The 57,671-nt window shown below is 48.2% G+C and carries 46 protein-coding genes and 1 pseudogene (1 of these 47 cut by a window edge); 30 read left to right on the top strand and 17 right to left on the bottom strand.

Annotated elements, in window-relative coordinates; all coding sequences use genetic code 11:
* On the top strand, positions 1 to 1,056 hold the 3' portion of the coding sequence (locus ACLD72_RS05985) for a response regulator (RefSeq protein ID WP_411001837.1). The gene continues 591 nt to the left of window position 1, outside the view; 1,056 of the gene's 1,647 nt are visible here — the last part of the coding sequence; its start codon lies beyond the left edge, outside the window; it ends in the stop codon at positions 1,054 to 1,056.
* A gap of 25 nt (positions 1,057 to 1,081) precedes the next feature.
* Here ACLD72_RS05985 and ACLD72_RS05980 read toward each other — a convergent pair whose 3' ends face one another.
* On the bottom strand, positions 1,082 to 1,975 hold the full coding sequence (locus ACLD72_RS05980) for a helix-turn-helix transcriptional regulator (protein WP_251591643.1): 894 nt from the start codon (positions 1,973 to 1,975) through the stop codon (positions 1,082 to 1,084).
* A gap of 123 nt (positions 1,976 to 2,098) precedes the next feature.
* On the opposite strand from ACLD72_RS05980, the gene ACLD72_RS05975 reads away from it, so the two are divergent.
* The 8 genes from ACLD72_RS05975 (at position 2,099) to ACLD72_RS05940 (ending at position 15,192) form a co-directional block, all read left to right on the top strand.
* Positions 2,099 to 4,513 carry a glycoside hydrolase family 31 protein gene (locus ACLD72_RS05975; protein ID WP_458475616.1) on the top strand — a complete coding sequence of 805 codons (2,415 nt, stop codon included), beginning with the start codon at positions 2,099 to 2,101 and terminating at the stop codon, positions 4,511 to 4,513.
* 273 nt (positions 4,514 to 4,786) lie between these two features.
* Entirely contained in the window at positions 4,787 to 6,406 is a 1,620-nt protein-coding gene (locus ACLD72_RS05970) for an ABC transporter substrate-binding protein (protein ID WP_411001763.1), read from the top strand.
* Positions 6,407 to 6,418: 12 nt separating this feature from the next.
* Complete coding sequence (locus ACLD72_RS05965) at positions 6,419 to 7,321, top strand: ABC transporter permease (RefSeq protein WP_411001764.1); 903 nt, start codon at positions 6,419 to 6,421, stop codon at positions 7,319 to 7,321.
* A 12-nt stretch (positions 7,322 to 7,333) separates the two neighbouring features.
* Complete coding sequence (locus ACLD72_RS05960; protein ID WP_411001765.1) at positions 7,334 to 8,236, top strand: carbohydrate ABC transporter permease; 903 nt, start codon at positions 7,334 to 7,336, stop codon at positions 8,234 to 8,236.
* Positions 8,237 to 8,264: 28 nt separating this feature from the next.
* Complete coding sequence (locus ACLD72_RS05955) at positions 8,265 to 9,206, top strand: AraC family transcriptional regulator (protein WP_411001766.1); 942 nt, start codon at positions 8,265 to 8,267, stop codon at positions 9,204 to 9,206.
* A 19-nt stretch (positions 9,207 to 9,225) separates the two neighbouring features.
* A complete protein-coding gene (locus ACLD72_RS05950; RefSeq protein ID WP_411001767.1) occupies positions 9,226 to 11,196 on the top strand; it encodes a TIM-barrel domain-containing protein in 1,971 nt (656 codons plus the stop codon).
* Between the two features lie 20 nt (positions 11,197 to 11,216).
* Positions 11,217 to 13,550, top strand: coding sequence for a family 43 glycosylhydrolase (locus ACLD72_RS05945; protein WP_458475612.1), 2,334 nt, complete (start codon positions 11,217 to 11,219; stop codon positions 13,548 to 13,550).
* A 208-nt stretch (positions 13,551 to 13,758) separates the two neighbouring features.
* A complete protein-coding gene (locus tag ACLD72_RS05940) occupies positions 13,759 to 15,192 on the top strand; it encodes a family 43 glycosylhydrolase (RefSeq protein WP_411001768.1) in 1,434 nt (477 codons plus the stop codon).
* 80 nt (positions 15,193 to 15,272) lie between these two features.
* On the opposite strand, the gene ACLD72_RS05935 is transcribed toward ACLD72_RS05940, so the two are convergent.
* Positions 15,273 to 15,779 (bottom strand): phenolic acid decarboxylase, encoded by a 507-nt coding sequence (locus tag ACLD72_RS05935; RefSeq protein WP_411001769.1) that lies wholly within the window; start codon positions 15,777 to 15,779, stop codon positions 15,273 to 15,275.
* Between the two features lie 43 nt (positions 15,780 to 15,822).
* A complete protein-coding gene (locus ACLD72_RS05930; RefSeq protein ID WP_411001770.1) occupies positions 15,823 to 16,782 on the bottom strand; it encodes an NmrA family NAD(P)-binding protein in 960 nt (319 codons plus the stop codon).
* A 122-nt stretch (positions 16,783 to 16,904) separates the two neighbouring features.
* Between ACLD72_RS05930 and ACLD72_RS05925 the strand changes: the two genes are divergently transcribed.
* The 15 genes from ACLD72_RS05925 (at position 16,905) to ACLD72_RS05855 (ending at position 37,829) form a co-directional block, all read left to right on the top strand.
* Positions 16,905 to 17,786 (top strand): LysR family transcriptional regulator, encoded by an 882-nt coding sequence (locus ACLD72_RS05925; protein WP_251591638.1) that lies wholly within the window; start codon positions 16,905 to 16,907, stop codon positions 17,784 to 17,786.
* A gap of 237 nt (positions 17,787 to 18,023) precedes the next feature.
* Positions 18,024 to 19,007 carry an ABC transporter permease gene (locus ACLD72_RS05920; RefSeq protein WP_036622656.1) on the top strand — a complete coding sequence of 328 codons (984 nt, stop codon included), beginning with the start codon at positions 18,024 to 18,026 and terminating at the stop codon, positions 19,005 to 19,007.
* Between the two features lie 18 nt (positions 19,008 to 19,025).
* The gene (locus ACLD72_RS05915; RefSeq protein ID WP_251591637.1) at positions 19,026 to 19,913 is read left to right on the top strand and encodes a carbohydrate ABC transporter permease; all 888 of its coding nucleotides are present in this window, start codon (positions 19,026 to 19,028) and stop codon (positions 19,911 to 19,913) included.
* Positions 19,914 to 19,977: 64 nt separating this feature from the next.
* On the top strand, positions 19,978 to 21,537 hold the full coding sequence (locus ACLD72_RS05910; RefSeq protein WP_411001771.1) for an extracellular solute-binding protein: 1,560 nt from the start codon (positions 19,978 to 19,980) through the stop codon (positions 21,535 to 21,537).
* 103 nt (positions 21,538 to 21,640) lie between these two features.
* Complete coding sequence (locus ACLD72_RS05905; protein WP_411001772.1) at positions 21,641 to 23,389, top strand: histidine kinase; 1,749 nt, start codon at positions 21,641 to 21,643, stop codon at positions 23,387 to 23,389.
* Entirely contained in the window at positions 23,386 to 24,120 is a 735-nt protein-coding gene (locus ACLD72_RS05900; protein ID WP_411001773.1) for a response regulator, read from the top strand. Before ACLD72_RS05905 ends, ACLD72_RS05900 begins: the two co-directional genes overlap by 4 nt.
* Positions 24,121 to 24,140: 20 nt before the next feature.
* Positions 24,141 to 26,255 (top strand): glycoside hydrolase family 36 protein, encoded by a 2,115-nt coding sequence (locus ACLD72_RS05895; RefSeq protein WP_411001774.1) that lies wholly within the window; start codon positions 24,141 to 24,143, stop codon positions 26,253 to 26,255.
* Between the two features lie 20 nt (positions 26,256 to 26,275).
* Positions 26,276 to 27,115 carry an amidohydrolase family protein gene (locus ACLD72_RS05890; RefSeq protein ID WP_411001775.1) on the top strand — a complete coding sequence of 280 codons (840 nt, stop codon included), beginning with the start codon at positions 26,276 to 26,278 and terminating at the stop codon, positions 27,113 to 27,115.
* 18 nt (positions 27,116 to 27,133) lie between these two features.
* Entirely contained in the window at positions 27,134 to 28,093 is a 960-nt protein-coding gene (locus ACLD72_RS05885; RefSeq protein ID WP_411001776.1) for an aldo/keto reductase, read from the top strand.
* Positions 28,094 to 28,095: 2 nt separating this feature from the next.
* Entirely contained in the window at positions 28,096 to 29,115 is a 1,020-nt protein-coding gene (locus ACLD72_RS05880; protein ID WP_251591693.1) for a zinc-binding alcohol dehydrogenase family protein, read from the top strand.
* Positions 29,116 to 29,157: 42 nt separating this feature from the next.
* Positions 29,158 to 31,422, top strand: coding sequence for a glycosyl hydrolase family 95 catalytic domain-containing protein (locus ACLD72_RS05875; protein WP_411001777.1), 2,265 nt, complete (start codon positions 29,158 to 29,160; stop codon positions 31,420 to 31,422).
* Between the two features lie 753 nt (positions 31,423 to 32,175).
* Entirely contained in the window at positions 32,176 to 33,705 is a 1,530-nt protein-coding gene (locus ACLD72_RS05870) for a glycoside hydrolase 43 family protein (protein WP_411001778.1), read from the top strand.
* A gap of 146 nt (positions 33,706 to 33,851) precedes the next feature.
* Positions 33,852 to 34,772 (top strand): endo-1,4-beta-xylanase, encoded by a 921-nt coding sequence (locus ACLD72_RS05865; RefSeq protein WP_411001840.1) that lies wholly within the window; start codon positions 33,852 to 33,854, stop codon positions 34,770 to 34,772.
* Positions 34,773 to 34,882: 110 nt separating this feature from the next.
* Positions 34,883 to 36,394, top strand: coding sequence for a glycoside hydrolase family 43 protein (locus ACLD72_RS05860; protein ID WP_411001841.1), 1,512 nt, complete (start codon positions 34,883 to 34,885; stop codon positions 36,392 to 36,394).
* A 91-nt stretch (positions 36,395 to 36,485) separates the two neighbouring features.
* Positions 36,486 to 37,829, top strand: a complete 1,344-nt coding sequence (locus ACLD72_RS05855) for a glucuronoxylanase (RefSeq protein WP_411001779.1) — start codon at positions 36,486 to 36,488, stop codon at positions 37,827 to 37,829.
* A gap of 108 nt (positions 37,830 to 37,937) precedes the next feature.
* On the opposite strand, the gene ACLD72_RS05850 is transcribed toward ACLD72_RS05855, so the two are convergent.
* The 6 genes from ACLD72_RS05850 to ACLD72_RS05825 form a co-directional block, all read right to left on the bottom strand.
* Positions 37,938 to 38,567: a ketohydroxyglutarate aldolase gene (locus tag ACLD72_RS05850; protein ID WP_411001780.1), complete on the bottom strand. Its 630-nt coding sequence runs from the start codon at positions 38,565 to 38,567 to the stop codon at positions 37,938 to 37,940.
* Positions 38,560 to 39,456 (bottom strand): 4-hydroxy-tetrahydrodipicolinate synthase, encoded by an 897-nt coding sequence (gene dapA / locus ACLD72_RS05845; RefSeq protein ID WP_411001781.1) that lies wholly within the window; start codon positions 39,454 to 39,456, stop codon positions 38,560 to 38,562. The genes ACLD72_RS05850 and dapA overlap by 8 nt, the downstream gene beginning before the upstream one ends.
* 18 nt (positions 39,457 to 39,474) lie before the next feature.
* Entirely contained in the window at positions 39,475 to 40,080 is a 606-nt protein-coding gene (locus tag ACLD72_RS05840) for an SIS domain-containing protein (protein WP_411001782.1), read from the bottom strand.
* A gap of 68 nt (positions 40,081 to 40,148) precedes the next feature.
* A complete protein-coding gene (locus ACLD72_RS05835; RefSeq protein WP_411001783.1) occupies positions 40,149 to 41,420 on the bottom strand; it encodes a PTS ascorbate transporter subunit IIC in 1,272 nt (423 codons plus the stop codon).
* Positions 41,421 to 41,455: 35 nt separating this feature from the next.
* Positions 41,456 to 41,743 (bottom strand): PTS sugar transporter subunit IIB, encoded by a 288-nt coding sequence (locus ACLD72_RS05830; protein ID WP_128629896.1) that lies wholly within the window; start codon positions 41,741 to 41,743, stop codon positions 41,456 to 41,458.
* A gap of 14 nt (positions 41,744 to 41,757) precedes the next feature.
* Complete coding sequence (locus tag ACLD72_RS05825; protein ID WP_458475610.1) at positions 41,758 to 43,917, bottom strand: BglG family transcription antiterminator; 2,160 nt, start codon at positions 43,915 to 43,917, stop codon at positions 41,758 to 41,760.
* A 473-nt stretch (positions 43,918 to 44,390) separates the two neighbouring features.
* On the opposite strand from ACLD72_RS05825, the gene ACLD72_RS05820 reads away from it, so the two are divergent.
* The 4 genes and pseudogenes from ACLD72_RS05820 to ACLD72_RS05805 form a co-directional block, all read left to right on the top strand.
* Positions 44,391 to 45,212: an ABC transporter transmembrane domain-containing protein gene (locus ACLD72_RS05820; protein ID WP_411001785.1), complete on the top strand. Its 822-nt coding sequence runs from the start codon at positions 44,391 to 44,393 to the stop codon at positions 45,210 to 45,212.
* A gap of 18 nt (positions 45,213 to 45,230) precedes the next feature.
* Complete coding sequence (locus ACLD72_RS05815) at positions 45,231 to 45,488, top strand: ATP-binding cassette domain-containing protein (protein ID WP_411001842.1); 258 nt, start codon at positions 45,231 to 45,233, stop codon at positions 45,486 to 45,488.
* 138 nt (positions 45,489 to 45,626) lie between these two features.
* Positions 45,627 to 46,256: an ATP-binding cassette domain-containing protein gene (locus ACLD72_RS05810; RefSeq protein WP_458475609.1), complete on the top strand. Its 630-nt coding sequence runs from the start codon at positions 45,627 to 45,629 to the stop codon at positions 46,254 to 46,256.
* 158 nt (positions 46,257 to 46,414) lie between these two features.
* A pseudogene (locus ACLD72_RS05805) lies at positions 46,415 to 46,696 on the top strand (SDR family oxidoreductase); the annotation flags it as partial.
* Here the strand turns inward: ACLD72_RS05805 and ACLD72_RS05800 are convergent.
* The 6 genes from ACLD72_RS05800 to ACLD72_RS05775 form a co-directional block, all read right to left on the bottom strand.
* The gene (locus tag ACLD72_RS05800; RefSeq protein WP_411001787.1) at positions 46,676 to 47,506 is read right to left on the bottom strand and encodes a glycoside hydrolase family 43 protein; all 831 of its coding nucleotides are present in this window, start codon (positions 47,504 to 47,506) and stop codon (positions 46,676 to 46,678) included. The pseudogene ACLD72_RS05805 and the gene ACLD72_RS05800 sit on opposite strands and share 21 nt — an antisense overlap.
* A gap of 21 nt (positions 47,507 to 47,527) precedes the next feature.
* Positions 47,528 to 48,364 carry a carbohydrate ABC transporter permease gene (locus tag ACLD72_RS05795; RefSeq protein ID WP_128629893.1) on the bottom strand — a complete coding sequence of 279 codons (837 nt, stop codon included), beginning with the start codon at positions 48,362 to 48,364 and terminating at the stop codon, positions 47,528 to 47,530.
* Complete coding sequence (locus ACLD72_RS05790) at positions 48,361 to 49,305, bottom strand: carbohydrate ABC transporter permease (RefSeq protein WP_251591603.1); 945 nt, start codon at positions 49,303 to 49,305, stop codon at positions 48,361 to 48,363. Before ACLD72_RS05790 ends, ACLD72_RS05795 begins: the two co-directional genes overlap by 4 nt.
* 78 nt (positions 49,306 to 49,383) lie before the next feature.
* A complete protein-coding gene (locus ACLD72_RS05785) occupies positions 49,384 to 50,685 on the bottom strand; it encodes an ABC transporter substrate-binding protein (RefSeq protein WP_411001788.1) in 1,302 nt (433 codons plus the stop codon).
* A gap of 128 nt (positions 50,686 to 50,813) precedes the next feature.
* Entirely contained in the window at positions 50,814 to 52,379 is a 1,566-nt protein-coding gene (locus ACLD72_RS05780) for a response regulator (protein ID WP_411001789.1), read from the bottom strand.
* Complete coding sequence (locus ACLD72_RS05775; RefSeq protein ID WP_411001790.1) at positions 52,376 to 54,136, bottom strand: sensor histidine kinase; 1,761 nt, start codon at positions 54,134 to 54,136, stop codon at positions 52,376 to 52,378. Before ACLD72_RS05775 ends, ACLD72_RS05780 begins: the two co-directional genes overlap by 4 nt.
* 476 nt (positions 54,137 to 54,612) lie before the next feature.
* On the opposite strand from ACLD72_RS05775, the gene ACLD72_RS05770 reads away from it, so the two are divergent.
* Both ACLD72_RS05770 and ACLD72_RS05765 read left to right on the top strand, forming a co-directional pair.
* Complete coding sequence (locus ACLD72_RS05770) at positions 54,613 to 54,939, top strand: ArsR/SmtB family transcription factor (RefSeq protein ID WP_411001791.1); 327 nt, start codon at positions 54,613 to 54,615, stop codon at positions 54,937 to 54,939.
* A 259-nt stretch (positions 54,940 to 55,198) separates the two neighbouring features.
* Positions 55,199 to 55,744 (top strand): dihydrofolate reductase family protein, encoded by a 546-nt coding sequence (locus ACLD72_RS05765; protein WP_458475608.1) that lies wholly within the window; start codon positions 55,199 to 55,201, stop codon positions 55,742 to 55,744.
* Positions 55,745 to 55,816: 72 nt separating this feature from the next.
* Here the strand turns inward: ACLD72_RS05765 and ACLD72_RS05760 are convergent, their stop codons facing one another.
* Positions 55,817 to 56,713, bottom strand: coding sequence for a DMT family transporter (locus tag ACLD72_RS05760; RefSeq protein WP_411001793.1), 897 nt, complete (start codon positions 56,711 to 56,713; stop codon positions 55,817 to 55,819).
* Between the two features lie 14 nt (positions 56,714 to 56,727).
* Entirely contained in the window at positions 56,728 to 57,576 is an 849-nt protein-coding gene (locus ACLD72_RS05755; protein ID WP_411001794.1) for an AraC family ligand binding domain-containing protein, read from the bottom strand.
* Between the last annotated feature and the right edge of the window lie 95 nt (positions 57,577 to 57,671).

The raw sequence follows: 57,671 nt of genomic DNA, 5'->3' as shown, positions 1-57,671 counted from the left end.
TATGCCGATCGGCAGGAGACGGCACTTGCGGTTAAGTTTCTGGCGGAGGCGTTTTTGGCGGAGCGGACGAACAGCATCGGTGTCATTGATCGATACGGCGATCTGATTTGGCTTTTTCAGCCCAAGCGGCTTATCGATGGGGAAAGAACGGACGCTTTCGAACAGACGGTTATGTATTTGGAAGGGACATTTGAGCTGATTCAGCAAACCTGCCTGGAGTCGCTCGATACGACGGTTGCCGTTACGCTAAGCGGCGAAGCGTTCGCCTGGGAAGGACTTCCCGCCGTTTACGACAAAATGAGGCGGCACCAGCATGATCGGACCGGGGACGGAACGCGAATGGTCCAAAAGGTGTTTCCCAATGAGGACGCCCCGGCGTCCGCCTCGATCCGCAGCCGGTCATTGCGCGATAAATCCGAAGCGTTAGCCGCGCATTTGGAAGCAGGAAGAAGAAAGGAATTCATGAGGCTGTTCGACGAATTGGCCGAGCCGGCAGCTTACGAACACGGGAGGGAAGACCCCAATCTGACGGAGCTTTGTTACACCATTGCGCTTGTGCTGCTGTCTTACATCAATCGCTGGGAAGTTCGCGGGATCGGTTCGTTTGGCCTGATGCGGCTGGAGGACTATCATTCCTGGAGAGAAGCCTTGGAGTTTTTGAAAGGCGCGGCCGAGGTTCTGTTTTCGCTCCGGCAAAGCGGAGAGCAGAAGAGGGCGGCCGGCGCAATCGATAAAATGTGCTTGTACATTGAACATAACATCAGCGAAGATCTGTCCCTTGTGAGACTGGCGGATGAATTCCATTTCAATCCCTCCTATTTGTCCAGGCTGTTCAAGCAGGAACGGGGTGTCAATCTATCGGAATATATCGATGAGCTCCGAATCCGCAAAGCGAAGGAGCTGCTGAGGAAGGACGAGTTGAAGGTGGCCGAGGTCGGTTGGTTGATCGGATACGAAATGCCGCAATCCTTTACCCGGTTTTTTAAAAAATGGACCGGCTTAACGCCGCAGGAATATCGCACCGGCTCGCAAAGCGGCGACGGGTCCTTTTTGTGATTTTGACGCTTTCTAAAGTTGCCTTTTAAAGTCCGGAAGCATAGCAGGCCTTGTATTCCGAAGGCGTCATATTCATATAAAACCTGAACCATTTGGAAAAGTAACTGACATGCTGGTAGCCGGACTCCAGCGCGGCTTCCAGAACATTGTACGATCCGCTGCGCAGCAAGCCCGCGGCTTTATTGATCCGGATAAAATTCACATATTCCATCGGCCGCATTCCGGTCTGCGTTTTGAAAAATTTGCAAAAATGGGAACGGCTAAGGGACACTACGGCAGCCAGTTGATCCAACTCAAGCTTTTCATGGGAGTGCTCTTCCATATAAGCCAGCACCTTTTTGATTTGCCGGTTATATTCATATGCGTGGCGTTTTCCTTGATCGTCGTTTTTTTCCATCAATCCGTGCCGGCAAACATCCGCAATCAGCAGCAGCAGGAGGCCTTTCAAGCTCAATTCGTAAGCGGGCGACCGCTGCTCGAAGCGGGTCAGAAGCTGCCGTATATAGTCCAGCAATTCGGGAGGCGTCCCTGCGGGAGCGGACAACAAGGCAGGCAGCCTGGCTGTCCCCTGCAGGATCGGCCCGAGGAACAGCTCCTGGATTCGATCCGCTTGGAGCGAAGACAGCCAGGATAATTTGAACACGATGGAGTAATAGCATATCCCTGCATCATGATCGTTAATTCCCGAATGGAGTTCGCCCGGGTGAACGACGAGCGCTTCTCCCTCCCGAATGGCGAACTCCCGGCTTTCGATTCGGAACGTGGCCGTTCCTCGGGCCAGATAGATGATTTCCATCTCATTATGCCAATGGATGGGAAGGATGGAAAGAACCCCGGCTTGATGCTCCACCTTGTATATATACAGCGGAAAATCGGGAACGCCGTGCGGCTTGTTTTCCCGGTAACGATGCTCGAACATACACCCTCCTGGAAATCGTAATATAGTGCGGATAATTCGCAATTATCTGCTAGATATGATGGGATTAGCAATAATATCATTATATTATCAAATCCATGGGGAAGGGTAGCGATAGCTTTGAGGTTGACTCATTTTCATACCGAATCGAACGGCGTTACGTTAAACACCTCTGACGGAATCATGCAGATCGCATTTTGCACACCCGGGATTGCCAGAATCCGTTATACTTTGGATTCGGAGTTCAGCGGGAAACAGAGCCTTATGGTTGTGAATCGGCCGGAAAGACGGGATATGCAATTGAAGATTGCAGATCAGCCGGGCCATCTGGAAATCTCGACCGAGCTGCTTAAGGTAAGGGTGGACAAATCAACTTGCGCATTCAGCTATTGGGATTCTAGCGGCAGTCTGCTCGCGGCAGAACCGTCCAGAGGCGGAAAAACGCTCGAGCGCACCGAAGTTTACCGCACGATCTTCGATGCTTCGGAGGGCGGGGTTGATACGGATCATGGGGCGGACGGGTTCCGCGCTAGGGCGGAAGGGATGAACCGCATTTTCGACAGGCTGGCCTATCATACGAAGCTGGAGTTCGAATCGCAGGCTGACGAGGCGCTGTATGGGCTTGGCTCGCATGAAGAAGGGATGATGAATCTTCGGGGTAAACATCAATATTTGTATCAGCAAAATATGAAGGCAGTTATCCCGGCCCTTTTATCTACAAGAGGTTATGGAATTTTGGTGGATTCCTATTCGTACATGAGTTTTCATGACGACTCATTCGGTTCTTACATTTGGACTGACGTCGACGATGAAATGGAATTTTATTTTATTTACGGTCCGGAATTCGATCAGATCATCGCCGGGATTCGCTATTTGACGGGCGAAGCGCCGATGCTGCCGAAATGGGCTTACGGCTATGTGCAATCGAAGGAACGCTACGTTTCCCAGGAGGAATTGATCGATACCGTACAGGAATATCGCGGCCGCGGGTTGCCCCTCGATTGCATTGTATTGGATTGGCAATCGTGGACGGGAGAGCTATGGGGACAAAAGACGCTTGATCCGCAGCGTTTCCCGGACCCTTCGGAAATGATGCGCAAGCTGCATGCGCTGAACGCCAAGCTGATGGTATCGATTTGGCCGATCATGAGAGAGGGCGGCGAGAATCATCGGGAAATGAGCGAACATGGGTTTCTGCTTGGCAACCAGGCAACCTATGACGCTTTTACGGATGAAGCCCGCCGATTGTATTGGAAGCAAGCTCATTCCGGACTGTTCTCGCATGGGATAGACGCATGGTGGTGCGACTGTTCCGAGCCGTTCGAAGCGGACTGGAAAGGGGCGGTCAAGCCGGAGCCCGAACAGCGAATGCTGATGAATACGGGGGAAGCCAAGCTTTATCTCGATCCGGAGTATATCAATGCCTATTCGCTGCTGCATTCCAAAGGCATCTATGAAGGACAACGTTTCGTAACCGACGGCAAGCGGGTCGTGAATTTGACGCGTTCCGCTTATGCCGGGCAGCATCGTTACGGCACGGTTACTTGGTCGGGCGATATATCTGCCAACTGGGAGACGCTTAGAAAGCAGATTGCGGACGGTCTTAACTTTTGTGCGGCGGGGTCTCCATATTGGACGCTGGATATCGGCGCGTTTTTCGTTCATAACCATAAAGATCTATGGTTCTGGAACGGAGATTATAACGATGGAGTTGCAGATCTGGGGTATCGCGAGCTGTATGTCCGCTGGTTCCAATTGGGGGCTTGTCTGCCGATGTTCCGTTCCCACGGGACGGACACGCCAAGGGAAATTTGGCAATTCGGCGAGCCGGGCGAACCATTTTACGATACGTTGGCGAAATATCTGAAGCTTCGGTACAGGCTGCTGCCATACATTTATTCACTTGCGGGGGCGGTTGCGCATCATAGCTATACGATGCTCCGGGCGCTGGCTTTCGATTATCGGGAGGATGCGCGTGTGCACGATATTGACGACCAGTTTATGTTGGGTCCGGCCTTCCTGGTTGCGCCCGTCACGACAGCGATGTATTACGGGCCCGGTTCCCGTGAACTTCAAGGCGTCAGCAAGTCGCGCAGCGTCTACCTGCCGGCCGGCGAATGGTACGATTATTGGACTGACGAACGAATCGAGGGCGGCCAAACGATTGAAGCAAAAGCCGATTTGGAGACGCTTCCGCTCTTTGTCCGTGCCGGCTCCATCATTCCTGTCGGACCGGACGTGCAATATGCGGATGAACAGCCTGAAGCGGTTATTCGCCTGAAAGTATACCCCGGTAAAGATGCCGTATTTACGCTTTATGAAGATGAGGGGGATACATATAACTACGAGGCGGGTGCTTATTCCACGATTGAAATGCGCTGGTGCGAATCGGACCGCACGCTGACGATTGGGGGGCGGATCGGCAGTTACGACGGTATGCCTGAGGACAGACAATTCGCAGTTGAAATCGCCGGGAATTCCGGTCAAAGCATCGTTACTTATCAGGGTGATCCTGTAGTCGCCGGTCGGCCTTACTCTTGAAACAACCCTGGTTGACGTTTCATCTGACTTTTTCCTATCGGTCGCCTTCGCATGAAGGCGGCCGAAGTTTTTAGATCCCTTGGAGCATACGCAGAAAGTCAAAATATGATGACGATTGGTTATTATACAATGAGACAAATCCCAATGCGTCAATCTATAATATTGATAATTAGGTAAATGATCTGGCCAGTCATTTGTCAATGAACACTTGATTTGAAAGCGTAAACATAAAATTGAACCTATTGCTATCCATTGAAGAGAGGGGTCAATGTTATGAAAAAGCGGATTTTTAGAAATGCTTTGTTGGCAATATCCATGATGTCCTTGGTATTGTCGGGATGTCAGGGCAATCGGGTGAATTCCGGCGAGGATGGTTCATCCGGCAAAACAAAATTGACGGCAATTATTGTAAAACATTCATTGACTAAGGACGTTAATCAAATGAAATGGCTTAAAGATTTGGAAGATAAAGCGAATGTGGATATTGAGTGGCAGCAGATTACTGCGGATTGGGATCAGAAAAAAAGCGCCCTTTTTGCCAGCGGGCAAGTTCCGGATCTGTTGTTCAATGCTACAACCGACAGTGATTTCGTACAGTTTAACGGATTGTTTGAAGATATGAGCCCGCGGATTGAAAAAGAGGCTCCTAATGTACAAAAAATGTTTGATGAACATCCCGAGCTAAAGACGCTCGCGGCTGAAAGTGACGGAAAAATTTACGGTATCCCACGATATAAAGGGATATGGCCAAACAGTATAGCGTCCATGTTCATTAATAAAACATGGCTTGACAATCTTGGGCTGCAACCCCCAACAAACTGGGATGAACTTAAAAACGTATTGATCGCTTTCCGCGATGGCGACCCCAATCAGAACGGCGACACAACGGACGAAATACCCATGGATTTTAGCGGTATGCCGGTTGGCTTCTCTGCCAAGCTCCTGCTGGGAAGTTTGGGGTTACCGTTGTCCGAAGATTCACCCAACGGCTATTTCGCGGAAGATGCTAAGGTCAAAAACTTTTTTGTGGATGAACGCTTCAAAACATTGGTCGGATTTCTTCAGGACCTGTACAGTGAAAATCTGATTAATAAAGAAACCATTACCCAGGATTATTCAAAATACCAGTCGCTTGGCCGAGGAAATGGTACCACTGCGAAGGTGGGCTTTACTTGGGGATGGGAGACGGGAGACCGTTTTGGAAGTGTCCTTAAAGACCAATATATTACGTTGCCGCAGCTCAAGCATCATGCCGATTCCGCTAATGAGTTGTATTGGAGTTACGACCATTACACGCAAAACTATGGCGACAATGCGGTTTCAATCAGCGCCAAGTCCAGGAACAAAGAAGCCGCCATGAGATTCATTAACGAATTTTACGATCCCAAGGTCGGTATTCAAGTATTATTCGGCGGCATGAACGATACGGACAAGGGAATCAAAGAGAAGGGAGATGGTACCTATCAAGTGCTGCCTCCCGCCGATCCGTCCATAGACCCCGGATCATGGAAGTGGACTAATACGTTCGCGGATCTCGGCCCTTTTTATATTGCGGACGATATCAAAGATAAATTAACGTTAGGTACAGACATGCAAAGCGTACTTAAAGAGAAAGCTGTTTACGGCGATTTGCTGAATAAAGCGGATCCGGAATCAAATGTCTATCCGCAGGATTTTATGAAATATACGACAGAAGAAATCAATACCCTAGCCTTGAATCAGGCGAATATAAATAATATTACAGACCAGAAATGGGCTCAATGGATGACGACTGGCGCTGACATCGAAAGCGATTGGGATGCTTACGTAAAGTCTGTCTATGACGCCGGGCTCACTCGGAATTTAGAGATTCGTCAAAGAGCGTACGATGAATATTTAACTACTCTTAAGTAGGAGGAATGTTTGGTGAAATCGACGCTAAAGGGCAATTATCAATTATGGATTCTGGTTCTTCCGGCCTTGGTTTATATCGCTGTTTTTGCTTATGGCCCGATGTACGGCATCCAGCTTGCGTTCCGGGATTTTGATTTTAGCAAGGGATTTACCGGTGGCGATTGGGCAGGATTCAAGTATTTTGAACAATATTTTAACAGTCCCATGTTTTGGCCGACCCTTAGGAATACCTTCGTCATTGCCTTCTTCTCTATCTTGTTGGGCTTCCCAACGCCGATTTTATTAGCATTGGTAATTAACTCCATCCGGAGCAGCAAGTTCAAGCGTATTCTCCAAACCACAGTTTATATGCCTTACTTTATTTCCACGGTGGTTATGGTGGCTTTGCTTCAAATCTTGCTTTCACCTGCTACCGGGGTTCTTGACTTGTTTCTGAAGACCCTTCATTTGATTCCCCACGATGTTAATCTGCTAGGCACCCCATCCGCATTTGTCCCGGTTTATGTCTTGTCCGGCATTTGGCAAGCGTGCGGTTGGAACAGCATTATTTTTATCGCTGCACTTTCTACAGTTGAAACGCAACTATATGACGCGGCCCGAATCGACGGCGCCAATCGTTGGCAAATTGTTTGGAACGTAGAAATACCCGCGATTATGCCCACGATTATTATCCTGCTCATTTTGAATATGGGCAGCATACTGAGCGTAGGTTTTGAAAAAACATTTCTAATGCAGAACAGTTTGAATAAGCCTGTATCGGAGGTCATTTCCACTTATGTATTTAATGTCGGCGTGAAATCCAATCAGTACAGCTTCGGTTCAGCGGTCGGCTTGTTCAATACGGTCGTCAACTTCCTGTTTTTGATGCTCGCGAACTCCGCCGCCAAGAAGTCTTCGAACATTAGCTTAATGTAAGGGGGATATGGAATGGTCATCGAATCGGGTGGCGGCATAGCTGATCGGCTCTATAGATTTCTCGTGGTTGTCATTAGCATCTTTACCTTTGTAGTTATAGCGTATCCCTTATATTTTATTATTATTGCGTCATTCAGCAATTCAACGATGGTAAACCAGGGGGAAATTATCCTCTGGCCTAAAGGAATCAATTTCTACGGATATGAGAAGATTTTTGTGGATAGCCGGATTTGGCAGGGATATTTGAACACGATAATTTACACTGTCTTCGGGACGTTGTTGAATTTGGCGGTTACGCTGCCCGCTGCGTATTCCCTTTCCCGAAAAGAGTTCAGGGCCAGGAAAATCATTATGCCTCTGTTTGTGTTCACCATGTATTTCAGCGGGGGGATGATTCCTACCTATCTGCTTTTCAGAGATCTGCATTTACTGAATACGCCTTGGATCATGATTATGAACGGGGCGATCAGTGTATATAACCTTATAATCACAAGGACTTTTTTTGAAAGCTCGATTCCGGAAGAATTGCATGAGGCGGCACTTTTGGACGGTTGCTCTCATTTTCGGTACTTAGCTTCTGTTGTCACCCCGCTTTCAAAAGCGGTTATCTCGGTAATTGCCTTGTACTACGCTGTCGGGCATTGGAACGACTTCTTTAACCCGTTGTTGTATCTCAACTCCGATCATTTGCAGCCGCTGCAGATTGTTCTGCGCAATATTCTGTTATCCAATCAAGCGTTTGCTGGTGGAGCCGGCTCAGGAGCCGGACCGGGGGCAGGCAGTTATGCTCAACAGTACGCGGACCAAATCAAATTTGCTGTAATTATTGTATCGACAATACCGCTGTTGATCACATACCCGTTTATCCAGAAATACTTTGAAAAAGGTGTCATGATCGGCGCAGTGAAAGGTTAATCCGCATTTATTGCGAGAGTGGTGACAAATGGAAGAACATGAGGATTATGGATCAAAAGATTCTAACGGCGGATTTGTAACAAAGGATCTGAAGGAGAAATTGCAGCATGGCGACAAGCAGTTTCGCGTGGGTGTCTACAAGACACATGTTCCAAGCTTCAGCAACCTGGTACTGTATTCCCATTGGAACGAAGAGTTGGAATTTTTGTTTGTCGATAAGGGCAGCGCCCAATTTTATGTCGGACAGGAGAAAATAATTATAAACAGCGGCGATGTATTAATCATCCCCCCGAATATGTTGCATTCTGCCAATCGCGTGGATCAGGGGGAAATTGTCTTTTATGCCGTACTGGTTCACTATAATTTTTTGTCCAGCTTTGAAAATGACCTCATTCAAAGCAAGTATGTTTCATCCTTGTTTTTGCGGCAGCGCCATTATCCTACCGTCATTACGAAAGATATGGATTCCCAATTGGCGTTGCTGCCCTTATTACAGGAAATCACTCGTGTATATTTGAATAAGCCTGCTGGCTATGAATTGAAGGTCAAGGCCATGTTGTTCGAAATTCTGTTTCGGCTTGAAGGATTCGCAACGGATAGCAAGTCAGCGATTGGTCGACCAAGGGGAAGTCATAATTCCTTGCTGGCCATAAAATTATTGGCTTATATTCAGGGGAATTACAGCCAACGAATATCGCTTCATGACATGGCGAATCAAGTAAGTATGAATCCGTCGTATTTTTGCCGCTTTGTCAAAAAGCATTTCGATTTGACTCCGCTGGAATTATTGAATCAGCATCGATTGTTGGAAGCCGTAAATTTGCTGGAAACCTCGGATAAGAAAATTGTTGAAATATCGAATTTAACCGGGTTCAGCAATGTCAATCGGTTTACGGACACATTTAAAAAAGTGTATGGCTGTACACCTACGCATTATCGCAGCAACCTTATAGACTGTTCATGCAAATAGCTGGGAGGGACTTGTTTGTATGTTTCGATCAGAAAATGGTCGACTGGTCAGAGAATATGACCATGAGAGACTTTGGATTGAGCCTTGGGGGGATCATTCCCTCCGCGTCAGGGCTTCTTACGCAGAAATAACAAACGATGAATGGGCGCTGCTGCCTCCGTCTCAAAACCAGGCTGAAATAGTACTCGAGGAGCATGCAGCTACAATCACCAATGGAAAGATCAAGGCTGAAATCAAAAGAAGCGGGCAGATCCTCTTCTACAACCAACATGGGAAATTGCTGCTGAATGAAACGGAAAATACTTATCAATTAAAGTATGGCGGCAGGGAGTTAAAGGCGATACCCGGCGGCAGCGATTTTTCCGTTAAACTGCGCTTGGAATCTAGCCCATCCGAAAAACTGTTTGGTATGGGCCAATACCAGCATCCCTATTTGAATCTGAAAGGATGCACTTTGGAATTGACTCATCGCAACAGTCAGATCAGTGTTCCCTTTGTTCTCTCCAGTGAGGGTTACGGCTTTCTTTGGCACAATCCGGCCGTTGGTGAAGTTCATTTCAGCTTGAATGGAACACAATGGTACGCTCCTTCATCCAAACAACTTGATTATTGGATTACGGTGGGGGATACTCCGTCCGAGATCGAAGAGACTTATGCAGCCGTTACCGGCAGAGTTCCGATGATGCCTGAATATGGAATGGGGTTTTGGCAGTGCAAACTTCGCTATCGCACCCAGGAAGAATTGCTCCAAGTGGCCCGGGAATACAAGCGACGTCAATTGCCGATTGACGTGATCGTTATCGATTTCTTCCATTGGACGAACCAGGGGGATTGGAAGTTCGATCCCCAATACTGGCCGGATCCTGAAGCAATGGTTCGCGAACTGCAAGAGATGGGAATTGAATTGATGGTTTCCGTATGGCCTACGGTGCAAACCGAGAGCGAGAACTATCATTATATGCTGGAAAAAGGCTACTTGCTCCGTTCCGATCGCGGCGTTCGCACACAATTCCGGTTTCTCGGCGAAAACGCCATCTTTGATGCTACCAATCCGAAGGCGCGCGCATTTTTATGGGAGATCATCAAAAAAAATTATTACGACAAAGGGATTCGTATTTTTTGGTTGGATGAGGCCGAGCCTGAACTCAGCGTGTATGATCATGATATCTATCGTTACCACATCGGCTCCAGCCAGCAGGTTGGGAATATTTATCCCCAGAAATACAGCCAAACTTTTTATGACGGGATGACAGCGGCTGGTCAGTCAAATATCATCAATTTGGTGCGTACGGCGTGGGCGGGGAGCCAACGTTACGGTACCTTGGTGTGGTCCGGCGACATACACTCCAGTTTTAAGGTGCTGGGTATACAAGTGAGAGCAGGGCTGAACATGGCCATTGCGGGAATCCCTTGGTGGACAACGGATATCGGCGGATTCCATGGAGGCGATCCACAGGATCCTTCTTTTCGAGAATGTATCATCCGCTGGTTTCAGTACGGCGCGTTCTGCCCGGTGTTTCGCTTACATGGGGATCGTCAGCCCTCTGTAGCTCCCACGGGAACGAAAGGCGGGGGAGTTTGCGGAAGCGGATCGGATAACGAAGTATGGAGCTACGGGGACGAAGCCTACGAAATCTTTAAGAGATTCATGCATATTCGCGAGCGCCTCAAGCCTTACATAGCCGGTTTGATGCGGGAGGCTCATGAACTGGGGACACCGCCGATGCGCCCTTTGTTCTACGACTTCCCGCAGGATGAGGAGGCTTGGAATATCGATGATCAGTATATGTTTGGACCGGACTTGCTAGTTGCTCCGGTTCTGTTCGAGGGTGGAAGAGGACGTTCGGTGTATTTGCCCATTGGTGCGGCCTGGACTAATGCTTATAGTGGAGAATGCTTTCATGGCGGCCAAAAAATTACCGTGGAAGCACCTTTGGAGCAAATCCCTTTGTTTACGCGAGATGATGCCAATTTGCCGATTTTATTTTGAAGGATGCGCGAGGGGCGATTATGGATATGAATTTATCACTAGACAAACTAGCGTTAAGCGAGTCTATTCCTATAGGAGCCATTCTGACGGAGGATACGCTTAAGCTTCCGGCTCAGATAGATGGAATTCCCATAAATTGGATCTCCAATAATCCACTCATCATTAGCAATGAAGGCAGGGTGGTGTTACCCGATAAACAGGCACTGGTAACCTTGACGGCTTCCATATCCTGTAATGGTCAGAGGGTATGCAGGGATTTCGTGATTCCCGTTGTTCCGAAAAGTGAGCAGGCTACGTATTTCTGTGACAACTTCAGCATTCCTTATGTGCTCGTACCGGGTACCGCTTTGCACCGCCAATACGGTTTTGGAACGATCCACTGGTCCGGTAATACGTTAGTTGACGCTGAGGGAAATGTCCTCGCGCCGGAGAGCGGAAGCGAAACCGTTGCGTGTGTGGCTGCGTACACGATGGATGGAACCATAGTTGCTTCCAAGACTTTCACGGTGAGTGTCCTGGGCAGCGATTGCGGCAGTATCCTTGCTTATACACGAGTACCGTTGGAGGATGAGTTGCTTTATTCCACATACATGGCCTATAGCCTTCACCTGGCTTATCGCGGCAACCAGGGCGAAACATTTCAAGCACTTAATTATAACTCCGGCGTTTTATATGCTACCGCAACGATCTCGTCCAACGATACGATCAACGAAAAAGGACTGCGGAATCCGTATTTATTCTATGCAGCCGATCGAACCTTCGGTGTGGCGGCAGTGTGTATCAACGCGGAAGGTGGTGCCGATCATGAGAGTAAAGGTTGCATTTCGTTATGGAGAACGAGCGATTTGATCACTTTCACCGAGGTCGGTCCGGTTCACCTCGGAGTGGATGAGTACGTTCGGGAAGTGACATGTGAGTACAACTCCTTCAAAGGTCAATACGAAATTCAATGGTGTGACTATAACGGCAATTATTACAGAAATGACCTGCCAGACCTTCATGATGTGCAAACGGTATCTGAACCTGTTCGGGGAAGGCTGTTTGCCTATTGCGCCGCAACGACGGATGTGGAGGGCGCGGTGGAGGCAAATGTGATCGATGTAGAAGGTGAATTCGGCAGGAATCTGCTAATTCGCCGGTCACCGTTAGTGAACATAGCTATTGAGGTGCCGGAAACGGCAGTAGCTAAAAACGTAAATGATATTCATGCCGTTACGGCAACCGCGTTATATACCGATGGTTCGAAAGCAGTCAAGCAGGTGATATGGAACACGGACGCTATCGACTTCCATACAGCCGGGAGCTATGAGATCACCGGCACGGTTACGCAACAGTTCTACCCTTTTCCTGTCGCGGTCGGCAGGGCAGATCCAGTCATATTTAAATGGAAGGATAAGTACTATTTTATCGCAACGAACGATGATAACGGCAATATTGGATTGTATGTGCGTGAAGCTGATACCATTCGAGGGCTGTTTGCGTCCGATATCATAGAACATGTGATTTTGGATAAAGATGAATCCCGAGGGTATGTCCAAACCTTTTGGGCACCCGAGTTTCATATTGTAGGCAATGAATTGTACATTTTCTTTGCGGTCAGCGGTTCGGTATGGGGGCCGCAAGCTCACATCATGAAGCTGAAGAACGGCGGACGTATTACCAATCCCTCTGACTGGGAACATCCCATTCGCATGGTGAACAAGGATGGCTTGTTTCTGGGATCGGTTCATGAAGACGGCGGGGCATTAGAGATTACACTGGACATGACGTATTTGGAAGCGGATGGAGGGTCTTATGTAATCTGGTCCTGGCGCCGCTGGTCACCGGAAGATTCCGGTTCCATGCTGTTTATCGCAACGATCGAACCAGCCAAACCTTGGCAATTGACAAGTGATCCGGTGTTAATAGCCCGGCCGCTCTACGGTTGGGAAAATAACAGGCATACCATCAATAATGAAGGCCCATATTGTATCGTTACCGACGATTATATTATTGTTACCTATTCCGGCGGGTCCGCAAATGAGCCTACCTATGCGGTTGGAACCTTAACTGCCAAAAGAGGGGCGGATCTACTGAATCCAGACAACTGGGTGAAGAGCAATGCGCCTGTATTATCTCTGCTATCGGTCGAGAATGAGTATGGTCCGGGCCATAACTCCTTTGTTACGGATGAATACGGCAAACTAATGCTGGTGTATCATGGCATAGGTCCGAATCCGGCCGGCCCCAGATCCGCGGGCCTTCGTCGAGTGCACTTCGATATAAACGGTTTGCCTGTTCTGGATATGTCCGCCGATAGGGATTTGAACCAAGAACTAACGCAAGTTAAGCTTAAGATCATTGTAGAAACGTAAAAATCGCAGCAGTCGCGAGCACTAACAAAGCAGTTTCGGGCATGCCATGAAGCTGCTTTGTTTGCTTTCCAGGTTCATCTTATCTCAGACCGGCGGAGAAACTATTCCGGAAATCGTAATATCATGACAAAGATACGCAATAATCTGCTAGAAAAGATGGAAGCAATAATAATATCATATAATATACTTAAAGGAGTGAGTATTCATAATGAAAAAGCAAGGATTGAATCCCTATCTCCCATCATGGGAATACGTACCTGACGGAGAGCCGTATGTTTTTAACGGCAGAGTTTATGTGTATGGATCTCACGACCGTTTCAACGGACACGCTTTTTGTTTAGAGGACTATGTATGCTGGTCGGCGCCCGTGGATGATCTGGGCGACTGGCGGTATGAAGGCGTGATTTACAAGAAAACGGATGACCCGCTCAATCCTGACGGCAGAATGTGCCTTTATGCGCCTGACGTTACCGTCGGCCCGGATGGACGGTATTATCTCTACTATGTTCTGGATAAGGTTTCCATCGTTTCGGTAGCCGTCTGCGATACGCCGGCCGGCAAGTATGAATTTTACGGTTACGTCAAGTATGCCGACGGCACACGCTTGGGAGAAAGAGAAGGCGATGAGCCCCAGTTTGATCCGGGCGTGTTGACGGAAGGAGAGCGTACCTACCTGTATACCGGTTTCTGTGCGATTGGAGACAAATCCAGACACGGCGCAATGGCCACGGTGCTTGGTCCTGATATGCTCACGATTGTGGAAGAACCGGTATTTGTCGCGCCGAGTGAACCTTACGGCAAGGGCAGCAGGTTTGAAGGACATGAGTTTTTTGAGGCTCCTTCCATAAGGAAGAAAGGCGATACCTATTATTTTGTCTATTCCTCGATCGCCATGCATGAATTGTGTTATGCCACCAGCAAATTTCCGACGAAAGGATTTGTTTACCAGGGGGTTGTCGTAAGCAACAACGATCTGCATATTGATTCCTACAAGCCGGCGGACAAACCGATGTATTACGGCGGCAATAACCATGGCAGCATCGTCCACATCGACGGAAAATGGTTTGTTTTTTACCATAGACATACCAACGGTACAGCTTTCTGCCGGCAAGGCTGTATCGAGCCGATCGCATTCCGGGAAGACGGAACGATCCTTCAGGCGGAGATGACCTCCTGTGGTCCGAATGGCGGACCGCTTGCGGGGCGCGGGGAATATCCCGCTTACCTGGCATGCAATCTGTTTTGTAAAGACGAGGAGCTGTATACAGGCGGTTTCGGCCAATCCGGGGCATGGCTGGATAGCCGTTTTCCGAAAATCACCCAGGATGGAAAAGACGGGGATGAAGAAATCGGGTACATCGCCAATATGACGGATTCCGCTACGGCCGGGTTCAAGTATTTTGACTGCCATGGAATCAGGAGGATTAAAATCAAGGTGCGCGGATATTGCCACGGCGTCTTTGAGGTGAAAACAGCTTGGGACGGCCCGGCTCTCGGAAATATACCGGTCCATTTTTCGAATATCTGGACGGAATATTCTACCGATCTCGTCATACCGGACGGCATACAAGCGTTATATTTTACGTATAGAGGCTCGGGAGGCGCAAGCCTGTCCTCGTTTACATTACTTGGAGATGAATAGAATAGGAATACCATCTAAAAAATCGGCCTTGTTCGCATCGTCTGCGAAGAGGCCGATTTTTAATGCGTTTTTAGATTTACTTATTTCAATTTTCCTGCACGGATGTCGTCTGTCATCCCTTTATAAGGCGCTTTGTAGATTAGTTCTTGATTGTTAACGCCGGCATTCTCCAAAAATGTGATGTCAGCAAATTCAGGAACAACATATTTGGGATAAGTTTCATATTTTTCGCGCGATTCTTTCATTAATTCAAGATGGTCATTTTGATAACAAACCGTAATTTCCGGATGTTCATGAACCCACTTTGGGAAAAAAATAACACCGTGCATTCGTTTTTCATTTGGCATAAAATTCAAGGAAACGTCCGTTCCTGTTGGTTCGGTCCAGGATACTTTATAAACGCCTTCCGTTAGTTTTACAATATCAACTTCCTGGTCCCGCACCCAGCGGCCCGCAACCATGCCGCTATGGATCCGATAATCAATGGTATGGTCATTCTTAATGTAGATTTCGTATTCCCAACCATTTTCATAAGTATAAATCATATGGCTTCCTACAAAGTCTTTTAAAGTTTCTTTCGGTTGCATATGAAATCTCTCCTTATTTGAATAATTGCCTGCTTGAACGATGTTATTTCATATCCCGCCAGTTCTGGATATTGTTCTCCCAAATATATTTATATTTTCCGATAATATCTCTTGCCGTTTTTGGCTTTTGTCCAGTTAAAGTTTCAATGGCATCGGAATGAACGTTTAAAAGCCCTTCTTTAATGCTGGCATCGGTTGTCACGAGATCATCGCCGCAGAATGGAACGGGCGAGCGGGAGAAATCCCCGGTAATTTCTCTAGGAATGTGCAGTTTCTCCAGGTGTTCATAATATTGCTCCGCATTCACAGGAATATACTCCAGGTCTCTACCGGAAACTTCTTTAATGAGGTTGCACAGATCCCTTACGGAAACAGACTCTGATCCTACGATATTATAAGCCTCGTTGTCTTTGGCTTTTCCGAGCAGGGCTGCGGCTGCGGCCCTTGCGCAATCATCTTTGTGAACTAAAGTAGCCCGTTCTTCGCCGGCAGTGCTCAACCATTTATTGTCGGACATTAGTGCCAACATCGTATACATAGTCAGATAGTTTTCTAAATATAAGTTATTTCTCATTGCATTGTAGGTAATGCCTGTTGACTTTAAGTAGTTTTCAGTCGCCGTATGGTCCGGAGTTACAAAAACGTGAGCGTAATTAGGATCTGTCGCACCGATAAATGAGCTATACGTGATGTGGGAGATTCCTGCTTTGATCGCCGTATCAATCGCATTTTTGTGTTGTTGGACTCTTCTGCCTACTTCAAGGCCAGAGACAATATAGATGCGGTCACCATCTTTGAAAGCCCGTTCCATGGATGGAATGTCATCATAATTGATTTCAAAGATTTTGACTCCCGCATTTTCCCATCGTTGAACCGTATCTTTGGGAATTCTGTCTTTCTTCATGCATGTGAAGGTTAAATTGCGGCCATCTACTTCTGCGAGCACGGTTTCCGCTACACGGCTTGCTAGTTGACCATCTACGCCTGTTACAATATAACGCATGTGTATTCCTTCTTTCCTAGTGATAACTTTCACAAGCAAAGAATAGCATAGGTTGACACTACAGTGAAATTACCCTATGTTATGATTTATAAAAAGGATTTATTATTAAAAGGGTGTTTCAAATGAATATTCAGCAACTAAAGTGCTTTGTTTCTCTTGCCGAGACACTGAATTTTTCAACAACGGCTGAGAAATTAAATTTGACACAACCTGCTGTAAGCCACAATATAAAAAGTTTAGAAAATGAGCTGGGAATCATTTTATTTGTTCGCAACAAAAGGACCGTTAATTTGACTTTAGCCGGCAATAGCTTTTACGAAGATATGGAAGGACTTCTATTTAGATTAGACCAATCCATTAAGAAAGCAAAACTGCTCTCGGAAAAATATGAAAGCACTTTGGTTATCGGATACACGGAGACTGTTTTTGAGAAGAAAGTTTTGCCGGACATTATTAGGCGGTTTAAGGAAAGATACCCGCAGATTCAGATTCAGTTGAAGAAGTCTAATTTGACTAGAGAGAAAGAAGACTTATTAAACCAAAAGTTTGATATCATATTTACTTCGGAAGATAATTTGGGAAAGGACATTGATTTTTGTTTTTATCCAGTACTTAAAGGGTCCTATGTTTGTGTACTGCCCAAAAATCATCCTATTGCGAATGAAAGTGTGCTGGACATCGAACAATTAAATCATCAAGCGATCATTTTATTTGACGAACACCAATCCCCTCCAACACTAAAAAGGATGAACAGGAAAATTATTGAGAATTGTCCCGATTCCATTTATACCTATGGAGATACCATAAATACAGTACATACCATGATAAAAAGTGATCTTGGCGTTTCGGTTCTGCCGGACTTTGTGATTGGAGAGGACAATGAGATCGCCTTTGTTCCCTTAAGCTATACTGAAGAAGTGGTTTACGGTATTGCGTGCCTTAGAAGCGAACAGCGCTTAGAAGTAAAACGCTGGATTTCAACTATAAAAGAGTTATTCACTTAAACCGAAACCTGAACCAGGCAATGAGAAATCTTTGCTTTGGCTTCAGGTTTTTTATATCTTTTTGATCCGGCAACAGGGCTGGCTCTTAAAAAATGACAACGCTTTCTTAGAAATGTTGGCTTACGGCGATAAAGTCCAGGAGGATACACTAGATGTAAAGCCCATGGTTCCGAAGTAAGTTTTGCACGAAGCTTACTCAGGAAGCAATGCGCACAAAACTTTGAGGAGGAGCGCATTATGGAACTGGATACACAGCTTATGAGCCCCGCGGCTGGGGTTGGCCGGCGAACCCAATTGTGGAAGCGGTTCAAAAAGCAAAAGGTACTGCATGTATTTGTCGGACTCGGCATGATCTTTCTGCTGATTTTTTCGTACACGCCGATGTTCGGTATTTTGATGGCTTTTAAAGACTACAGCATTTCAAACGGCATTAAGGGGATCTTTACCAGCGAGTGGGTGGGTCTGAGGTATTTCGATGAATTCATCCACGATTATCAGTTTGCCACGATTGTCCGCAACACGCTGGTCTTGAGCTTTCTGAAGGTCATCTTCGCTTTTCCCGCGCCGATCTTGCTCGCGATCATGCTGAACGAAGTGAAGAACATGGCGTTCAAGCGGTTCGTTCAGACAATCAGCTATTTGCCGCATTTTATTTCCTGGGTTGTTGTTGTCGGCGTCTCCTACGCTTTTCTGTCCGCGGACGTCGGCATGGTCAACAGAGCCCTGATCGAAGCCGGATTCATCGACAAACCGCTCAATATTTTGACGAGTCCCAATTACTTCTGGGGGCTTGCCGTCGGAAGCGCGATTTGGAAGGAAATGGGCTGGTGGACGATCATCTTCCTGGCGGCCATTACGGGAATCAATCCCTCGCTTTACGAAGCCGCCGAGATTGATGGCGCCGGCCGGCTGGCGCGCATCCGTTATATCACGCTCCCGGGGATGAAGGGGACGATCGTCGTTGTGCTGGTCCTGACGATCGGCAGCATTCTCGGCGGCGGGCTGGTCGGTTCGAACTTCGAGCAGGCCTACCTGTTCGGCAACAGCATCAACAATCCGACATCGGAGATCGTACAGACCTACGCTTTCAAAGTCGGTCTGAGCGACGGCCGTTTTTCCTATGCGGCGGCGATCGATTTAATTCAATCCGTCATCTCGGTGGTGTTGATTTTCTCCAGCAACTTCATCGCCAAGCGAGTGTCAGGGTCAAGCTTATTCTAGAAAAAAGGAGGGTTGGTGGTGCTCAAAAGCCAAAAACAGAAGGATTTTCTTTTTGACAGCGTGATTTACATCGTTTTGTTTATCATCATGCTCACCATGCTGTACCCGTTCTATTATGTGCTGATCGCCTCATTTAACAAAGGTTCCGATACACTCCTGGGAGGCGTTTATTTGTGGCCCCGAAGCGTTACTCTGGAGAATTACAAAGTTTTTCTGGACGATCCGAAATGGTATCGCGCCTTCTTGGTTACGGTTGCCCGGACGATATCGGGCACGGTGTTGGGGCTTCTGCTGACGAGCCTGGTCGCTTACGCTCTTTCGCACCGTGATTTGTTGTTCAGCAAGACGTATTTTACGATCATCATTTTCGCGATGTACTTCTCCGGCGGCTTGATTCCCTATTACGTGGTGCTGCGTTCGATCGGACTGCTTAATTCATTTGCCGTTTACATTGTCCCGTCCATGCTTAACACGTTTTTTCTGCTGATCGCCATCTCGTTCTTCCGGGAAATCCCCGGCGAGATGAAGGAATCGGCGCACATGGACGGCGCTGGCGAACTCGTGATTTTTTTTCGGATCATCCTGCCGGTTTCGACGCCGGTACTCGCCACCATGGCGTTGTTCATGGGCGTCGGCCAATGGAATTCATGGCTGGACTCCGCTTATTTCGTACAATCGGAGAACCTGAGAACGCTTACTTACCGCATGATGGAAGTGATCAACAAGAGCAACTCGCCAATGGATGCCATTGCCGTTGCAAACAGCGCTTCGGCCTCGGCAGGGGTTACGAGCTTCTCGCTGCAGGTAACGTCGATGGTGGTCTCCATTGTGCCGATCATCTGCGTTTATCCGTTTCTGCAAAAATACTTTGTGCATGGAATCATGTTAGGCTCTGTGAAAGGATAAGTAGTTGTTTCTATTTTTAAGCGCTTACATTAAAATGACAATATATCCATTGGAGGGGTTTGTTTTGAAAACATTCCAAAGCTACAAGCTGCTTGCAGCGACACTGGCGGCGGTGCTTGCGTTCACGCTGCTGTCCGCCTGCGGCAACAACGGCAACGGCGAAGGCGCGAAGCAAGGCGGCGATTCCCCGGAGAAATCCGGCGGCGTGAAGGAGTTGTCGCTGTTCATCGATGCGCCATGGTATCCGGTTAAAGAATGGAAAGGACCGATCGCAGAGAAAATTACGGAGAAAACGGGAGTCAAGCTCAACGTTACCGTCGCAACGGACGATAAGCAGCTGCCGCTGATGATCGCTTCCGGAGATCTGCCGGACCTCGTCTTCACGTATGCCAACATTAATCGAATGTCGGATTCGAAGCTGTCCTATCCCTGGAATGAGTTGATCGAGAAATATGCGCCGGATTTCAAAATCGATCAGACGAGAATTGCGATCCATACAATGGACGACGGCAACTTCTACACGGTACGGAATTCCTTCGCCACACAGGAGGAAATGGCTCAAAATAAATATTCGATCGGCAGCGACGGCAATCCCGGCATAGCCGTGCGGGAAGATATCCTGAAGGAGCTCGGCAATCCGCCGATTCAATCGCTCGACGATTTCACGAAGGTGCTGGGCATGGTCAAGGAGAAGTATCCCGATATGGTGCCGCTGATGATGGACAAAGAGTGGATTGAGCAGTATTTTCTGCAGCAGTTCGGCACCGAAGCCCTCCTGGATGGCTGGTATGAACGAGATGGAAAAGTGGATTATGCCATCAGACAGCCGAAGATGTTGGACTTCTTCAAATTTATGAATGGCTTATATCGCCATGGATACATTCTGGCGGAAAATTTCGCATTCGCAAACGACCAGATTGACGACCAGTACGTAACAAGCGGCAAAGCGTTTGCTCACGTTTATACCGTTACCACGGCGGATTCGGATAACATCAAAATTAAGAGCAACGGAGGTTCATTTACGTTCAAAATGCTGCCCAGCGCCTTGTCGAAAGACGCGAAGGTGGTGAGCACGGGTCTCGGATTTGCCGGTACTTTCATCACCAAGAAAAACAAGGATCCGGAGGCGTCAATCAAGTTCATTCAATACCTGGCGAGCGACGAAGGCAAAAAACTGACCATGTTTGGCGTCGAGGGCGAGCATTGGACATGGAACGATGCGGGTTATCCGGATCTGAAATACAATCCGACCGATGCCGATTTCATTAACGGCAATGGAATTAAATGGTGGTATCTGTACAACGACGGAGTCACGGAAGGCATGCTGTCCTATGTTCCGGGCACGCAGAAGACACAGGCCTTGATGGAGACAAAGGCCATTACGGCCTATAAGCCGGCGCTCGGCCTGATTCAGACCCAGCCGGATTCTAAAGAAAAGACGATCAAAACCAAGATCGACGAGATGATCAAAAATGAGAAGGTTAAAATTTACCTGGCGGGTTCCGAAGAGGAAGCCGTTGCGAAATACGAGAATATGGTGAAGACGGCCGAGAATATGGGCTTGCAAGAGCTTGTCGATTGGGCAAACGAGACTTATCAGAAGAAGAAGGATTTGTTCGAGTAAGCGAAGGTCGCCGCAACCGGTAGGGAGGTCAAAACTCTACCGGGTTTTGCTTGCTCATGGTACGGTTAGAAGAAATAAATCGGCAGCGGGGGGAATCGTTACCGTGAGCATCGTACGCAAAATCATTTTAGGATATGTCATCTTGATTTTTATTCCGGTCGTCACGTTCGGATATTACTATTATGTACAAATCTACGGCAACCTGACCCAACAATTCGTGGAGAGCCGGCAAAAAATATTGGAACAGGCCAAGGCAAACATGAAGGCGGATCTGACCCGAGTCGACTCCATCCATCGCTTGCTGCAATATAACCCGTATGTGACGGATTATTTAGGCGGAATTTATGAATCCGAATCGGACAGCATTTACGCCTACAACCGGTATATCAGTCCGATTATTACACAGTCGCTGTATGCCAATCCGGAAATTGAGAGGTTCAGGATATATACAACAAAGGAGCGCGCGCTTCAAATCACCGACCGGTTTCTCGATATATCGTCTCTGGATCCTCAGGGCAAGGAGATCGCCAGTTCGCTGAAGCCTGGTCAAGGAGTGTGGGTTGTGCCCGATCCGGGAGCCCGGGAACCGCGGCTCGTTTTTTACCAGAACATTTACAACCCGGATTTTACAGAGATCATCGGGCTTCTCGAGCTCCGCATCAGCGGTGGTCTGATCCGGAAATTTTACAACGCGACAGGCGGAGAAGGCAACTGGAAAGCGTTCCTGTTACCGAAGCAAGGAGGTCTGCCGGCGGCGGAAGGCGCAGCTGCCGGGATTGACGACGAAACGTGGAAGCTGCTCGGCTCGAACGATACGAAAGCCTATTTCATCAACCGGAAAACGATCGTAAATCAGCTTTACATCGAGGAGCTTGGCGTCCGGGTCGTCGTCACCGGAAAGGTAGACGAAGTGTTTCACGCGGTCAAACGCAAAGAGATTATTCTGATTTCCACCATCGTCCTTCTTCTGGCGGCACTGTCGCTTGCGTATTATGCGCTCGCTTCTACCATTACGAAACGTATCCTTCGCCTGGCCAGACATATGCGCAACTTGAGCGATAACAATATGAAACAGTACATCAGCAAGCACGACAAGCCGAACCGCCAGGATGAGATCGGGTTTCTGACCATGACCTACAATTCGATGATCCAGCGTATGGATGAGCTGATCAACAATGTCCACCGGGCCGAGCTGCGAAACAAAGAAGCGGCCTATAAAGTGCTGCAAGCCCAAATCAAACCGCATTTTCTATACAACACGCTTGAGACCATCCGAATGCTGGCGGAATCCAACAACGATAAAGAGGTAGCCGACATTTCCTATTGGTTCGGGAAGCTGATGCGTTACAGCCTGTCTTCGAAGGAGGACCAGACGGTTCTTGCCAGGGAAATCGAGACGGTCGTCTTCTATCTCAATATTCACAAAATGCGGCTTCAGAACAGGCTGAGTTACGAGATTGACATCACCGTCGACGCGGAGCAGATCGCCTGCCCCCGGTTCATGCTCCAGCCTTTGATCGAGAACTGCATCATCCATGGGGCGTCCGCGACGCTGCGACCCGTCCATATCAAGCTTCAGGCGTCGGAAACCGCCGACGAAATCCGGATCTGCGTTTCGGACAGCGGAATAGGCATTCCGGAAGACAAACTGCCCAGGCTCCGTTCACGGCTAACGGGGGGAGGCGATGTACATTCCGTCCAGGAGATGGAGGGAGGCGTAGGTCTGATTAACGTCAACGAGCGGGTCAAATCGTTTTTCGGCGGCGCTTCGCACTTGGCGCTTGATAGTGAGCAAGGCCGGGGAACATGTCTCACCATCATCATATCGAAAGGGGCGGCGGGTCAACGATGAGATTATTGATTGTGGATGATGAGCCGCTTATTCTTGGGGGATTGGTCAAGGTCATCAAGGATGCGGCTCCGCTCGGTACCGAGGTGCGCGAGGCAGGCAACGCTTTTGAAGCGCTTGAAGTCATGAAAGGTTATATGCCGGATGTTACGGTGACGGATCTCCATATGCCGGAGAAAAACGGATTCGAACTGATGGAGGAGGCCAAGGGGAGCGGCCTATGTGACCGGTTTATTATCCTGACGGGCTATGACGATTTCGAATACGTGAGGAGAGCGCTGCGCTGGGGCGTGGTGGATTATTTGCTGAAACCGCTTGACAAAAATGAGATTGCCGGGCTGCTGACGCATATCGATCAGGAGCTTCCTTCCGAAGCCGATTCGGAGTGTGAACGGCACACGAAACGTATTCTGGCCTATACAGAACAGCATTATATGAACGACCTTTCGCTGGATCATCTTGCCGAATTGATGAATCTTCATCCGAATTACATCAGCAGCTTGTTCAAGAAAGTGACGGGAGACACGTTTGTGAATTATTTAAACGCATTCCGGATCAAGGAAGCGCAGAAATTGCTAGGGACGCATCGGCATCTTTCCGCGAGCGAGATCGGGCGGCGGGTCGGGTTTGAGAGTAAACATTATTTCGCCAAAGTGTTCAAGAAGTATACGGGGATCACGCCAGGCGCCTACCGTGAAAGAGACGAAACGGCAAAGGACAGAGACGAATCCTAAAAAAAGAAGGTCGGGATGAAATGGAGATTAATAAGGACTATAGATTCGGCGATATGATAGCCCGCTATGTTAAAGATGGCCAAACCGGGCAACCGGGCTTGGTCCTGCTGCCGGAATCCATGGTATCCCATGTCTGTGAGAAGAAATACAAGGCGGATCCTTTAGTGCAACTCAAATTCATCGGGGATGCTTATCCCGGCGGATTCGCGCACGGCCATTCCATGCGCAACAGCGGAACCATGGATGCGCTGTTATTTGAAGAACAGCGTAAATTGGAGCGTGATAATAGTGTAACGGTGGTGTCCGCATGGCGCAGCCCGAGTTCGTGCCGGGTCGAGCATCATTTAACCTGGTATTCGGGATATCGAGCACTGGAGTCCTTTACAATCATCAAGAATGAAAGCGAACTGCCCGTTACGGCGGAAATGATATCATCCTTCTCGTTGACAGGGTTTACCCCGTTTGCCGAGGATGATGCTCCCGAATCGTTAATTTTCCATCGAATCCTTAGTTCATGGTCCGCGGAAGGGCGCTTATATTCCAGTAATATCGAAGATTTAAACCTTGAACCGGCCTGGGCGCCTTCGGGTACACGATGCCTGCGCTTCGGACAGGTAGGATCCATGCCGGTGCGGGGATTTTTCCCGGCGGCATATTTGGAGGACACCCGCGTTGGTGTGACTTGGGGTGTTCAAATCGCCCACCCCGCCTCCTGGCAGATCGAGATCGGCAGGCGGGATGACGCCCTGTATCTGTCAGGCGGACTGGCGGACAGGGAATTTGGCCATTGGACCAAGACGATCGGCCCTGGAGAGGCATTTCAGACTCCCAGCGCCTATCTCACCGCAGTAGTGGGGGGGGTTGACCGTGCGGCGGAGCGATTAACCGGGATTCAGGACCGGCCTCTATTGCGCGGGCCGGCGCTGGAAGAAGATCTGCCGATCGTTTTTAACGAGTTTTGTACAACATGGGGGTCTCCATCGGCTGCGAATCTTTACGCGATTGCCGAACGGCTCAAAGGCAGGGGAATACGTTATCTTGTCATTGATTGCGGATGGTATAAGCGGGAAGGGACGCACTGGTTTAACAGTATGGGCGATTGGGATGTGAACCCTATTGATTTCCCTGATGGGCTGGAACAAACGCTCGAACATATTAGAAAATGCGGGATGATTCCCGGCATTTGGTTCGAAATGGAAGTTTGCGGCGTGGAATCCGCGGCGTTTCATGGGGTTGATCATCTCTTAAAACGGGACGGCTTGCCGATCACGAGCGGTGACCGGCGGTTTTGGGACTTCCGCGATCCCTTTGTCGTCAGCTATTTGAAAGAGAAAGTGATCTCCTTTTTGAAAAATCATCGATTCGGCTATTTAAAAGTTGACTATAACGATAATCTGGGCATCGGCTGCGACGGCGCGGAATCGCTCGGTGAAGGATTACGCCGGCAGATGCAAGCGGTTCAGGATTTTTTCAGGTTGATCAAACAAGAAGTACCCGATATTGTGATTGAAAATTGCGCATCCGGCGGTCACCGCTTGGAGCCTTCCATGGTTGGACTTACAAGTATGTCATCATTTTCGGACGCTCATGAATGTGAGGAAATCCCGATCATTGCCGCGAATTTGCATAGAGTGATTTTGCCGAGGCAAAGCCAGATCTGGGCCGTTCTTAGAAAAAATGACAGTTTGCAGCGTTTGGTGTACTCGCTGGCCGGCACGATGTTAGGCCGGATGTGTTTGTCCGGCGATATCCATGATTTGAATGAAAAACAGTGGAAAATTGTGGACGAGGCCATTGCTTTCTATAAGCTGGTTTCTCCGATCATTAAGGAAGGTACAACAAATCGATACGGCACCTTGGTGCACAGCTATCGTCATCCCAAGGGATGGCAAGGAATCACGCGCACATCCAAAGACCGATCACAGATGATGGCAGTTGTACATACCTTTGGAGGTGACGTTCCGGAAAGTGTAAAGCTGCCTCTTCCTGCATGGGGGCATTACGAAATTACGCAAATGTTCCCGGACAACAATACGGATGTGAAAGCAGAAGACGGTCACATTTCCTGCCGTTTGGCAAAACCGTTTTCGGCCGTGTGCATACTTCTTCGCATGAAGCAGTCTGACGCACAATAAGGTGGAATGGAGGTGGTTTGATGCGTATTGACGCTCACCAGCATTTTTGGAAGATCGACAGAAACGATTACGGCTGGATTACGCCGGAAATTCCGGTGCTTTTCCGCGATTATTTGCCTTCTGATCTTGAACCGCATTTGCCAAAGCACGGCATCGGCAAAACGATTTTGGTGCAGGCGGCGCCAACGGTTGAGGAAACCGAATTTATTCTTGAATTAAGCGAAACGGCCGATTTCATCGCCGGTGTGGTCGGATGGCTGGATCTTGAGGACCCTTCTTATAAGAAACAGTATGAGTGGTTTTGCAAGCATCCGAAATTTATCGGGTTTCGCGTGATGATCCAGGAGATGGAGGACCCAAACACCGTTTTATCGCCCGCCTATTTAGAAGCGTTTTCATATTTTGCGGAACAGGACGTGCCGGTTGATTTGCTTGTACTGGCGAATCAACTGCCGCAGCTTGTCCAATTGCTGGAGCGAATCCCCAGGCTTCGGGGCGTCGTCGACCATTTGGCGAAGCCGCCGATCGCTTCGGGGGTGCTGGAGCCGTGGAGAAGCCATATGGCGGAAATCGCCCAATATCCGAACATCTGCTGCAAGCTTTCGGGGATGGTGACGGAAGCCGGCCGTCAGGGGTGGAAAAAGGAAGATTTCACGGCATACGTCCAGGCAACGCTTGATTTGTTTGGCCCCGAGAGGGTGATGTTCGGCAGCGATTGGCCCGTGTGTCTTCTGGCGGCAACTTATGATGAAGTCGTGGACATATTACGGCAAGCGTTGCAAGACCGGCTGCCCGCGGAAGCGATCGAAGCTGTTTTCGGCGCCAACGCCGCGAAATTTTACAAGTTGAATAAACATTGAGATTGGGGGAACGACACGATGAAATACAGAAAGTTGGGGACCACCGGGCTGAACGTGTCGGCGTTAAGCTTTGGGGCGTCTTCGCTGGGAGGCGTGTTCCGGGATGTTCAGAGGGATGAGGGGATACGTACGGTCCATACCGCCATCGACATGGGCATCAATCTGATTGACGTTTCGCCTTATTACGGCCTGACGAAGGCGGAAAACGTGCTGGGCGAAGCGCTGCGGGCGATTCCGCGGGACCGGTATGTTTTGTCCACGAAAGCGGGGCGTTACGGGCAGGACGAATTTGATTTCTCGCGGGAGCGGGTGATTCACAGCGCGGAAGAAAGCATGCGGCGCCTGGGGACGGATTATCTCGATATTTTACTGCTGCACGACATCGAGTTTGGCTCGCTGGAGCAGGTGGTGGAGGAAGGAGTCCCCGCGCTTGAACAGTTGAAAAAATCCGGGAAAATCCGTTTTTTCGGCGTATCCGGCTTGCCCTTGAATATCTTCGAAGCGGTTTTGTCCCGTACCGCTCTGGATGTCATCTTATCGTACTGCCATTATTCTCTGAACGATACTACGCTGCTTGGTCTCCTTCCGTTGCTGGAACGGCAAGGAACCGGCCTGATCAACGCGTCGCCGCTGTCCATGGGTTTACTGAGCAACCGGGACGTGCCGGATTGGCATCCTGCGGGCGAGGACATCAGGGCCGCTTGCCGGCAGGCCGCCGAACATTGCCGGAGTAAAGGAGCGGACATCGCGAAGCTGGCGGTCCAGTTCTCCACGGCGGATGAACGCATTCCGACGACGCTGGTCAGCACGGCGACCCCGGAAAATATCCGCAACAACATTTTGTGGACGGAAGAACCGATGGACGAAGCATTGCTGCGGGAAGTATTGGAGATCCTGAAGCCGGTCGATGGCGCAACGTGGCCGAGCGGACGGCCGGAATGGGGCGGAGAGCCGGTCCGGCGGAGCGGGGGGCGATGATCATGAAGGGCATCATCTGCGAGGAAGTTGGGCGGTTCGTGTTTCGGGAGGATCTGCCGGAGCCGCAAATGCATGAGGGCGAGGCGATCGTAAGGATTCGGAGGATTGGCATTTGCGGAACTGACCTGCACGCGTACCGGGGCAATCAGCCTTATTTTACCTACCCGCGCGTGCTCGGCCACGAACTGGCCGGGACGATCGAGCAAATCGGCGACAACCGGGAAGGGCTGCGGGCCGGCGACCAGGTCAGCGTTGTCCCGTACATTCATTGCGGCCATTGCCGGGCCTGCCTGAGCGGGAAAACGAATTGCTGTCAACATATGAAGGTGCTGGGCGTCCATACGGACGGCGGAATGCGGGAGCGAATCTCCGTGCCAATATCGAGTCTTATCAAGACGGAAGGACTGACGTTGGATCAGGCGGCGATGCTGGAGCCGCTGGCGATCGGCGCGCACGCCGTCCGCCGCTCGGGGCTGGGCGCCGGGGATCAGGCGCTCATCATCGGCGCCGGACCGATCGGGCTTGGCGTGATGGCGATGGCCGGATATGCCGGAGCAAAGGTGATCGCGATGGATGTGAACGACGAGCGTCTGGAATTTTGCAAGGTTTGGGCCAAGGCCGAGCACACGGTGAACGCGCTCCGGGAGCCGCAGGAGCGGCTGGCCGCGCTAACGGACGGCAGCTTCCCGGCATTCGTCATCGATGCTACCGGCAACGTCTCGTCGATGGAAAACGCTTTCGGGCTTGTCGGCCATGGCGGCTCTTTGACCTTCGTCGGATTGGTGAAAAGCACGATTACCTTTAGCGATCCCGATTTTCATGCCCGCGAAATGACGCTTCAGGGCAGCAGAAATGCTACACGGGAGGATTTTGAGCAGGTGCTTGCGGCCGTATCGTCGGGGTGCATTGATATCGGCCGTTACATTACCCACCGCTGCGGATTTGAAGACATGATCGGGCAGTTCGACAGTTGGCTGAAGCCTGAATCGAAAGTGATCAAGGCTTTGGTGGAACTGGACTAATCGCTGAACATATATGCTATTTTGGCGGATTGGAGGAGCAGTATGACCAGTTTGGAACAGAAGCACCGCTTATGGTACAGGAAACCTGCGGCCGAATGGAACGAAGCGCTTCCGATCGGCAACGGACGGCTTGGCGCGATGATCTTTGGGGGCACAGCCCAGGAGATGCTCCAGCTCAACGAGGATTCGGTGTGGTATGGAGGTCCGCGCGATCGCAACAATGAAGACGCATTGCCTCATTTGCCCCAAATACGCAAGCTGATTATGGAGGGACGGCTGCAGGAGGCGGAGGAGCTGGCGGCGCTGACGATGACGGGGCTGCCCGAAGCGCAACGCCATTATTTGCCGCTCGGCGATCTGCTGCTGTCGTTCGCTGATCACGAGCAGCCTGCCCAAGACTACATGCGGGAGCTTGATTTGGAGAATGGCTTATCCCGGATCAGCTATCGGATTGGCGAGGTGCGGTACACCCGCGAGCTGTTTGCCAGTTATCCGGATCAGGCGATCGTCATCCGGGTTTCCGCCGACAAGGAGAAGGCGATATCTTTCAAAGCCCGGTTTAACCGGCAGAATTGGAGATACCTGGAGAAGTCGGAGAAATGGGGATTATCCGGGCTGGTTATGCGCGGAGAGTGCGGGGGCAAGGACGGCGGATCTTTTTGCGCCGTAATGAAGGCGGTCCCGGAAGGCGGCGACTGCCGGACCCTTGGCGACCACCTGCTGGTGAACGGAGCGGATGCGGTCACACTGCTGTTGGCTGCCGGCACGACCTTTCGCCACCCGGACCCGGAGCTTTACGGCAAGCGGCGGTTGGATGAGCTCAGCAGGGTTCCCTACACTGATCTTCTGGCCCGGCATATCGCGGATTACCGCGAGCTGTACGGGCGGGTTGACCTGAAGCTGCCGGAGAGTCCGGGCAAAGACGTGCTGCCGACTGATGATAGGCTGGAACTGTTTCGGCAGGGCGCTGAGGATCACGGGCTGATCGCAACCTATTTCCAATTTGGCCGATACCTGCTCATTTCCTCCAGCCGCCCGGGTTCCTTGCCCGCGAACCTTCAGGGAATATGGAACAACAGCTTTTTACCGCCATGGGACAGTAAATTCACGATTAATATCAATGCGCAAATGAATTACTGGCCGGCGGAAAACTGCAATCTGACCGAGTGCCACGAGCCTTTGTTCGATTTGATCGAGCGGATGCGGGAGCCCGGCAGGGTAACGGCCAGGGTCATGTACGGCTGCCGGGGATTTACGGCGCATCACAATACGGATATCTGGGCGGACACGGCACCGCAGGATAAGTATCTTTCGGCTTCCTACTGGCCGATGGGCGCCGCTTGGTTATGCCTGCACCTGTGGGAGCATTACCGGTTTACCCAGGACCGTTTCTTCCTTGCGCGGGCGTATGAGACGATGAAGGAGGCGGCGTTGTTCCTGCTCGATTATTTGATCGAGGACGACGAAGGGCGACTGATTACTTGTCCGTCCGTCTCCCCGGAGAACAGCTACAGGCTGCCGAATGGCGAGACAGGGGTGCTCTGCGCCGGGGCCTCGATGGATTTTCAGATTATCGATGCGCTGTTCGACGCCTGCATCCGCAGTGCGGAAATCATCGGACAGGACGAGGTCTTCTGCGGGGAACTGGCCGCCGCCCTGAAGCGGCTCCCCAAACCGCAGATTGGCAAATACGGGCAGATACAGGAATGGATGGAGGATTATGAGGAGATGGAGCCGGGACACCGCCACATCTCTCATTTATTTGCATTATACCCGGGCCAAGCCTTCAGCGTGGAAGGCACGCCGGAATTGGCCCAATCCGCCCGGACAACGCTGGAACGCAGGCTGGCGAGCGGCGGCGGCCACACCGGCTGGAGCCGGGCGTGGATCATCAATTTCTGGGCCCGTCTGCAGGATGGGGGCAAGGCTTACGAGAACGTGAGGGCGCTGCTGGACCATTCCACGCTGCCTAACCTTTTCGACAACCATCCTCCGTTTCAAATCGACGGCAATTTTGGCGGAACGGCAGGCATTGCCGAAATGCTGTTGCAAAGCCACGCCGGGGTGATCCGGCTGCTGCCCGCATTGCCAGGCAGTTGGCACGAGGGGAGCGTCAAAGGGTTGCGTGCCCGGGGCGGCTTTACCGTCGACTTCTCCTGGATGGAGGGCATGATAACGGAAGCGGTCGTGACTTGCGCGGTTTCCGGACCCTGCCGCTTGGAAGCGCCTGGTCTTGACCCCGTTACGTTTGCGGGGGAGGCCGGCTGCTCTTATACGTTTAGTAAAAAGACGTGGAGTAGTCATTAAAAACTCAACTTTCGGTGCGACCAGCACGAAAACCTATAAGCAGGGGAGCATGGGGATGACAGCGATGGAATGCGGAGCTTGAAGCCGCTATTCAGGAACTTGAACGTGCTGAAACCTTTACATGGAAGGCACTATATGCCACTCCCGGCACGTTGCGATATAAGGAAGCGGGGGAAATCTCACGAAATGCAAAAGTGCACGCGGTTTTCGTCGAAATTCCTCGAAACAGGTGGTTCAGATGCAAAAGTGCAGTTCATTTCGGGGCAAAAGCTACTTTTTTATCGTATATCCCCAAAAGAGATGAATTTTTGCATTTCAACCGCTCTAAAATGGAGATTTGCGGAGAATGGAATGCACTTTTGCAGTTGATCCCATCGGGCCTCTCCATGCCTAGGTAACGTTCCATTTTAAAGTAAAGAACGTGCTTCGACCCGCTGGAAAAATGTGCTTAATTGGTGTCATTTTCGTCGCCTCTTTTTAATAATGTGCGGCCCATGCTTCCAACCGGAAAGGAAGATGGGCTTTTCTTGCATTTCCGGAAAAACGCGATTTTGTAATTTAATATTTCAAAAGAAAGTTCAATAAAATCAATAAAAATTCTATTAAATTTTATCGCCAATCCATTTATAGTGAAATTGTAAAAATGTAATATATTTCTATTATATGATTTTTAAGGAGGTTGATCGGCCGTAAAAGTTTATTCGAAGATTTGATCTCCGGTTGATTCCATTCAGAGATTAAACGAAAGGAGACGTGAAAGTAATACAAAAGAATACTGCACAGGACCAAAATACTTTTGAAAATCCGATTATATGGGCGGATGTGCCCGATCCCGATGCAATCAGAATTGGAAGCGTTTTCTATATGACGAGCACAACGATGCACATGAACCCGGGTGTGCCGATCATGAAATCCTATGATCTCGTCAATTGGGAAATTGTAAACTATGTTTACGGTACACTGGGGGATTTGGACGCGCAAGCTTTACGGAATGGCCAAAATGAGTATGGCAAGGGCTCGTGGGCCAGCAGTCTTCGGTATCATAACGGCACCTATTATGTGGTTTTTTCATCCAGCATAGCGGGGAAGACTTTCATCTACCGGACACAAGATATCGAAAACGGTCCGTGGACAAGCTCCACGATCGGTTTTTACCATGACATGTCACTTTTGTTTGATGACGATGGGAGAGTGTACCTCGTTCATGGGAGCGGAGATATTCGCCTTACCGAACTCACCTCGGATGCCGCCGCCGTCAAACCGGGCGGGTTAAATCAGGTCATTATCCCCAACGCCAGTTTGGCAGCGGGTCCTAACGTAGGCCTTCCGGCCGAGGGGGCGCATATTCAAAAAATCAACGGCAAGTATTACGTCTTCCTGATCACCTGGCCGCAGGGAGCCGGCCGCACCCAATTGGTGTTTAGAGCCGATCGTATTACAGGTCCTTATGAAGGGCGGGTCGCTTTGGACTATGCCGGTATAGCTCAAGGCGGAATCGTGGATACGCCGGACGGAAAATGGTATGGCCTGTTATTTCAGGATCATGGCTCCGTAGGACGCATTCCCTTTATTGTCCCTGTCGCCTGGCAAAACAACTGGCCTGTATTCGGCGTGAACGGTCAGGTCCCCACGCAGATGCAAAAGCCGGTCACCGGCGTGAATTCGAATGAATGGTTTGTGGCCTCCGATGAATTCAATCAGTCCCGGCTTTCGCTGGTATGGCAGTGGAATCACAATCCCGACTACAATCTTTGGTCGCTTACGGCGCGTTCAGGATATCTGAGACTGACGACCGGAAGAACCAGCACAAGTATTTTGGATGCCCGTAACTCGCTGACGCAAAGAACCGTTGGCCCGGAAAGCTCCGGACGGATCGCGTTGGACGTAAGCCGCATGAAAAACGGCGATTATGCGGGGCTTGCGGCGCTTCAGAAGAACTACGGGCTTGTTGGCGTCAAAATGTCCGGCAATTCCAAATCGGTCGTGATGGTCAACGGCAGTTCGGCAACCCCGGTGGAAGTGGCCAGCGTGCCGCTTGCACAGAACAATGTGTATTTAAAGGTGGAGATGGATTTCAAAAACAAAACCGATAAAGCCTATTTTTATTACAGTTTGGACGGCAACCGGTGGACGGCGATCGGCAACAGGCTGCAGATGAGCTACACCATACCGCATTTCATGGGTTATCGGTTTGCCATCTTTAATTATGCGACTCAATCGGCCGGCGGATACGTGGATGTCGATTATTTCCGAATCGAAAACCGGATGACGGGAACGGAGTGATCATCCGGAGAATCCCACCGTGCAAAGCGGCTCGGTGAATAAACTGAATATTTATATTTTTTAGATAAGTTTCCAATCCATTATTGGGAGGCGATTTTATGTATTTGGTAAAGTCAAAACTTGTGCATGTATTGACCGCTTTGGTCATGGTGGTATCTTTGCTGGTGTTTTCCTCGCCGCAAATTGCGAATGCGGGGCTTGTGTCAGGCTCCAAATTTTTAGGCAACATTATCGCTGGCTATGTTCCCTCCAATTTCACTGCTTATTGGAACCAAGTCACACCTGAGAACTCCACAAAATGGGGTTCTGTCGAGGGCGTACGCGGTTCTATGAACTGGTCGCAAGCGGATATGGCCTACAACTACGCCAAGGCCAATGGCTTACCGTTCAAATTCCATACGCTCGTATGGGGAAACCAAGAGCCGGTGTGGATTTCCGGGCTGCCGGCTGCGAATCAAAAGGCGGAAGTTACCGAATGGATTCAAGCGGCCGGTCAAAAATACCGCAACGCGGAATTCGTCGACGTTGTGAACGAGCCGCTGCACGCCAAGCCTTCTTACCGGAATGCGATCGGCGGCGACGGCTCTACGGGATGGGATTGGGTCATCTGGTCGTTCGAGCAAGCGAGAAAGGCGTTCCCGAATTCCAAACTATTGATTAACGAATACGGCATAATCAGCGATCCGAATGCGGCGCGGCAATACGTTCAGATCATAAACTTGTTGAAGGCCAGAGGTTTAATCGACGGCATTGGCATTCAGTGTCACCATTTCAATATGAATACCGTTTCCGTAAGCACGATGAACAGCGTCCTCAGCACGCTGTCTGCCACCGGGCTGCCGATCTACGTCTCGGAGTTGGATATGACGGGCGACGACGCGACTCAATTGCAAAGATACCAGCAAAAGTTTCCGGTGCTGTGGGAACACCCGAACGTGAAAGGCATTACGCTCTGGGGGTATATTCAAGGACAAACATGGGAGGACGGCACTCATCTTATCACCAGCTCGGGCGCCGAACGTCCGGCCATGACATGGTTGAAGGGTTATCTTGCCGGAAGACGATAACGGTACGGCGGATCATAACTGGAGATTCAACGTTTGTTAGATAACTATGCAAGGAGGGGAATGAAATGAAAAAAAGCAGTCGAATGAAAGCTTTACTATTGGCTTTTGTCATGCTGTGGGCGGGAGTGTTGAACGGCCAGGTGGTGCAGGCGGAAACAGCGGCGATCGCTAAAACTCCGGGCAACTCCAATCCATTGATGGACCACAAGCTTGGGGCCGATCCATCCGCACTGGTCTATAACGGCAGAGTCTATATTTATATGTCAAGCGATGCTTATGAATATGACAGTAACGGAAAGATCAAGTCCAACTCGTTCAGCAATTTAAATAAAGTGCATCTGATCTCATCCGACGATATGGTGAACTGGACGGATCACGGGGCTATTCCGGTGGCCGGGTCAGGCGGCATTGCCAAGTGGGCGTCGGGTTCATGGGCACCGGCCGCAGCGCACAAAAAAATAAATGGCCAGGATAAGTTCTTCCTTTATTTTGCCAATGGCGCTGGAGGGATCGGTGTACTCACGGCGGATAGTCCGATCGGACCGTGGACGGATCCGCTGGGAAAAGCGCTGGTTTCCTGGAGTACCCCGGGAGTCAGCGGCGTTGTTTGGTTATTTGATCCGGCTGTTCTGGTAGATGATAACGGCTCCGGCTATTTATATTTTGGCGGGGGAATTCCTGGCGGTGATAATCCAACTCAAAATCAATGGGCAAGTCCCAAGACGGCCCGCGTCATCAAATTAAGCAGCGATATGATTCATATCGAAGGCAATGCGCAATTGCTTGACGCCCCATTCTTTTTTGAGGATTCAGGGATCCACAAGTACAACGGAAAATACTATTATTCCTATTGCTCCAACTTTGGCGGAAATCATCCGGCGGGCAGCCCGCCTCCCGGTGAAATCGCCTATATGGTGAGCGACAACCCCATGGGGCCGTTTACTTATGTGAAATCCATCTTGAGAAATCCGTATGTGTTCTTCGGCGTTGGGGGCAATAATCACCACACCATTTTTAACTTTAATAATAAGTGGTATATTACCTACCATGCCCAAACCGTCAGCAAAGCCCTTTTAGGTGACGGCATGGGATACCGCTCTCCTCATATCAATGAACTGACGTATAGCGGGAATGAAATCGTACCGGTTCAGGGCACGATGCGGGGAGTTTCGCAAATTAAGCATCTGAATCCGTATCAAAGAACTGAGGCGGAAACCATCGGGTGGAACGGCGGCATTCTGACCGAAGTTTCCCAAGCGCCGGGCGGCATGGTGCCAAGCGTAAATATGAATGTAACCGATATCCACAACGGGGACTGGGTTGCAGTGGGGAACGCCGATTTCGGATCAACCGGCGCAGCCTCGTTTAAGGCCAATGTTGCGTCCACGGTAGGAGGGCAAATCGAAATTCGCCTCGATAGTCCAACGGGACAGGTGGTCGGCACGCTTAATGTCGCTCCTACAGGGGGGAACCAGGTATGGAGATTGCAAGAAGCGAATGTTAATCGAGTGACAGGCGTTCATAATATCTACTTTATGTTTAAAGGCGCAAGCGGTCAGCGTTTATTTAACTTCGACTACTGGCAGTTTGCTACTTCTTCCGGCGGGGGAAACGCCGGTTGAAAGCGGCAAAGTGGAATTGACAGGCTGGATATTTATTCAACCGAGTGCGTTTTGATTTGCGTATCCAAAAAAATTAGGGAGGTGTAGTTTTATGATTTCACGGTTTAAAAAGGCTATCTGTGCAGGTTTGGCTCTTGTAATTGCATTGTCCTTCATGGCGGCACCGGGCGATGTTGCCGCAGCCAGCGACGCCGTCGTGAATGTATCGGCGGAAAAACAAGTGATTCGCGGTTTCGGAGGTATCAATCACCCGGTTTGGATCGGAGATTTGACGGCGGCACAAAGAGAAACCGCTTTCGGAAACGGAAATAACCAGTTAGGTTTCTCGATATTAAGAATTTATGTGCACGAAGACCGCAATCAGTGGTACCGGGAATTGGAAACGGCAAAACGTGCCATTGCCCTCGGGGCCATCGTGTTTGCGTCGCCATGGAACCCGCCTTCCGACATGGTCGAGACCTTCAACCGCAACGGCGATACGTCGGCAAAACGGCTCCGTTATGACAAGTACGCCGCATATGCCCAGCACCTTAACGATTTCGTGACTTACATGAGGAATAATGGCGTGAATCTGTATGCGATTTCCGTCCAAAACGAACCCGATTATGCGCATGACTGGACGTGGTGGACTCCGCAGGAAATGCTTCGCTTTATGAAAGAAAACGCCGGTTCCATTAATGCCAGAGTGATCGCGCCGGAATCGTTCCAGTATCTGAAAAATATGTCGGACCCGATATTAAACGATCCGCAGGCGCTTGCCAATATGGATATTCTTGGCGCACATCTATACGGTACCCAGATCAGCAATTTTGCTTATCCGCTATTCAAACAAAAAGGAACGGGAAAAGATCTTTGGATGACGGAGGTATACTACCCGAACAGCGACAACAACTCGGCGGACCGCTGGCCCGAAGCCTTGGATGTGTCTTATCATATCCACAATGCGATGGTAGAGGGGGATTTTCAGGCATACGTATGGTGGTATATCCGCAGATCATACGGTCCGATGAAAGAGGACGGCACGATCAGCAAACGCGGTTACAATATGGCTCATTTCTCCAAATTCGTCCGTCCCGGCTATGTCAGGGTGGATGCCACGAAAAATCCTGAAACAAACGTTTACGTATCTGCCTATAAAGGTGACAACAAAATCGTTATCGTTGCCATTAACAGAAGCGGCTCCGGAGTCAATCAGAACTTTGTCCTGCGGAATGGATCGGTTTCGAAAGTATCCCGATGGATCACGAACAGCAGCAGCAATCTTCAACCCGGAACGGAGCTTACGGTGACGGGCGAGAATTTTTGGGCTCATCTCCCGGCCCAAAGCGTGACCACCTTCGTAGCTGATCTTGGCGCAGCTTCAGGCAGTAGCGCCACTTATGAAGCCGAGAAAGACGCAGCCTTACCTAACGCTGTCGTAGATAACCTACATTAAGGATATAACCGCACCGCAATTGATTAGCATTTAACTGCCGAATAATCGGGGATGGATCGAATCCACCCCGATTGTTACAAGGTCTTGGCTCGAGACAAATCTCTCCTTCTACGCCCTTGCATCTCTTATGATATCCGTAATTTTCCTTGCGTTTGTTGCGATATCGGCTTTTGAGCCCTTGGTCAAAAGCCCCCCTATTCCAACTGAATCAACACCGTTTTTAATCCAATCTCCCAAGTTGTCTAACGTTACTCCTCCGGAAGCCAATATAGGCATATAAGGAAGCGGTGTTTTGATAACCGGGACTAAGGATGGACCATAAAAATTGGATATAGGGAACGCCTTGACAAAAGATGCTCCCAGCTCCAAAGCCTGAACCATTTCAGTGACGGTCGCACATCCAGGAGCATACGGAATTCGATATCTGTTGCATACTACGGCAACTTCCTTGCTTAGATTTGGAGCTATAATAAATTTTGCACCGGCAAGAATGGCCAGTCTCGCCGTTTCACCGTCCAATACGGTGCCTGCCCCTACCAATAACTTATTTTTGAATCGATCATTAAGGGCTTTTATTACTTCTCCGGCATTTGAAAGCGTGTAACTGATTTCAAGAACATCTACTCCACCCTCCAGGCACCCTTCGGCAATCTCTGTTGCTCTTTCCACGGTTTCCGTTCTGACAATGGCCATAACCCCGGTGTTTATTATTCTTTTTTCAATATCAGGCTTAAGCATAATCAGCCTCCTCAATACCATAATATTTAAGCATTTCTTTGATTTTATCTATAGTCGTGTCATCCGGTTCACTAACCGGCGGTCTGGCCGAACCGACAGGAATTCCGGACAATTCAACCGTTTTTTTCAATACTGACGGGACCGTTCCCAGTTTCAATACCGCTCTGAGAGCTTCGATGTTCTCTTGAGCTTTTTCGGCAGAATCGAGGTCTCCTTTAACATAATTTTCGTATATCGATACATCCAGGTCGGTAATCAGGTTCGCGGTAGCGGCAATTGCGCCTGCAGCTCCTGCTTTTAAAGCTTTCAGGATCAGGGAATCAGAGCCCGACAAGACGGCAAAGTCTTCTTCCTTTGAAGCCTGGAGATAGTCCTCAATATTCTCGAGCTTGCCGCTGCTGTCTTTGATTCCGATAATGTTTTTAACTTGTGCAAGCTCTTTGACTGTGTTTGCATCCATATTTACGCCCGTATTTTTGGGGATATTGTACAAAATGATCGGTGCTTCGACCGATTCTGCCACAGTTTTGTAATGGGCGATCAGTTCCTTTTGAGTAGGAGGCACAAAATAAGGGGTTATCACCGACAGCGCATCCGCGCCAAGTTGTTTCATTTTTCGGGACAGGGAGATAACTTCTGTTGTACTGTTTCCGCCAGTTCCTACGTATACAGGTACTCTTTTCCGGACATGTTCAATAACAATCTTGGCGAAATCAAGTTTCTCTGCCTCACTCAGCACATGGAACTCACCGTTTGTTCCCAGAATAAAAAGCCCGCTTACTCCAGCGTCGATGAGTTTATCCACTAATTGTTTTGTCGCGATTTCGTTGACCTTTTGATGTTCATCAAAAGGGGTAACCATTGCGGCAATGATTCCTTTAACTTCCATGATTGCTTCCTCCTTCGATTAGACTCCCTTGACCGATTTTCCCAAAGCTCCGCCAGGATGCCATTTCACGTATTTTTCAGGGGTTAGGTCCCGTTCTTCCTGAAGCAGCACGCTTAGGCTTTGCAGCAAAATGATTTCGGCTGCGATTGACGCCCTTGGGGGTTTGTTTAATTTATCTCCTTCAAAACCGACCCCTGCAAACAGGACAACATCGCCTTTGCTGGCAAGCCAGGAATCTTTATTGCCGGTAACGGAAATAATTTTGGCTCCGTTGCTTTTCAACGTTTCAACGGTAGCTTTCAATTCTTCTGTTTCTCCACTGTTGGAAATTGCTATAACGACATCGCCGGGAACTACCTGCCCGGACGAGCCATGAACGGCTTCGGTTCCGTGAAGCTCATAGGTGGGAGTGCCGGTCGAAGAAAGAAGAGAGGCGGTGTAACCGGCAACATGGCCTGGTTTGCCGATGCCTGTCACATGAACGCGGCCGTGATTTTTTTCTGCTTTAAAAATAAGATCGCGAGCTTGTTCAAGCGCCGCTTCGTCGATTAAGGCAATGAACGTCGATATTTCACTGTGCAGGATAGCCAAGAATTCAGGTAATGTTTGCTTGCTCATGCTCATGATTCGTCCTCCTTGAAACGATAAGAGCTATAGCCATATTTATAGCTCTTATCCATCGTTAATGTAACTTATATGGGCTTGATCAGCTGCATGATTTTGTGCAATAAGGTTCCGATGACGTTGTAGTCGATATTAGGGAAGGTAGCGCCTTCAATGCCAAGCGTTCCGTACACCGGGTACAGAATGGTCGGCAGGAATGCAAGAAACAGTCCGGCAATAAATGATCCGGCAACGGCACCTCTCCATCCGCCGGATGAATTGCCAAATACCGCAGCCGTACCTCCCGAGAAGAAGCAGATATGAGCGGCAGGGATAATGACTACCGGAAATACCCCAGGGAATGCGGCCATTACGACGACTGCCAGCAGACCGGCGGCATAGGCGCAGATAAATCCGAGAATGACTGCATTGGGAGCATACGGGAATACGGTTGGCACATCCAGCGCAGGACGCGAACCCGGGATATATTTTTCCGAAATAATAACGAATGCGGCAGTGATCTCGGCCAGGAACATACGAACACCTGTCATCAGCACCGACATTCCCGCAACAAATGTGAAGGCCTGCACAAGCGGGAACACCAGCCAGTGCTGGGAACCGGCAAGCTCTTGAGTGAAAATTTGACCAGCTTTTAATGTGGCCACGTAGAACAATATCAGCATAACAATCGACAGGCCCATCAGGAAATCCCTGAAGATGGACAGCCATTTTGGAAATTGAATGGATTCCGTCGTTTCATTTTCGTATTTTGAGAATAAACGGCCGATATAGCCTGACAGGCCATAACCGATCATATTGAAGTGACCGATGGCCTGCTCGTCTCCACCTGTCATTTTACGCATGAAGGGTTGGCAGAATTGCGGCAGCGCGGCGGACATAAAGCCGAGAATCGTACCGCCGACTGCGATCGTAACGGCTGTGTCGAATCCGTGCGCCTTCATGATCAATACCAGCACACACGAAAAAAACAAGCTGTGTCCGGTGGTAAAGAAAATATTTTTGAATTTTGTAATCCGCGCAAAGACCAGATTCAATACGAATCCAAGAATCAAAGTCAATGAAACCTCAAATCCGTATGTACCTTGCGCAAGCGCCGTAGCGGCTTCGGGCGAAGCGATAACTCCTGTGATGTTAAACCCGTGCTGGAACAATTTGTTGAAATTCTGCAATGCTCCAGTCATGGCTGCAGCGCCGATGCCGAAGATGAGGAACCCGATAAGGGTTTTCGAAGCGCCGGTGAATACTTCAGTAGGCGATTTCTTTTGAAGCACCAAACCGATGAAGGCAACTACACCCAGCAAGACAGCAGGCGTACTCAAAAAACTGATAATAAAGTTCACATATATTCCTCCCTGCGAATACTCAATTTAGTGCTTCATTGTTGTTTCGAAGCGAGAAAATGCTCCAATGCCGCCTTGATTTCGTTGCGATCAACGATATTGTGAATTCCGATAATATCAATTTTGAGGTTTTTCTTTTTCAGTTCTTCAGCAACGTCGATCAATGTCTCGACAGCGTCACCATTGAACCCGTTTAATGCGTCCAGTGAGCCGTGCTCGATTTCAATCGGAAAATTATTTTCTTTGATCACTTGCTGAGTCTTGATTTTCAGCATCAAGCTCGATCCGACACCTGCTCTGCATGCAACTAGAATTTTGTACATAACCAAGCTCCTTTTCAGAATTTTTGTGCTTTGATGAAGTCAATAACTTCCCCGGCATTCCTGGCATTGTCCAGCGTTTTGAAAAATTCATCCATCTCCAACAGTTCGGCCAGCTCGGACATTGCGCGCAAGTGACTATTACTGTCTACGGCGCTTAAAGAAATCACGTATTTTACCGGATCGTTATCTTGATGCCCGAACGCGACGGGTTTTTCCAGAGTCGCAATGCCGATGGCTATTTCTTTTGCTCCTGCCTTGGGCCTTGCGTGCGGCAGCGCTACATGTTTGGTGATCACGATATAAGCCCCGGATTCTTTTGCGGCATCGACCATAGCATCTACATATTCTTGGGTAGTCTTGCCGTTTTCAACGAGAACGGATGCCGACTGCCTGATGGCTTCCTCCCGATTTTTGGCCGGCACCTTTAGTTTGACTAGCTTTTCATCGATAAGATCGTTCAGCATTAGTTCTTCTTCTCCTTTAGGCGTAAAATTCTCTATTTGTGTAAAATAGGATAGCAGTTCACCCGAAAGCATCGCTTCAGAAGTGACTTTCGCGTATTTTTTTATAATGCTCATAACCTCGTCTATCTGAGGTTGCCTCAAAAATAGATCGCCTAATTGAATGTACACCTCGCGCGCAATCTTATATTTTTCCTTTTGCGTCATGACAGGACTCACTTTAATCACAGGCGCATCCATTTCCAGACTTTCTGCCTTATAGCTGGTCGTAAACACAATGTCTACAGGAACGGAAAAATTTTTCAATTCGGAGGATTCCAGTGGCGGCAAAAAGTGCAGCTCCGGAAATAAATGCGTAAGTTCCGCATACAAGATCGCTGAACTGCCTACCCCGTTTGTACAAACAATCAGCGCTGTTCTTTTTTTCAAGATGTCAATGTTTTTGCTGTTCGAGAAAATAGTTGCAAAATGCATGGTTAAATACGCCAGTTCTTCTTCTTGAATCTCTTCGCCAAATAAACTGCAGAATTCTTTGGTCGCGTTGCTGACGATTCTGTAAACGAGCCGATACTCTTCTTTCACTTTTTTACAAAGTGGATTGTAAACAGGGAATTTGAACAGAAGCCTGTAATAAGCCGGTCTAAAGTGGGAATATAGCTGCTTGAACATTTTTTCCTGGTTGACGAAATGTACGCCGCTTAAATATTCGAACTTCGTCATCATTTTATTTATAATTTCCGAAATCACAGCTCTGTCTTTGGTGTCTTCCTCTGCATTTCCTATGGAGATGCCCAAAATCCAGGCGCTGATATACATGACGTCATGAGGCTTTATTTCATTTCGTCCACCACATAATTCCAGTAATTCCTCAGCAAATTTATATTCCTTCATGGAGTTCATGACTGCAACGTTGGGAATGTCTATATTCTCAAGAGCACTCGTATTCTTGGAGAATATCCTCGCTTTCATAAAGATGAAGATATAGATAAATTCTACCAACCTATCTTCGACAAAATTGATTTCATGCTTTTTTACAAGGTCCGATATAAGCTCTTTCGATTTCTCAAAACTGTCCAATTTATATTCTTCGATGAAAATATCAAATACTCTTGAACTTTCCGTATTGGAGAGGGTTTCAATAATATTTCGGATAAGCACTCTCCTGATTTCTATTTCGGATCCAACTAAATGGTAGCCGTTTGTGCGATTGTTCTTGATCTCGATGGCTTTATTCTCAAGGGCGGGGATCAAATCTTTAAAATCAAGATTCACGGTGGAACGACTCACCTTCAGAGAATCCGTAAAGTGATGGATTGAAACATCCTCCATGTTTATAAAGAGCATTAAATACATGTATAAAAGCCGTTCTGTTTTGCTCAGATAGTAGGTTCTTTTAGAATATTTCTTTTCGAGAATTTCTTTAATGGTATCTTTTGTTTCTTTTTGAATCACAATGTCTTTTTTGGAGCCCAGAGAAATTAGCGGCGCTTTTTCCGCTTTGAATATGGCGTTAATTTTCTCTAGCCTGTAGGAAATCTGTCTTTTGGAAGAATTGGTTTCCTCTTGAAGCCCTTTTGCAGTCACGACCGTGCTATTTAACAAAATCCGAAGAAGCGAGATGATTTCTTTATCCATTTGCTCTCTCCCTTCTCTGGTCTCATCGGCAAGCATCTCATCCTTGGATTTTGTTTTCGTTCCCTCCTTGATATTCATTGTATTTAAGGATATTAGCGCTTTCAATTTGATTTACGTCCGACTTTTGTTCGTGACCATTACAAAAATTATATTTGCTGCTCATTACTCAGGATGTACAAACTAGAGACGATTCTGGGATAACGTTAGCATGAGGCAAGTGAAAACTTGAGAAACCGGCAAAATTAGTCTATTGAAGATCTCGGGTGACAACATAAAGGAATAAAAGGGCGCTATTTCAGCGACATCCCCTATGTTGCGTAAACATAGAGGAATTTTATGGCGCTATTTTCACGATTTAGTGGCAAAAGGCCGCCCTTCGACCTGTTCATCGAAAAATAAGACCCAAAAGTTCCTCTATTACATGGGGATGATACTGAGCACAAGACTAATATAGAACAAAGCGATCTATGGCCCCCGTCCGCAGATAAGCCATATTATTTCCGGATCATTCTACTAGTTCATATCTGTGTGTAGATAAGAGAGGTGTAATTATGACAACAAGGCAATGGGTCACAAAATTTGTGTTCATGCACAAATGGGTATTTTTATGTGGGTTCGTCATCACTACATTAGGAACTATGATCAATTTGATTTATCCGTTCCTCAACGGGATGTACAGCGGAGATATGATCAGCCGAATGAACAACGACACCAAGGATGTTATGAATCTCGTATTCTGGAGTGGGCTTTGGGGGTGTGCCAATTTTTTACATATATTATTCGCTGTCTGCTTCATGTTTTACTACAATATATTTTTGGGCGTTTTTACTGTCGTTCTCGTTCCTGCCGTATTTTATACTTCGAAGCATTTCAAGAAAAAGTCGCAAAATATGAATAAGGATATTTCAAAGGAAAAGGGCAAACTATCCTCTTACTTGTTTGAAATCGTGAAAAATTTGCAGGAGATAATACTCCTAAATGCACGTAAAGAAGTAATGAAGTTTTATTTAAGAAAAACGACAGCCATCAATAAAATGAACGTAGTAAGCGGAAGAATCGATGTGACGTCAGAAAGAGTTAATTCGTTCATCACGCTTATCGCACAACTGTTGATATTTGTGACCTGTGCGTATTTTATTGTTAAAGGCCAGATGCAACTTGGCGTTTTTGTAGCTGCCTTAAGCTATTTCAGTATGGCTGTGACCTACTTTAGCTCCATAAACGGCAAAATTATAGATGCCGGGAAGCAACTTGTCTCCATACAACGTGTCGTGGACATTCTGAATGAAGAAGAGGAAGATTACAAAGAAAGTCATCCTCCGAAACAAATTAAGGATGGCAAAATTGATTTTAACAATGTCACATTTGGGTAAACGGAAGATAAGCGTGTTCTGAACAGATTCAATCTCCGGATTGATGCAGGAAGCACGATTGCCATTGTCGGAAAGAGCGGCGCAGGTAAAACATCAATGGCGAATCTGCCCTACAACTTATATAACGTTGACAACGGCGAGCTTCTGATCGATGGTATGAATGTCAACGAATATAACTTGCATAGTTTGCGGAGCCCTGTATTCGCATCTAGGGATTACCTATTCGTTCTTTACGAAAAACTTCATTACCCAGTTGTTTATCTATTTTGTTGGTGAATTATTCGTCATTAATGGTTACCGCAAGTCGGTGTGTTGCTTGTTTTTATTAGCTTTTATGGGCAGTTTTTCGGGATGATAGAAAACATTAGTAACTCCATCATAAACTTTAAGAATGATTCGGTTAATATCGAAAAAGTGGTTGAGATACTGAATTTAGAAGGTAAAAGACCCTATAAGAAAATTGAAGGAACAGATATTTATGTTGAAAATCTGAGATTTTCATATGAGGGAAACGATTCATTTGCTCTTGACGGTATTTCGTTCTCGGTGACTAAGGGGGAGCATCTGGCAATCGTAGGGAAAAGTGGCAGCGGCAAATCTACCATCGCTAAACTGTTGACAGGGAAGATTAAACCGCAAGGTGGTATTGTACGCATTGGAGACATTGATATATATGCGGTGAACAGCGAGAGTCTGTCAGAAAAAGTTAGTATAGTTGTGCAGGAGCCAGTTCTTTTCAATATGACGATCAAAGAAAACCTATTGCTGGCAAAGGGTGACGCAACGGATGCGGAATTGATAGATTGTTGCCGGAGAGCGAGTATTTACGATTTCATTGAAACGTTGCACCATAAATTAGATACGATAATCGGAGAAAAAGGAGTAAAACTTTCAGGGGGTAGAGACAACGCCTATCTATTGCTCGTGCATTTTTACAAGACAGGGACATCATCATTTTTGATGAAAGTACAAGCGCCCTTGACAACGAAAATGAGAATGACATCATTACAGAACTTAAGCGCCTTTCATCAGGCAAAACGATGATTTCCATTGCTCATCGTTTATCTACTATTTTGGACTGCGATAAGGTGATGGTTTTAAAAGTGGCGAAATAGCAGCTTTTGATACCCATGAAAAACTACGCAACAGAAATGAAACCTATGATTTACTTTTCCAAAATCAGTATATAGCAGGTGAATAACCAAGTGGCTCAAAATGGAATTACCGTGAACAGCGTAGCCCCCGGGTTGGTAAACACCGACATCTGGAAATCGCTGGACCGGGTTACGGCCGATTCCGTCATTGCTTCCATCCCGATGGGCAGACCGGGCGAAACGGAGGAGATCGCCTCCGCCATCGCGTTCCTGGCATCCGCAGAGAAACCGAGGCTGCATTTGAGGCAAGCCTCGGTTTTTTGCTTATGTGTAAGACACCATCCATCTTCGCTTCAATTTTGCAGATATTCAATTCAGACGGAGCACTGAGGCATGTCTGATTCTTGCGGGCAGCCGGATTATATCTTTAGAGAGCTGATTCCATTTGGCTAAATCGTTTGATCCGAATGCAGCATAATATCCTTCATTAAAACCGTCCGCCAGCAGGATCCACTTCCATGGCAGCCGTGTGTCTTTCGGAAGTTTGTAAACCGTCGGTCCTTCCAAAAGTGATGGGGTTAGCAGATCCGAAAGGGGGCCGAAGACAATTTCATCCGGTTTAATCTCCATCCGGCAGGAGCGGATCGCTTTGAAATCGGTGCCAGGTTCATTTCGTCCCCGTTCATCCTTAAAGAATAGAAGTTGGTCGTCGTCCACGGTCATTACCGAGGCATCGATCACATTAAACCCGGGATCGAAGAACAGGGATGACTCCGTGAATGATCGAAAATCACGGGTTGCAGTGGACCAAATTCGGTGATTCCGTAGACCTGGTTGAACAGTGGAGGACCAAATGATCCGATAAACGCCATGGGTTGCATCATAGAAAGCTTCCGGAGCCCACGCATTCTGGGTATCCGGAAATTGCTCCATGACCGGAATGAGCCGTGCATCTTCCCATTTGACCAGATCGGCGCTTGATGCATAGCCGATGCTGCGGCTGCTCCAGCCGTCTGTCCAAAGCGCGTGGAACCTGCCGCTTTTGTCCTGAAGAATAAACGGATCCCGGATTTGTCCGGTCCCTATCGGGGAGATCAACAGAGGACGGCCGCCGTTTCGTTCCGTCCAAGTCAGACCGTCCGTGCTCTCCGCAAGGAATAAATTTTCCGCGTCTTCTTTAAAGTAACTAAGCAAGTACATAACGTTCTCCCGCTTTCCCTTTTATTTGATCCCGCTAGTAGCAACTCCTTCGACAAAGTGCTTTTGGGCAAGGAAGAAGATGACGACTGGAGGAATGATCGCAACTATGGACATGGCAAACAGCGAACCCCAGTTAATCTGAGCAGCGTTGTCCACGAACATTTGCAAAGCCAAAGGCACCGTGTATTTACGCACCTCGTTTAAATAGAGCAGTTGGTCGAAATAATCATCCCAACTCCATAGGAATGAGAAAATTCCCATTGTATAGAGCACTGGCTTACAGTTCGGCAGCAGGATGTTAAAGAACGTGCGGAATGGGCCGCAACCGTCCATTAGAGCAGCTTCATCCAAATCCCGCGGCAGCCCTCTTAAAAACTGAATCATCAAATATACAAAAAAGGCATTGCTGGCCAGAAAGTACGGCAAGATCAGTGGAAGCACGGTGTTAATCCAACCCAACTTAGCAAACATAACATAACGGGGAATCAGTAACACCTGTGTCGGCAACATCAGTGTTCCAAGCAGAATCGAGAACCAGAGTCCCTTTAGCGGGAAATTCATCCGTGCGAAAGGGAAGGCGACGAGTGAACTGGAAAGAACGCAGCCGACGACCGATAAGAGTGAGATCGTCAACGAATTCATGATAAACTCGCCAAAGGTAAAACCGGGAACAGCATTCCATCCGTTTGCATAATTACTGAACTGGAACTGTGATGGCCATAGACTTGTAACTGTGAAAATTTCGTCATTGGCTTTAAAACTGCCGAGCAGAAGCCAAATGATTGGATAAACCATCGTAAAGGACATAAGCACCAATAGAAGATTCTTGCCGATAACGGCGGGCTTTAGCTGGATCATTTCCCTCTTCCTTTCGTGTCGTTCTCGTAATACACCCAGCGTTTGGATGTCAGGAAAATAACGGCCGTCACGACTGCGATCAGCACAAGCAGACTCCAGGAAACCGCAGAAGCGTAACCCATACGCTGTTGCTTGAAAGCAAGGTCGTAAATATACAGTACGGAGAACAGGGTCTCGTCCATCGGGCCGCCCTTAGTGATGATATATCCTTGAGTAAACACTTGAAAAGAACTGATAGTCTGCAAAATCAAATTGAACAGAAGGATGGGCGAGATCATCGGAAGCGTGATTTTGAAGAACCGGGAGACCGAACCCGCACCGTCTATTTCGGCCGCTTCGTAAAGCTCTCCGGGAACATTTTTTAAACCTGCCAGGAAAATAACCATCGACGATCCGAACTGCCATACAACTAGCAGGATCAGAACATAAAGAGCGTAATCCGGTTGTCCCAGCCATTCTTTTCCGGTGATGCCAAGCAAGCTAAGAAAGCTGTTAAGCAACCCGTCCAGCCCGAAAATATTACGCCACATCACAGCTACGGCAACGCTTCCCCCGATCAGGGAAGGCAGGTAGAAGAGAGTCCGGTAAATCGTCATGCCAAGCGATGCCCTATAGAGCAAGATAGCGACAAACAGCGCCATGGCAAGCTTGAGTGGAACAGACAGGATGACATACTTTAGAGTGACTTCAATCGATTTCAAGAACCGCGGGTCGTGGAACATTTGAACGTAGTTTTGGAGGCCCACAAAGGTCGAACTTCGAAGTGTGCTGTCCGTCAGCGAAAGATAGAATGAATTGAGGAACGGCCAGAGCGTTAGTCCAAAAAATCCGACCAGCCAGGGCAGCAAGAACAAATAGGCAATCCATGCTTTTTTCTTGAAGCGGCTTGCCTTTTTTTTAGTTTGGGTCGTAATGACCGATGAGGTTTGTATGGTTTCCATAGACTCCAGCTCCTTTCTGATGTTGAAGCGCAGAGGAATCGGAAAAGCGGGCTATGCCCGCCTCTCGCGATTCTGCTGTTACTTGCCGCCAAATACGGCGTTCACTTCGTTCATCAGCTTTTTCGCGCCTTCGTCGACGCTGATTTTACCAAACGCTATTTCTTGACCGACCTTTTCAATCGAGCCTTTCCAGTTTAGAATCTGGGGACCGCTCGGCGGGAAGGAAATTGCGACGCCTTCCAGCTTATTGATTGCCTGGATCAAATCGATGTTCTTTTTATCGCCTTCCGACAGATCCGCCGTGGACAGCAACGCTTCCCGCTGTTCTTCGGTTGGGAGAACCCCCCGGGTCGTCTTTAGCACTTTAGCCGCATCCGTGTCGTGGACGAAGAAGTTTAGAAACTTAGCTGCTTCCTCTGGATGTTTTGTAGTTGCGCTGATGGAAAGCACCTGGCTTGTCCCCGGCAGCACGGTTCTTCCTGTTGAGGCACTCTGCGGCATCATTACCATATCGAGCGTATTTTTAGTCTGACTCTGAAACCGGCTGAATGAACTTGAAGCGATCGGCACAAAGGCTGCTTTGCCTTTGACAATCAGCGAGTTCGCGGAGTCATCGGAGGTCGCGGACAGATCGGGCGGAGCAACGGCATTTGCCGCTCTCAGATCGGCCCAATACTGATAGTAGGCTTTGATCTGGTCCTCGGTGAATGTGTACGATTTTGTGTCGTTTGGAAACGGCTCAGGAGCATCCAGAGCTGTTACGCCAAAGATTTTAAATACATCGAAGGCAACCGAGGAGTCGACCGCACCGTAAACTTTGCCACCTGATTTCTCGGAGACTTCCTTGAATTTGGCAGCCAAGTCGTCCCATGTATAGGGTGGCTTCGGAGGCTCTACGCCCAGACTGTCGAGTAATGTTTTATCGTACAAATAGGCATCTGCAGCAAGTCCAATGTAAGCGCCGACCGTCTTCCCGTCCATAGCGACCGATTCCATCGTCGTCTCGTTCATGCCTTTCTTATCGAGCACGCCGTCCAAAGGGAGCATGGCGTCGACACCGAGCCGGTTATTGATATCCCCGGTCGACTGGAAAAGATCCGGCGCACTATTGCCGGCGACCTGGGCTTGCAGCTTGGACTCGTAGCCGTCGAAGCCGGAATATTCGGGAAGGATTTTAATGCCGGGGTTTTTTTCTTCGAAAATTTTAATTGCTTCAAGTGTAGCGGTGTGACGGTCTTCCGATCCCCACCAGGCGAAGCGCAGCTCTACCGTTTCTTTGCCGTTGCCGGTATCAGCATTTTCCGTACCGGTGTTCGAACAAGCTGACAGCGTCAGCAAGACTGCGGAAAGAACGGCAATGGACCATGTTTTCCGTTTCATAAGATTGACCTCCTGTTGAGTAAAGTTCTGCTTACATTTCAAAGTTTAAGATAAAGCGCTTTCAGATTATAGATAAAGGAACAACTAAAACCAACACGATTCAACAGAGAAATCGCTTTCTAAGTGAATCACTTGAATTGGGACGGTTTTACTCCGGTATATTCTTTAAACAGCTTACTGAAATAATGAGCGTTTTTGTAGCCGACTTGTTGCGACACTTCGTAGACCCGGCTGCCGGGAACGAGCAGAAGTTTTTTTGCGCGCTCCATCCGCTGCTGGGTCACGTATTCAGAAAACCCTGTTCCTACCGCTTCCTTAAACAAAGTACCTAAATAATTTGGCGTAAGAAACACCATTTGAGCGATGTCCTCTAGTCGTATTTCCGTATGAAGATTACTTTCAATGTAATCGAGGCACAAGCGAATAGCCTGGCGGTTCTTTTTGTCTACGGCTTCCGGAAGAAAGTCCACCAGCCGTTTGTAGAGGGCTTTAATCGGCGGGAAGATATCGTCGGGATGACTATGCTTCCGTATTTTGTTTAAAATGCCCGAGTATTCAGGGGCCAGAGAATTTGCCGTCTCATTACGCTCATAAAGAATCAAGGAAAGCAGCATGATCAATTCGCTGCTTAGTTTATGGATATAACCGGCCGGATATAGAGTCTGCGACTTTTTGTATTCTTGGTGGAGACGATCCAGATACTGTTCAACCAATTGGCTGTTACGGGCATAAACTGCATTTAACAGTCTCTGACGTTCTTTGAGTGGAAATAAAGTCTGACCGTTTTCAAACGTTTCCTCCCGTCCGCCGACAGGCTCGCCGACAGAAAACAACCTGAGTTTCATCGCCTCGCGTGCTTCCTGAAATGATTTGGGTATTTGGTAAGAAGCAGTACATAGCTTGCCATAGACAAAGCGAAATGATATACGATGACTAACCTTAATTCCATAACCAGCTTCATCCAAGGCCGGTTCAAGTTGAAATGCAGCGTCGGCACTGGAAAAGCTTATAATAAGAATAATTCCTCTAGCATTATAGAGCAGTCCGACAGGATAGCCGCACGATTTTGCAGCATCGCAAACTTCCCGCCGAATCAATTCCATGTCAGGCACGGCCGTGAGTGCGGGCTCCACATAGCCGATAACCGTTTGGTAATAGGGTGCCTCCATAGGCAGGCCTATAAATTCCATAAGTTCTGGTTCATAGTCTCCGCTTAACATGCTGAACAGCAGACGTTCTTGCAAAAGAGGCAAACTTTCTTTCAGTTTATTCTCTACCCGTATCGTCTCATTAATTCGTTCCCTCTCTTTGGATATCATATCAGTCAGCCGTTGGAGCACCTTGACGATCGAATCCAACTCAACTGGTTTAAGCAAATATTCAAATATGCCGTAAGAAATTGCCTTTTTGGCAAATTCGAACTCCTCATGACCGGTAAGTACAACAATTTTACTGGGGTAATTCATGGATTTAAGTGCTTCGGTTAACTGGAAGCCGTCCATGATCGGCATTTTTATATCAGTAAAGATGATATCAATCGGCGTTTCGGAGTCTGAGAGCAAGTCCAACGCTTCTTTTCCGTTATTTGCAAAGCCGACAACCCGCATGCCGTATTCCCCCCATTCAACAGCGTCTCTTAATCCCTCCAGTACAAAATCTTCATCATCTACAAGCAGCACGCGAAGTTCGCTCATTGTGTCTCCTCCTCCATGTGTCGATACAATCGGCGGGGAAGCCTGATCTGTGCAAGTGTTCCCCGTTCTACATTTAAGTAACTCAGACCGTAAGAATGCCCATAATGCAGTCTGATCCTTTCATTTACGTTATGAATGCCGTAGCCAACCGATCCAACCCCTTGTTTCAACGCCTCATTTAATAATTCTGCGTTTACACCGGTTCCGTCGTCCCGGATTTGGAAGATTAGATCGTCCTCGCAGCAGTATCCGGTGACTTCGATTCGGCCTGCTCCCTTGCTGCTGGCAAGTCCGTGGACAAAACAGTTTTCCACTAAAGGCTGCAGAATGATTTTGATGGTTTCACATGAAAGCATACCGGAATCAATATGCTGAACGTAAGTGAACCTGTCCCGGTATTTGTGACGCATAATATGAATGTAAGCATCCAGGTGGGTAAGTTCGCTGGACACCGTTGTCAACTCCCGGCCTTTGTTAAGGCTTAACCTGAAAATTTTCCCAAGACTTGCAGTCATCGAGCTGATCTCTGGCGCTTTATGCTGGATTGCCATCCAGTTTATCGCATCCAGAGTATTGTAAAGAAAGTGAGGATTAATCTGGGATTGAAGCGCTCGAAGTTCCATTTCCCGAAGTTGCTTCTGCTCACGCTCACGGTCTTCCATTAATTCTCGAATTTTGGACGACATATTTAGGAATTTCTCATTCAGTTGCCCGATTTCGTTAGTATAGTCTGAATCTAGTTCAATATTAAAGTTGCCATAGCCGACCTTGTTCATTTGCCGAATCAACCGCTTCAGCGGCTGGGTAACTGACCGTGAGAACAATACCGCGCCAATTACCGCGAGGATAAAGCAACCAGCAGCAACAAGCAGTAATCGGGTAAAGAGAGCTGGCATACCTTCGATTACATCGGCATAGGGTTTAAAGCGAATGATTCGCCAGTGGAAGTCGTTAGGTGAACTGAAAACGCTTAAATATTTGCGATCTCCAAGCTGAGTGAGCGTATATCCCTGTCTTTGATCTGCAAAGGACGCTACGATATCGTGCGTGGCCTTGTCAGACAGCTTTGCTCCGGAGGTATTATAAATCTCATTGTTCTCATCGGCGAAATAAAGCAGGTCACCATTCGATGAACGCCGTTCCGCCAGGTCTTGGAAGCTGCTAAAATGCAGATTGATAAAGACATAACCGAGCTGAGTTTCGCCTTTAGTAATTTCATGAAAATAAGTTAAAATGTTTGAATTTGTTCCGTCGCTGCGCATATCATTTTGGCGAGGTGGGATAAATCCTTCTTTGCGAGACTCAACGAAAGACCAGAAGGGTTTTTCCACGGCTCGGCTTAGCTCATAAAAACCATTTGGATTAGAGTAATTGTAAATGCCGAGTCGGTCGGTTACAATCATGATTTCGCTAATATCGTTTCGGGAATATGCCGCATTTGATAAAATGCGTGAGGCAATATCGTTGTTCCGAATTTGCTGATATATGTCTGAACGATCGGTTTGTTGAAGGATCGAGGTCACCTCCGGATTAATGACAATCGATAGCGCAGTGGCCCGGATTGAAGTCATTCTTTGGTTCATCTGGGAGTTCGTCTGCTCCAGCTCGGACAGTGAAGATTCACTTAGCTTTGAAGAAATCAGCCTAGATGTTGAGTAGTAGACAACAATGCTAAGTAGTGTCATCAGAGTCAAAATAAGCAGACTCAGCATGACAACCAATGTTGGTTGCAGCCTTCGTGTCTTAAACCAATACATACGCATATGACCTCCTGCTTTGCAATTGGTTATTAGAATAGCATTCTCGCCCGAAGAAAACCATGAACAATTATTTTAAATTGTATGTAATAATTGAAAACAACGAGGAATAGATTCACTTTACGAAACAAAAGTATGGGAGCCTACGAGTTTATTCTAAAGAAAAGTGGTTTTAAGTAGTGCCTAACAATTCAACGATAAATACCAATTATCTCGAAAATAATTGTTTCAATCGGCAAACGTCTCGGCCAAGAATTGAAATCTGTTGTCGAAATGGGTCGGCGAGCGTTCATTCCTTGACAGGAATATTCTGTTTTATGTATATTTTAAGCGATTGGTACAATAAAATATTGGAGTTAGGAGGTAGCCATACAGTGCGATTTCGGGGATTGAAAGAAGCCCGAGTCGTTGATAACTAGAGAAATGCCCACCTCTTATTTAGGAAGTGAAACGTGCTGTATGGGAAGTGAAATCATATGGACACAGCGGTATTAAGCGCCCTTGCGGAATCTAACCGTTTGCACATTGTTGAATTACTGCGTGAAGGCCCACTCACTGTCGGGGGAATAACCGAGCGGCTCGAGCTGCGGCAGCCTCAAGTATCCAAGCATCTCCGCGTGCTTCTTGATGCGGGAATCGTGGATATGCAGGCTGACGCCAATCGGCGGATTTATCAGCTGCGGCCGGAGCCTTTTCAGGAGATGGACGAGTGGCTGGATTCCTATCGTCATATATGGAACGAGAGGTTCGACCGCTTGGATGCTTATCTTCAAGATTTGATGAATCCCAAAAATAAACATTAGTAAAAGAAAAACTGGCGGCATAGGGACGTTCCCTTTGCGGCCAGTTTTTCTTTAAGATTAGAAGTTGACAGACACTGAAAATATTCAAGAAGCGGGCTACCGGATGCCTCAGGTCGACATGTTATTACGGCTTATTGTTCCACAACAATGAACGCCCCAACTTAGCAATCTGTGAGAAACTCCCGAACCTGGAAGATGATATAGTACTGGTAAATAATACTTTAAGGCGGGGAGTTGATTGCGAGAGATGGGGAAGATCATGTTAACCATGCAGCTGTCGCTGGACGGTGTAGTATCGGATGAACACCTGTGGATGATGCTGAGCGAAGAGATTTTGGAAGATTACTTGGAGTATTACAATACGGTAGATACAATCATAGTGGGTAAAAATAGTTACGCCTCACTGGCCCAGTACTGGCAGCAGGCGGAAAATTCGTCCAATGAGCTGGAGCGGGCGATAGCCCGGCGCATGAACGAAATTCCCAAAGTGGTTATTTCTCATTCCGAAGTGGATTTAGTATGGAGAAACTCGGAGCAAATCGTTGTCAAAGACGACGGGGAGCTCGCCCGGGAACTGGAAGCGCTCAAAAACCGCGTAAATCAAATCTCCGTCGAGAGCGGCGCAAAGACATGGCAATCCTTCATCCAAAATGAGATATATGACGAGCTGTGGCTGCTCGTTCATCCGGTGATCGCTTCCCGAGGCGACAGATTGTTTGCTCTGGCCGACAAGCAACGATCCCTTCGGTTAACCGGCAACAAAACGTATAAGAACGGTGTGGTCGGACTACATTATCAAAAATAATAGCAAGTTCGATTGAAACTTCACAGGCTTATCGCTAAAAAGATAAGCCTGTGTTATTTGTGGTGTGCCTGATTAAGTCCGGTTGTATTCATTCAGTTTGGGCGCCGGTTTCCGCTCTGAAATATAGGAGCCAGCCAAGGTCAGCAAAGTTCCGATGATCGTGGCCCAGGTGATTTCTTCCTTTAAAAAAAGCGCTGAAGCTGCCACGGTGATCACGGGAACGATATAAATGTATACGCTCGTTTTCACCGCCCCAAGAATGCCGACCGCCAAGTTCCAGGTGACGAAGCACAAAGCGGACGCCCCCAGGCCCAAGAATAACAGGTTGGCAAGTATCGACAGATCCAGAAAACGCTGCATTTCAAACTTGAATTCGTACGGTCTCAGCAAGGGCAGCATAAATAGCAGGCCATAGAAAAAAACTTTACGCGTTGCGCCGATTGTGGGGTGCTTCAATTCGCTGATTTTTCGCATGATGACGGAATACACCGCCCAGACCGCAGAAGCGAGCAGAGCCAAGAGGTCGCCGATCGGATGTACCTGCAGCAGGAAACGGCCGTTGAACATGATGAATGCGATCCCCGTCAGGGCAATGCCAAAACCCGCTATGAATGGCCCGGTTAAGGGTTCGTCTTTTAACAAAAAGTGAGCCAATACCGCTGTAAAAAAGGGCACGACCGATACGATGACGCCGACATTGGCGGCCAGAGTATAGGTCAATGCGACGTTTTCCAGAAGGAAATATAATGTTACGCCGCAAAGTCCAGCCGCAACGAACAGCAGTTCCTCACTCCAAGACTTGCTTTTGACGGGATGCGGGTAGAGCAGGAAGAGAAGGACGAATCCAAGGGTAAAGCGGAAAAAAAGAATCTCTATGGGAAGAAAGTCGGTCAGCAAAATTTTAGTGGAGACAAAGGTGGTCCCCCAAATGATGATCGTTGCTGCCGACAGGAGATGTCCGAACGTCATTCTACGCTGACCCCTCATACCGGAACATCCTTTGCCTGCTGCGGTGCGGTTTCGTTTTCGAATATACGCATATACTGCTTGGGCGTCAAACCGATCAACCGTTTAAAGAATTTGGTGAAATGGCTCTGGTCGCTAAAACCGCATTTCAAGGCAGCTTCCATCGGGGATACTCCCCACTCCAACAGCCGTTTTGCCTGGTTGATGCGAATTGTCTCCAGGTAGCTGTATGGGGAAATCCCCTTTTGCTTGGTAAAAGATCGCAGCAAATGGTATTTGCTTAGTCCCGTCAGTTCACTGAGCCGATTTAGCGTGATGTTTTCAGTGAAGTGAGACTCCATATATTCGCATACCGTTCTGATTTCGGCACTCGGTTCATTGGCGGACAAATGGGGCGTGGCGTCCGAGTTATCCCGAAGCAGTTGCTCGATCAGAAGCAGGAGCATTTCTTCTTTATGAAAACTCGTCTCCTCTTCCATTAACAGTTGGTGCAAATCGTGCAGGTATCCGGCAAGTTCGCTGCGATAAAGAACCGTTTGAGAAAAACGGGGCAAGTAGGCCGTTCCCGTAATTTCCTGCACGTACTGGCGCATGACTCCCGGCTCAATATTAATGCAACGATAGTCCAGCGATCTTCCGTCGACCTGTTCGCAGGCGTGGGGTTCGTGAAGGTTAAAAATAACAACATCCCCGCTATTGATGATATACTCCTTCCGATTGCACGAGAGCAGACGTTTGCCCTGTTCTATAAAGCCGATAACGTAATAATCGTGAAAATGGTTAGGAAATTTCTGCATTATTCCAACAAAGCGGTAAGCTTCCACGTTTAAATCAGGATCGAAAACAACGGTCCTGATTTCGCACACATTGCGTGTCAACTACGTTGCACCTTCTCTCTTTACGAATGATGTTGTCATTATAATACATGAATTGAAACGATTCTTGTATGATGTTGCTGCCA

This window comes from Paenibacillus lacisediminis, from assembly GCF_046567315.2.
The sequence above is the reverse complement of the archived record's forward strand: the minus strand, read 5'-3'. Positions and strand labels throughout refer to the sequence as shown.

Excerpts from the sequence above, each read along its gene's own strand:
- ACLD72_RS05960 (WP_411001765.1), top strand. The coding sequence starts at position 7,334 with ATGGTCATCGAATCGGGTGGCGGCATAGCTGATCGGCTCTATAGATTT.
- ACLD72_RS05800 (WP_411001787.1), bottom strand. The coding sequence starts at position 47,506 with ATGTACTTGCTTAGTTACTTTAAAGAAGACGCGGAAAATTTATTCCTT.
- ACLD72_RS05970 (WP_411001763.1), top strand. The coding sequence starts at position 4,787 with ATGAAAAAGCGGATTTTTAGAAATGCTTTGTTGGCAATATCCATGATG.
- ACLD72_RS05950 (WP_411001767.1), top strand. The coding sequence starts at position 9,226 with ATGTTTCGATCAGAAAATGGTCGACTGGTCAGAGAATATGACCATGAG.
- ACLD72_RS05925 (WP_251591638.1), top strand. The coding sequence starts at position 16,905 with ATGAATATTCAGCAACTAAAGTGCTTTGTTTCTCTTGCCGAGACACTG.
- ACLD72_RS05820 (WP_411001785.1), top strand. The coding sequence starts at position 44,391 with ATGACAACAAGGCAATGGGTCACAAAATTTGTGTTCATGCACAAATGG.
- ACLD72_RS05840 (WP_411001782.1), bottom strand. The coding sequence starts at position 40,080 with ATGAGCATGAGCAAGCAAACATTACCTGAATTCTTGGCTATCCTGCAC.
- ACLD72_RS05760 (WP_411001793.1), bottom strand. The coding sequence starts at position 56,713 with ATGACGTTCGGACATCTCCTGTCGGCAGCAACGATCATCATTTGGGGG.
- ACLD72_RS05825 (WP_458475610.1), bottom strand. The coding sequence starts at position 43,917 with ATGAATATCAAGGAGGGAACGAAAACAAAATCCAAGGATGAGATGCTT.
- ACLD72_RS05780 (WP_411001789.1), bottom strand. The coding sequence starts at position 52,379 with ATGAGCGAACTTCGCGTGCTGCTTGTAGATGATGAAGATTTTGTACTG.
- ACLD72_RS05785 (WP_411001788.1), bottom strand. The coding sequence starts at position 50,685 with ATGAAACGGAAAACATGGTCCATTGCCGTTCTTTCCGCAGTCTTGCTG.
- ACLD72_RS05830 (WP_128629896.1), bottom strand. The coding sequence starts at position 41,743 with ATGTACAAAATTCTAGTTGCATGCAGAGCAGGTGTCGGATCGAGCTTG.
- ACLD72_RS05930 (WP_411001770.1), bottom strand. The coding sequence starts at position 16,782 with ATGCGTTATATTGTAACAGGCGTAGATGGTCAACTAGCAAGCCGTGTA.
- ACLD72_RS05875 (WP_411001777.1), top strand. The coding sequence starts at position 29,158 with ATGACCAGTTTGGAACAGAAGCACCGCTTATGGTACAGGAAACCTGCG.
- ACLD72_RS05940 (WP_411001768.1), top strand. The coding sequence starts at position 13,759 with ATGAAAAAGCAAGGATTGAATCCCTATCTCCCATCATGGGAATACGTA.
- ACLD72_RS05955 (WP_411001766.1), top strand. The coding sequence starts at position 8,265 with ATGGAAGAACATGAGGATTATGGATCAAAAGATTCTAACGGCGGATTT.
- ACLD72_RS05945 (WP_458475612.1), top strand. The coding sequence starts at position 11,217 with ATGGATATGAATTTATCACTAGACAAACTAGCGTTAAGCGAGTCTATT.
- ACLD72_RS05850 (WP_411001780.1), bottom strand. The coding sequence starts at position 38,567 with ATGCTTAAGCCTGATATTGAAAAAAGAATAATAAACACCGGGGTTATG.
- ACLD72_RS05860 (WP_411001841.1), top strand. The coding sequence starts at position 34,883 with ATGCTGTGGGCGGGAGTGTTGAACGGCCAGGTGGTGCAGGCGGAAACA.
- dapA (WP_411001781.1), bottom strand. The coding sequence starts at position 39,456 with ATGGAAGTTAAAGGAATCATTGCCGCAATGGTTACCCCTTTTGATGAA.
- ACLD72_RS05920 (WP_036622656.1), top strand. The coding sequence starts at position 18,024 with ATGGAACTGGATACACAGCTTATGAGCCCCGCGGCTGGGGTTGGCCGG.
- ACLD72_RS05795 (WP_128629893.1), bottom strand. The coding sequence starts at position 48,364 with ATGATCCAGCTAAAGCCCGCCGTTATCGGCAAGAATCTTCTATTGGTG.
- ACLD72_RS05895 (WP_411001774.1), top strand. The coding sequence starts at position 24,141 with ATGGAGATTAATAAGGACTATAGATTCGGCGATATGATAGCCCGCTAT.
- ACLD72_RS05880 (WP_251591693.1), top strand. The coding sequence starts at position 28,096 with ATGAAGGGCATCATCTGCGAGGAAGTTGGGCGGTTCGTGTTTCGGGAG.
- ACLD72_RS05885 (WP_411001776.1), top strand. The coding sequence starts at position 27,134 with ATGAAATACAGAAAGTTGGGGACCACCGGGCTGAACGTGTCGGCGTTA.
- ACLD72_RS05775 (WP_411001790.1), bottom strand. The coding sequence starts at position 54,136 with ATGTATTGGTTTAAGACACGAAGGCTGCAACCAACATTGGTTGTCATG.
- ACLD72_RS05770 (WP_411001791.1), top strand. The coding sequence starts at position 54,613 with ATGGACACAGCGGTATTAAGCGCCCTTGCGGAATCTAACCGTTTGCAC.
- ACLD72_RS05900 (WP_411001773.1), top strand. The coding sequence starts at position 23,386 with ATGAGATTATTGATTGTGGATGATGAGCCGCTTATTCTTGGGGGATTG.
- ACLD72_RS05890 (WP_411001775.1), top strand. The coding sequence starts at position 26,276 with ATGCGTATTGACGCTCACCAGCATTTTTGGAAGATCGACAGAAACGAT.
- ACLD72_RS05935 (WP_411001769.1), bottom strand. The coding sequence starts at position 15,779 with ATGCAACCGAAAGAAACTTTAAAAGACTTTGTAGGAAGCCATATGATT.
- ACLD72_RS05980 (WP_251591643.1), bottom strand. The coding sequence starts at position 1,975 with ATGTTCGAGCATCGTTACCGGGAAAACAAGCCGCACGGCGTTCCCGAT.
- ACLD72_RS05765 (WP_458475608.1), top strand. The coding sequence starts at position 55,199 with ATGTTAACCATGCAGCTGTCGCTGGACGGTGTAGTATCGGATGAACAC.
- ACLD72_RS05790 (WP_251591603.1), bottom strand. The coding sequence starts at position 49,305 with ATGGAAACCATACAAACCTCATCGGTCATTACGACCCAAACTAAAAAA.
- ACLD72_RS05855 (WP_411001779.1), top strand. The coding sequence starts at position 36,486 with ATGATTTCACGGTTTAAAAAGGCTATCTGTGCAGGTTTGGCTCTTGTA.
- ACLD72_RS05865 (WP_411001840.1), top strand. The coding sequence starts at position 33,852 with ATGGTGGTATCTTTGCTGGTGTTTTCCTCGCCGCAAATTGCGAATGCG.